This is a genomic window from Maribacter polysiphoniae, assembly GCF_003148665.1.
Classification (GTDB): domain Bacteria; phylum Bacteroidota; class Bacteroidia; order Flavobacteriales; family Flavobacteriaceae; genus Maribacter_A; species Maribacter_A polysiphoniae.
This window is the reverse complement of sequence record NZ_QGGQ01000010.1, coordinates 1-57,671: the sequence shown is the minus strand read 5'-3', so window position 1 is coordinate 57,671 and position 57,671 is coordinate 1. Positions and strand designations below refer to the sequence as shown.

53 protein-coding genes and 1 pseudogene are annotated in these 57,671 nt (G+C 37.7%); 23 read left to right on the top strand and 31 right to left on the bottom strand.

The genetic code is table 11. The annotated features are described in order from the left end of the window. Positions 1–126: 126 nt before the first annotated feature. The 6 genes from LX92_RS22790 (at position 127) to LX92_RS17250 (ending at position 4,601) form a co-directional block, all read left to right on the top strand. Positions 127–531 carry a helix-turn-helix domain-containing protein gene (locus tag LX92_RS22790; protein ID WP_223170241.1) on the top strand — a complete coding sequence of 135 codons (405 nt, stop codon included), beginning with the start codon at positions 127–129 and terminating at the stop codon, positions 529–531. A gap of 277 nt (positions 532–808) precedes the next feature. Beyond that, positions 809–1,573, top strand: a complete 765-nt coding sequence (locus LX92_RS17270) for an RteC domain-containing protein (RefSeq protein ID WP_170117883.1) — start codon at positions 809–811, stop codon at positions 1,571–1,573. A gap of 311 nt (positions 1,574–1,884) precedes the next feature. After that, a complete protein-coding gene (locus LX92_RS17265; protein ID WP_109653547.1) occupies positions 1,885–2,166 on the top strand; it encodes a helix-turn-helix domain-containing protein in 282 nt (93 codons plus the stop codon). 6 nt (positions 2,167–2,172) lie between these two features. After that, positions 2,173–2,820 carry a hypothetical protein gene (locus LX92_RS17260; protein WP_109653331.1) on the top strand — a complete coding sequence of 216 codons (648 nt, stop codon included), beginning with the start codon at positions 2,173–2,175 and terminating at the stop codon, positions 2,818–2,820. Further along, positions 2,804–3,460 (top strand): ATPase, encoded by a 657-nt coding sequence (locus LX92_RS17255; RefSeq protein WP_109653329.1) that lies wholly within the window; start codon positions 2,804–2,806, stop codon positions 3,458–3,460. The genes LX92_RS17260 and LX92_RS17255 overlap by 17 nt, the downstream gene beginning before the upstream one ends. Positions 3,461–3,467: 7 nt before the next feature. Beyond that, a complete protein-coding gene (locus LX92_RS17250; protein WP_170117882.1) occupies positions 3,468–4,601 on the top strand; it encodes an exonuclease/endonuclease/phosphatase family protein in 1,134 nt (377 codons plus the stop codon). A gap of 178 nt (positions 4,602–4,779) precedes the next feature. Here LX92_RS17250 and LX92_RS17245 read toward each other — a convergent pair whose 3' ends face one another. After that, on the bottom strand, positions 4,780–5,415 hold the full coding sequence (locus LX92_RS17245) for an N-acetylmuramoyl-L-alanine amidase family protein (protein WP_109653325.1): 636 nt from the start codon (positions 5,413–5,415) through the stop codon (positions 4,780–4,782). A 203-nt stretch (positions 5,416–5,618) separates the two neighbouring features. Here LX92_RS17245 and LX92_RS17240 point away from each other — a divergent pair, with 203 nt between their 5' ends. From LX92_RS17240 to LX92_RS17200, 9 genes are read left to right on the top strand one after another with little or no spacing between them, the layout of a single operon-like run. Beyond that, the gene (locus LX92_RS17240; RefSeq protein WP_109653323.1) at positions 5,619–5,906 is read left to right on the top strand and encodes a hypothetical protein; all 288 of its coding nucleotides are present in this window, start codon (positions 5,619–5,621) and stop codon (positions 5,904–5,906) included. A 34-nt stretch (positions 5,907–5,940) separates the two neighbouring features. After that, a complete protein-coding gene (locus LX92_RS17235; RefSeq protein WP_109653321.1) occupies positions 5,941–6,225 on the top strand; it encodes a hypothetical protein in 285 nt (94 codons plus the stop codon). Next, on the top strand, positions 6,212–8,614 hold the full coding sequence (locus tag LX92_RS17230; protein WP_109653319.1) for a TraG family conjugative transposon ATPase: 2,403 nt from the start codon (positions 6,212–6,214) through the stop codon (positions 8,612–8,614). The genes LX92_RS17235 and LX92_RS17230 overlap by 14 nt, the downstream gene beginning before the upstream one ends. Positions 8,615–8,660: 46 nt before the next feature. Beyond that, positions 8,661–9,233: a conjugal transfer protein gene (locus LX92_RS17225; protein ID WP_109653545.1), complete on the top strand. Its 573-nt coding sequence runs from the start codon at positions 8,661–8,663 to the stop codon at positions 9,231–9,233. A 2-nt stretch (positions 9,234–9,235) separates the two neighbouring features. Beyond that, positions 9,236–10,078: a hypothetical protein gene (locus tag LX92_RS17220; protein ID WP_109653317.1), complete on the top strand. Its 843-nt coding sequence runs from the start codon at positions 9,236–9,238 to the stop codon at positions 10,076–10,078. Positions 10,079–10,088: 10 nt separating this feature from the next. Then, the gene (locus tag LX92_RS17215) at positions 10,089–10,706 is read left to right on the top strand and encodes a conjugal transfer protein TraK (protein WP_109653315.1); all 618 of its coding nucleotides are present in this window, start codon (positions 10,089–10,091) and stop codon (positions 10,704–10,706) included. A gap of 21 nt (positions 10,707–10,727) precedes the next feature. Continuing rightward, entirely contained in the window at positions 10,728–11,657 is a 930-nt protein-coding gene (traM, locus tag LX92_RS17210) for a conjugative transposon protein TraM (protein ID WP_109653313.1), read from the top strand. A gap of 30 nt (positions 11,658–11,687) precedes the next feature. Continuing rightward, positions 11,688–12,545, top strand: a complete 858-nt coding sequence (locus tag LX92_RS17205; RefSeq protein WP_109653311.1) for a DUF4138 domain-containing protein — start codon at positions 11,688–11,690, stop codon at positions 12,543–12,545. 6 nt (positions 12,546–12,551) lie between these two features. After that, on the top strand, positions 12,552–12,917 hold the full coding sequence (locus tag LX92_RS17200) for a hypothetical protein (RefSeq protein ID WP_109653309.1): 366 nt from the start codon (positions 12,552–12,554) through the stop codon (positions 12,915–12,917). A 46-nt stretch (positions 12,918–12,963) separates the two neighbouring features. On the opposite strand, the gene LX92_RS17195 is transcribed toward LX92_RS17200, so the two are convergent. The 7 genes from LX92_RS17195 to LX92_RS17160 form a co-directional block, all read right to left on the bottom strand. Continuing rightward, on the bottom strand, positions 12,964–13,383 hold the full coding sequence (locus tag LX92_RS17195) for a hypothetical protein (protein ID WP_109653307.1): 420 nt from the start codon (positions 13,381–13,383) through the stop codon (positions 12,964–12,966). A 47-nt stretch (positions 13,384–13,430) separates the two neighbouring features. Further along, complete coding sequence (locus LX92_RS22655) at positions 13,431–13,751, bottom strand: HNH endonuclease (RefSeq protein WP_190263552.1); 321 nt, start codon at positions 13,749–13,751, stop codon at positions 13,431–13,433. Between the two features lie 48 nt (positions 13,752–13,799). After that, a complete protein-coding gene (locus tag LX92_RS17185) occupies positions 13,800–14,444 on the bottom strand; it encodes a DUF4272 domain-containing protein (protein WP_170117881.1) in 645 nt (214 codons plus the stop codon). A gap of 654 nt (positions 14,445–15,098) precedes the next feature. Then, positions 15,099–15,536 (bottom strand): hypothetical protein, encoded by a 438-nt coding sequence (locus tag LX92_RS17175; protein WP_109653301.1) that lies wholly within the window; start codon positions 15,534–15,536, stop codon positions 15,099–15,101. A 24-nt stretch (positions 15,537–15,560) separates the two neighbouring features. Continuing rightward, entirely contained in the window at positions 15,561–16,349 is a 789-nt protein-coding gene (locus LX92_RS17170; protein WP_109653299.1) for an ImmA/IrrE family metallo-endopeptidase, read from the bottom strand. Then, the gene (locus tag LX92_RS17165; RefSeq protein ID WP_109653297.1) at positions 16,339–16,680 is read right to left on the bottom strand and encodes a hypothetical protein; all 342 of its coding nucleotides are present in this window, start codon (positions 16,678–16,680) and stop codon (positions 16,339–16,341) included. Before LX92_RS17165 ends, LX92_RS17170 begins: the two co-directional genes overlap by 11 nt. After that, positions 16,667–17,350 (bottom strand): RNA polymerase subunit sigma, encoded by a 684-nt coding sequence (locus LX92_RS17160; RefSeq protein ID WP_109653295.1) that lies wholly within the window; start codon positions 17,348–17,350, stop codon positions 16,667–16,669. Before LX92_RS17160 ends, LX92_RS17165 begins: the two co-directional genes overlap by 14 nt. Positions 17,351–17,494: 144 nt before the next feature. Here LX92_RS17160 and LX92_RS22935 point away from each other — a divergent pair, with 144 nt between their 5' ends. The 5 genes from LX92_RS22935 (at position 17,495) to LX92_RS17135 (ending at position 21,187) form a co-directional block, all read left to right on the top strand. Further along, positions 17,495–17,620 carry a hypothetical protein gene (locus LX92_RS22935; RefSeq protein ID WP_262509855.1) on the top strand — a complete coding sequence of 42 codons (126 nt, stop codon included), beginning with the start codon at positions 17,495–17,497 and terminating at the stop codon, positions 17,618–17,620. Positions 17,621–17,962: 342 nt separating this feature from the next. Further along, positions 17,963–18,943, top strand: coding sequence for a CBASS oligonucleotide cyclase (locus tag LX92_RS17150; protein WP_109653292.1), 981 nt, complete (start codon positions 17,963–17,965; stop codon positions 18,941–18,943). 2 nt (positions 18,944–18,945) lie between these two features. Then, the gene (locus tag LX92_RS17145) at positions 18,946–19,461 is read left to right on the top strand and encodes an HORMA-1 domain-containing protein (RefSeq protein ID WP_109653290.1); all 516 of its coding nucleotides are present in this window, start codon (positions 18,946–18,948) and stop codon (positions 19,459–19,461) included. Next, positions 19,461–20,345 carry an ATP-binding protein gene (locus tag LX92_RS17140; RefSeq protein WP_109653288.1) on the top strand — a complete coding sequence of 295 codons (885 nt, stop codon included), beginning with the start codon at positions 19,461–19,463 and terminating at the stop codon, positions 20,343–20,345. Before LX92_RS17145 ends, LX92_RS17140 begins: the two co-directional genes overlap by 1 nt. Further along, positions 20,342–21,187 (top strand): SMODS-associated NUDIX domain-containing protein, encoded by an 846-nt coding sequence (locus LX92_RS17135; protein WP_223308394.1) that lies wholly within the window; start codon positions 20,342–20,344, stop codon positions 21,185–21,187. Before LX92_RS17140 ends, LX92_RS17135 begins: the two co-directional genes overlap by 4 nt. A 243-nt stretch (positions 21,188–21,430) precedes the next feature. On the opposite strand, the gene LX92_RS17130 is transcribed toward LX92_RS17135, so the two are convergent. The 5 genes from LX92_RS17130 to LX92_RS17110 form a co-directional block, all read right to left on the bottom strand. Further along, on the bottom strand, positions 21,431–24,430 hold the full coding sequence (locus tag LX92_RS17130; RefSeq protein ID WP_109653282.1) for a type I restriction endonuclease subunit R: 3,000 nt from the start codon (positions 24,428–24,430) through the stop codon (positions 21,431–21,433). Next, entirely contained in the window at positions 24,427–25,620 is a 1,194-nt protein-coding gene (locus tag LX92_RS22495; protein ID WP_170117880.1) for a restriction endonuclease subunit S, read from the bottom strand. Before LX92_RS22495 ends, LX92_RS17130 begins: the two co-directional genes overlap by 4 nt. Continuing rightward, positions 25,621–28,683: a KAP family P-loop NTPase fold protein gene (locus LX92_RS17120; RefSeq protein WP_109653280.1), complete on the bottom strand. Its 3,063-nt coding sequence runs from the start codon at positions 28,681–28,683 to the stop codon at positions 25,621–25,623. Next, positions 28,680–30,266, bottom strand: a complete 1,587-nt coding sequence (locus LX92_RS17115) for a type I restriction-modification system subunit M (RefSeq protein ID WP_109653278.1) — start codon at positions 30,264–30,266, stop codon at positions 28,680–28,682. The genes LX92_RS17120 and LX92_RS17115 overlap by 4 nt, the downstream gene beginning before the upstream one ends. Before the next feature lie 162 nt (positions 30,267–30,428). After that, the gene (locus LX92_RS17110) at positions 30,429–31,091 is read right to left on the bottom strand and encodes a recombinase family protein (RefSeq protein ID WP_109653276.1); all 663 of its coding nucleotides are present in this window, start codon (positions 31,089–31,091) and stop codon (positions 30,429–30,431) included. Between the two features lie 968 nt (positions 31,092–32,059). On the opposite strand from LX92_RS17110, the gene LX92_RS17105 reads away from it, so the two are divergent. Then, on the top strand, positions 32,060–36,688 hold the full coding sequence (locus LX92_RS17105) for a hypothetical protein (RefSeq protein ID WP_109653274.1): 4,629 nt from the start codon (positions 32,060–32,062) through the stop codon (positions 36,686–36,688). Between the two features lie 111 nt (positions 36,689–36,799). Next, positions 36,800–37,201 carry an SLATT domain-containing protein gene (locus LX92_RS23065; protein WP_109653272.1) on the top strand — a complete coding sequence of 134 codons (402 nt, stop codon included), beginning with the start codon at positions 36,800–36,802 and terminating at the stop codon, positions 37,199–37,201. A gap of 325 nt (positions 37,202–37,526) precedes the next feature. On the opposite strand, the gene LX92_RS17095 is transcribed toward LX92_RS23065, so the two are convergent. Beyond that, the gene (locus tag LX92_RS17095) at positions 37,527–38,222 is read right to left on the bottom strand and encodes a hypothetical protein (RefSeq protein WP_109653270.1); all 696 of its coding nucleotides are present in this window, start codon (positions 38,220–38,222) and stop codon (positions 37,527–37,529) included. 450 nt (positions 38,223–38,672) lie between these two features. On the opposite strand from LX92_RS17095, the gene LX92_RS17090 reads away from it, so the two are divergent. Further along, positions 38,673–40,169 (top strand): hypothetical protein, encoded by a 1,497-nt coding sequence (locus LX92_RS17090; RefSeq protein ID WP_109653268.1) that lies wholly within the window; start codon positions 38,673–38,675, stop codon positions 40,167–40,169. 236 nt (positions 40,170–40,405) lie between these two features. Here LX92_RS17090 and LX92_RS17085 read toward each other — a convergent pair whose 3' ends face one another. The 17 genes and pseudogenes from LX92_RS17085 to LX92_RS17005 form a co-directional block, all read right to left on the bottom strand. Further along, entirely contained in the window at positions 40,406–40,996 is a 591-nt protein-coding gene (locus LX92_RS17085; protein ID WP_109653266.1) for an outer membrane beta-barrel protein, read from the bottom strand. A gap of 94 nt (positions 40,997–41,090) precedes the next feature. Beyond that, positions 41,091–41,342, bottom strand: a pseudogene (locus LX92_RS23060) (SufD family Fe-S cluster assembly protein); the annotation flags it as partial. Between the two features lie 322 nt (positions 41,343–41,664). Further along, positions 41,665–43,257, bottom strand: a complete 1,593-nt coding sequence (locus LX92_RS17075; RefSeq protein WP_109653264.1) for a type IV secretory system conjugative DNA transfer family protein — start codon at positions 43,255–43,257, stop codon at positions 41,665–41,667. A gap of 1 nt (position 43,258) precedes the next feature. Further along, positions 43,259–44,287: a MobB family relaxase gene (mobB, locus tag LX92_RS17070; RefSeq protein ID WP_109653262.1), complete on the bottom strand. Its 1,029-nt coding sequence runs from the start codon at positions 44,285–44,287 to the stop codon at positions 43,259–43,261. A gap of 11 nt (positions 44,288–44,298) precedes the next feature. Continuing rightward, on the bottom strand, positions 44,299–44,697 hold the full coding sequence (locus LX92_RS17065) for a BfmA/BtgA family mobilization protein (protein WP_109653543.1): 399 nt from the start codon (positions 44,695–44,697) through the stop codon (positions 44,299–44,301). Positions 44,698–45,096: 399 nt separating this feature from the next. Further along, a complete protein-coding gene (locus tag LX92_RS17060; protein ID WP_109653260.1) occupies positions 45,097–45,546 on the bottom strand; it encodes a JAB domain-containing protein in 450 nt (149 codons plus the stop codon). Between the two features lie 78 nt (positions 45,547–45,624). Further along, positions 45,625–45,966, bottom strand: coding sequence for a single-stranded DNA-binding protein (locus LX92_RS17055; protein ID WP_109653258.1), 342 nt, complete (start codon positions 45,964–45,966; stop codon positions 45,625–45,627). A gap of 567 nt (positions 45,967–46,533) precedes the next feature. After that, on the bottom strand, positions 46,534–47,667 hold the full coding sequence (locus LX92_RS17050) for a type II secretion system F family protein (protein WP_109653256.1): 1,134 nt from the start codon (positions 47,665–47,667) through the stop codon (positions 46,534–46,536). Positions 47,668–47,669: 2 nt separating this feature from the next. After that, entirely contained in the window at positions 47,670–48,140 is a 471-nt protein-coding gene (locus LX92_RS17045; RefSeq protein WP_109653254.1) for a PulJ/GspJ family protein, read from the bottom strand. Beyond that, complete coding sequence (locus LX92_RS17040; protein WP_109653252.1) at positions 48,130–48,465, bottom strand: hypothetical protein; 336 nt, start codon at positions 48,463–48,465, stop codon at positions 48,130–48,132. The genes LX92_RS17045 and LX92_RS17040 overlap by 11 nt, the downstream gene beginning before the upstream one ends. Continuing rightward, complete coding sequence (locus tag LX92_RS17035) at positions 48,453–49,724, bottom strand: hypothetical protein (protein ID WP_109653250.1); 1,272 nt, start codon at positions 49,722–49,724, stop codon at positions 48,453–48,455. Before LX92_RS17035 ends, LX92_RS17040 begins: the two co-directional genes overlap by 13 nt. After that, complete coding sequence (locus LX92_RS17030) at positions 49,721–50,188, bottom strand: hypothetical protein (protein ID WP_109653248.1); 468 nt, start codon at positions 50,186–50,188, stop codon at positions 49,721–49,723. The genes LX92_RS17035 and LX92_RS17030 overlap by 4 nt, the downstream gene beginning before the upstream one ends. 11 nt (positions 50,189–50,199) lie before the next feature. After that, a complete protein-coding gene (locus LX92_RS17025; RefSeq protein ID WP_109653246.1) occupies positions 50,200–50,592 on the bottom strand; it encodes a hypothetical protein in 393 nt (130 codons plus the stop codon). After that, positions 50,589–51,308, bottom strand: coding sequence for a hypothetical protein (locus LX92_RS17020; RefSeq protein ID WP_146197857.1), 720 nt, complete (start codon positions 51,306–51,308; stop codon positions 50,589–50,591). The genes LX92_RS17025 and LX92_RS17020 overlap by 4 nt, the downstream gene beginning before the upstream one ends. 74 nt (positions 51,309–51,382) lie before the next feature. Then, entirely contained in the window at positions 51,383–54,820 is a 3,438-nt protein-coding gene (locus LX92_RS17015; RefSeq protein WP_146197856.1) for a T9SS type B sorting domain-containing protein, read from the bottom strand. A gap of 986 nt (positions 54,821–55,806) precedes the next feature. Beyond that, on the bottom strand, positions 55,807–56,226 hold the full coding sequence (locus LX92_RS17010; protein WP_109653240.1) for a hypothetical protein: 420 nt from the start codon (positions 56,224–56,226) through the stop codon (positions 55,807–55,809). Position 56,227: 1 nt separating this feature from the next. Continuing rightward, positions 56,228–57,671: RHS repeat domain-containing protein (locus tag LX92_RS17005; protein ID WP_317047074.1), on the bottom strand; the 1,444-nt coding region annotated here is incomplete at its 5' end.

The following is a 57,671-nucleotide window of genomic DNA, read 5'->3' as shown; positions in this document are numbered from 1 at the left end:
TTATCACGTATTTATTTTACGGTTCCAGTATCCGTAATCTGCCTTTACCTATGTTGGGAATTTTGGAGAAAAATCACCAAATCAAATATCACAAACCCATTCGTTAAACGCCGTAATAAACTATCATTGATAAGTATTACCTGTATAGCCTTACTTCCTATATTAACGGTAATCGGGGACTATCAATGGTTGACATTCACAGTTATCAATATAACCTTCTACACCATTGCTACCATTGAAATCGACAGATATCTATATCTTTTAGAGAATAAGGGAAAAATGAGTGCAATCTTTAGTTATTATAACTCTATGAAAGAAGTTCCCATATCCCCTGATTTTTATAAAGAAGGACTGACTAGACGTGAAATTGAAATTGCTTTATCAATATTGGATGATAAGAGTTATAAAGAGATTGGGGAGGACTTTTTTATTGCAGAAAGCACCGTTTCAAAACACGCATCAAATATTTTCAAAAAAACAAATGTAAAAAAGAGAACAGAATTTTTGATGCGATTTTCACCCCAACAATAATGCTACATTAAAACAGGAACGACTCCCTTATTCTTTTCATTACAATTGGCAAACCGTACTAAAATACGGTACAATCCGTAGGAATATACGGTAATATATAGTTATTAAGTATCAATTCAATGTATATTTAAAGGACTCCTTCTGGTGTGAATTCAGAAATCAACTCCTCTATTCAGTCGATATATGGATAATCTCCTTGTGTACTATGGAACTAAACTCATTATCTAAAATATTTTTGAAGGAGTTAGCAAAAATAAAGAGCTCAACACCCCACTCTATGGAGCAATCGCGAAAAAGCATTGCACTATGCCGTAGGCTCCTCAATACCTTTAGAAAGAAAGTCATCGCAAAGGGTTTTACCTCTATCTCCGAGGAAATCCATTTTTTTAAAAATGTCAAATCGGTACCTCTCTCCCAATTGATATATCATAAAGAAATATATCGACTTGAACTAAGTCAACCTAAAGCCGATAAAAAACAGATTAAACATTTTATACAAAAAAATATACAAAGGCTTAATCATTTTTTCTTGTCCCATATAGATTTTGGCCAGTATTTGGAACTAGGGGATACCCATTTGGACACCTATTATTTCACCAGAAAAAAAGTTGAATCCATTCCAATTTCCAGTACGTTCCTTTATGTTGAAGACCCAGAATTCAGTACTCCACGAGATTTAATGCTGGCCCATTTTAAAGCCTATGGACAAGTAACTGTTTATTTACAGCAGAAATTAGTGCATCTAAAAAATGATGATCTCTATGAAAATATCAGTTCCAACAGTTTTGAGAAACTCCCTTGGCCCTTTACGAATACAGATTGGGTTGAATTAGTCTATGCCCTATCCATTTCAGGAATGGCAAAAAAGAACAATCTAAGTATTATGAAAGTTTCCAATATTATGCAAGAGGTTTTTGAATTCACACCAAAGGATCTTTATAAAACCTTTCAAGATATAAAGGCTAGAAAAATTAGCCGAACACTCTTTCTTGACCAGCTCACTACTTCCCTACTTACGGAAATGGAAAAAAGTGAAAAATAAACCACTCCTGTAATCTGAACAATGAACTATTAAAACATGACCACACTACGGTGAACCTACCGTAATCATAAAAAAACCTTATTATAATAGGTTTTGATATCGTTTTAGTCGCGACAATGGCCAATTAACCTTCAAAACGACCTAAAACCCCATAACTTTCAAAAAGTTAAATTTTCACCGTACTACGGTCGTACTGGGGAATAAAACTAATTGAACATCTCCAATTTTGTCGAACGAAAGTCAAATCAAGTCAGGGACTATCAATTAAAAATTTATTCATGATAGTCCCTTTCTATAAAAATCGTTCTACTATGCCCACAAGTATAATCACAACAGATGACCTCCGAGATTTCAAACTAGAACTGCTCGATGACATTAAAAAGTTACTTACCAAACAAAGTCAAGGTAAACTAAAGAAGTATTTAAAATCGGCTGAGATCAGAGAGCTGCTTCAAATTAGTCCAGGTACATTACAGAATCTACGTATCAATGGTACACTACCCTATACAAAGATGGGGGGTATCATTTTCTACGATGCTGATGAGATACAAAATGTGATGCTCGCCAATCGGATTAATCATAAACCCGATTAAGAATGTATGAACTACATAAAACAACTCAATACTGCCTTTCAGCTTATCATGATGGATTCTAGGTTGAACCCAACACATGTGAGTCTTTATATGGCTTTATTCCAATTGTGGAACATTACCCGTTTTGCAGAGGTGTTTTATGTAAATAGACAAGAAGTGATGCAACTCTCAAAAATAGGGTCAAAAAGTACCTACCATAGATGTTTGAAAGATCTCGATAACTGGAACTACATTGAGTATTTACCCTCCCACAATATCTTTAAAGGTAGTGAAGTAAGGATGCCCATTTTTGGGACAACCTCTGAACAACAACAGGCCAACAATGAAACAACATCTGAACATGTATTGGTATCAAATACAAACAGTATCAAACAAAAAGAAAACAATAATAAACCTAAGCTGCCCAAAAATGAAATTGAAGTGATCGATTTTTTTAAAACCAAAAAATGGCCTGCTTTGGAAGCAATGAAATTTTTTAACCACTACCAGGCCATTGGTTGGAAACACGGCGGTAAAATAAAAATTGTGGATTGGATGGCAAGTGCAAGTAATTGGATGCTAAAGGCAAAAGAAATTGAAACGTTAAAAGAGCAGTCCCATTTTAAGGACAACCTCCGAACCACTAAAACTAAAGACTATGATGAACCCCTCTAAAATAGACGAAGATGGTGTTCAATACTCCATCGGAAAATTTGACGGAAAAAACGTAGTCTATGATTTTCCCAAGATTCTTGTGTACCTAGGTGCCAAAGGGAGAATACTCTTCGGGAAGGATTTCAAAATCATTGAGAAGGACCACGAAATTATATTTAAACTCTGCAACTACTTTATAAGAGATAAAGAAAAATGCGCTCAAAATGATATTGACCCAGACAAGGGAATATTACTTACCGGCCCTGTTGGATGTGGCAAAACAAGCTTGATGCGATTATTGAAACATCTAGTTCCACTGCAAAGACCTTATCGGGTTATCCCTGCACGGAATATTGTTTTCGGTTTCAACCACATTGGTTATAAAACCATTGAAGATTATGGGGATGGACAATTCTTTTGCTTTGATGATCTAGGGGTAGAACCTATTGGCCGGCACTATGGAAAAGATTGTAACGTAATGGGCGAAGTACTTTTATCCCGCTATGAACTTTTCCTGAAAACCAAAATCAAAACCCACGCCACTACAAATTTAAAAGCCAAAGAACTGGAAGATATGTACGGCAATAGAGTTCGAAGTCGAATGCGGCAATTGTTCAACCTAGTCGCCTTTGACAAAAATGCTAATGACAAACGCAAATAAACCCATAATGGGAACTAAATACAACACCATGAAAATAGCAACCTTTAATATCCAGAATTTATTCCATAGAGACAAAAGCCTTAACGAAAAACCAATCGGAAAATGTCTTACCGACTGGATCCAGGAACTTGATATGTTAATACGAAAACCGGACAATTCAATGTCTGAACAAGATCGCATTCGAGACCTCTCTTTTTTAGTTGGGTTTGAAAAAACCACTCCCCGACCCTATGCAATACTCAGACGTAAAGCAGGGTTTTTATATATGAAGGGCATCCACCATTCTATGGAGACAAGAGCTGGACATTTGACTAATTGGAACGGATGGATAGAAGTACAGACCAAACCCATACCACCAACTGCCACGGACAATAAAGCACGGGTCATCGCTGATGTAAATGCGGATATTCTACTATTGCAAGAAGTTGAGGATAGAGCCTCCTTAGAGGAATTCAATCAAAAAGTGCTTCCTAAATTCGATTGTAAGCCCTACGAGCAAACTTTTGTAATCCAAAGCTGTGCTATGAAGGGATTGGAAATGGCGATTCTGCTGCGGGAAGGTTATACACTACAAACTATTAAAACTCATTTAATTGGAGGGTATAGCGACCTGTTTCAAAACCTTCTTGAGTATGAGATCAGTACTCCAACATCGAAGAAAATATATGTCTTGGTCACCTATCTCGCTAGGCAAAACGATGACATTAAAATAGCGGATACCATTCGGAAAAGCCAGGTTGAAAATATAGCGAAAATCTATAAAAGCTTACTGGCCCAAGGAAAGTCCAACGTTATTATCGCTGGAACTTTTAACACGCCGTCCTATTGTGATTCATTATCTCCCCTATTTCAAAATACAGCCATAAAAGATATTACCAAACACTTTTCTTTTGAAGTGGCAACTGACGAAGGAGATGACGCTACCTACTTTCGTTTAGGTGCGTATAGGATGGGTGTAAACATTAAGCAAAAAGACTATCTATTATTCTCCCCGGCCCTGTTTGAAATAATGCAAGATAGTGGTCTTAACCGTAAGGCTGTGTGGCCAAAAAAGAAACCACAATGGTCAATTTACAAGACAGTCTCAAACAAATACACTGCTGCTAGTGAGCATCCATTGATTTGGGGGAAAATCAATTAAAATGGTAAAATTTAACCACCTAAATAACTCTTTACGAAGGATGAACTCTGTAAAGTTCAATTTTCCCTAAGAATTATTTCGTCTTTGATTTTTATAACCCACAAAACAACCCTTCGATAACTTAATTTCATTATCTGCCTCAGACACCTAACGACCTCCAAATACAACGCTCCCATAACTATCTTATTTTACTAATAGATTCCAGTATCGCTAAAGCGATACCATTATGATTTTCTTCCTTTGTCAAATGTTTGGCTTCGTCATTAGATGATAAGAAACCCAGTTCCAATAAAACTGCCGGACCATGATTAGTGGTTTCCCGTAGTACCTGAAAATTTGCGCCTTTCACTCCCCTACTTTTAAAACCAATCATATCGTTTAACTCACGTTGTATATTGTTTGCCAATCCAAAAGAAGATTTTGAATAGCGTTTTCGTTTTTCATCTACATATACCTCAATGCCTTTAGCTTTCTTGTTTTTGGTTTGATTGCAATGCAAGGAAATAAATACATCCGCATGTAGCCTCATGGCAAGCTGCGTTCTATTACCCAATGAGATTAACGTATCCTGATATCGAGTCAAATACATATCAAATCGGTCATCAAATAAATGCGTATTCAAACTATCCATCTTTTTTGCCACACTCAAAACGATATCCTTTTCCAAAACTCTATTTACGCCAATTGCTCCGGCATCTGTTCCGCCGTGGCCAGGGTCGATGACGATGACAGGTCTATCAGAGCTTTGACCATAAGAGATGGATAAAAAAGTGAGAAAAATAAATGTTGTCACCACATAGTTTGAAAAATCCATATCATTACTTCTTGTTTGCGCAAAATGCAGTGATTACTTCCTTTCCGTAAGAATCTTCCAAAATTTAACAGCACCCCACGTTAAATTTTAGCGGATTTCTGCCATAACCGTCTTAGCGTAATAGATTTCACAAAGTATATCCTAGCAGACGGTAATATATCAGCAGCTGCACGGATAGACTTTAATCCAAAATCCATACAACGATGAAAAAATCAACTTTAATGCTAATCACTTTGCTGCTTATCACAGCTCCCACTTTTGCTCAAATCGGAGGTATTGAAGACTCCGTAAACGATGTTTCAGATACCATCAGAACTATTTTCCCCATCATTCTTGGTGTCATCTTCCTTATAGGATTCCTTTTCAACGCAGGTCATTTTTTCGGGGAAAATGCGGATCTCAAAAAAGGAATCACCCGTGTTCTGGTCTTTGTGCTTATCGCTGGCGCAGTAGTGGGCATCTTCACCTACCTAATTTCAATAGTCGTCTAAAAACCCTCATAAAGGGTATCATCACAAATGCCAAATGAAAAAATTCGAGGTCTACAGAAACATCCGCCAACGGGCAATGATCTTTGGATTGCCCGTATCCCTATTCGCCCTTATGATGATAGCGATAATTGCATCACTGTTGGTCATTACCTTCTCCTTTGGCTTTGGGATCATCATTGGTGCACTTGTCTTTAATTCCTTCCTCTATATAGGCTTAACCAAGTTTGCCCAGAATTTGAAACTACTTCAGTTTTCAAAGGTATTTCCCAAAATTATCAGTATCAAAAAATCATCTGAACTCCATTATGAACAAGATTAACCTGGCATCCTATTATCCCATAGTTGATATCACCGAAAACGTGGTGTTTGCCAATAACGGCAATGTGGTTTTGTGCTATAAAGGTACACTCCCTGAAATATATTCCATATCGGAAAAGGATTTTCAAGATATGCATGGTGCTTGGTTTCAGGCTATCAAATCATTGCCAACAGGATGCGTAATACATAAACAGGATGTGTACCTCAAACAAAAATATAACTCCGAACAGCTTCCCAACACAACCTTTTTGGAAAAGTCGACCCACAAGCATTTTAAAGGACGTGGGTATATAAAACATCAAAGCTATATATTCTTCATTCTAACAAAGAACAATGCGTTGAACAATAGCAAATTCGTCAACCCATTTCGCAAAATTTCCAAAAGTATTTTACGTGAAGCAGATGACACCTTAAACAGTTTCATTAGGTCTGTAAATGACTCTATTTCTTTTATCAACAATAGCCGTAAAATAGAATTTGTTCCGCTCGAAGCGAAAGAAATACATACCCTAACCCACAACTATTTTAATGGATTCAATTCGGGTTTTGATACGGATATCCTTTTGGAAAAATCAAACACCACCATTGGAGAAAATCACTTCGATGCGTTGGCTGTAAACAGTGAACTCTGTTTTGGTGAAAGTGTACAGACTAGTAAAACCAATGAACGGTTTACCTCCGATGATTTTGTCTTTCATCAAGGCTTTGTTGACGGTTTGGGATTAACCTTGAACGAGAACCACATTGTAAATCAAATCATCTATCTAGACGATAAACAAAAATGGCGCAAGCAGCTTGATAAGAAAGTTGAAGAACTGAACAAAAGTTCCAATTTTGGTTCCCAGAACAAGGTTGTCCTTACTAAGATTCAACATATTCTAGATCAGATCAATGCCGATGACCATTCCCGAGTAATCCGTGGACATCTCAACATCATTTACTGGGCCAAAGAAGCCCAAGAGTTGGAAAAAACAGCTTCTAAAATAAAAACAGAATTTAAAGAATTGGATATCATCCCTTACTACCCCAGGGGTGAAGAACGAAAGAACTATATACTGAATAGTTACTGTTGCTTCTCGTCAAATTTTTCCAATGAAGATTTATATGTTACCGATTTAAAACACGCCTTGTGCTTGTTCATCAATAACAGCAACTATAAGTCTGACCCAACAGGGATCATCTTTAATGACAGGGAACATAACATACCTGTCCTAAAGGATGTTTGGGATGAGAAAAAGAAACGCATCAAGGCAAGGAACTTTGCCATTTTCGCCCCTACGGGTGAAGGGAAATCCTTTTTGGCGAATAACATCCTACGTCAGTATTTCGAAAGTGGTGTACGCTTGGTCATTATAGACTTGGGAGGCTCGTATACAAAGTTCGCAAAACTCTATCCCGGGAAATACGCTGTATTACGCTATGAAAGTGGAAAGAACCTTGGCATCAATCCGTTTTATATTAGCGATGCTATGGATTTAACTCCTGAGCGATTGGAAGATTTATCGGTATTCCTTTTTGAACTCTTTGCTTCTGACATAAAAGTGACCAAAACACAATCCGTATCCATCAAAAAGATACTGCGCTTCTATTACGATCGCACATCCGAAGGTCATTCCCTCGATGGCTTTTACAAGTTCATCGAGATTAATCAGGCATCCCTTTTAAGTCAGCTTAAAATCCATCCTGACTACTTCAATGTTACGAGCTTTTTACATGTAATGTCGGAGTATGTTGGCGATGGTCTATATAGCTTTCTTTTTGAAGTAAGTGAAGACCAGACCTATAAAATCGAGGATAAGCGATTGATTGTTTTTGAACTCGATGAAGTCAAGGATAACAAGGAGATCCTATCCGTAATGCTCAAATTGATCAAGTCGGCCATTCAAAGAACCATTTGGAAGAATAGAGCCGAAAAAGGCATCATTCTCTTTGATGAGTTTGCCAAACAATTAAAGTTCAACAATGTACTGGAGAGTGTGGAATTTTACTACCAAGCTATCCGGAAACAGAATAGTGCCATTGGTATTATCCTTCAATCCATCAATCAATTACCAGACAATTCCACATCAGCAAGTATTCTTGAAAACACCCAGGTGGTTTATAGCCTTAACAATGAAAAAGGATATGATGGGTTGCAGAAGCGTTTAAATCTCTCTAGCCACGATTTGAATCAGTTAAAGTCCATTAAGAACAACCTTACCGGACATCGAAAATATACGGAGTTGTTCATGAAAATCGGAAAAGAAAGTAACATCTTCAGACTGGAGGTACCCAAGGAGGTTTATGCAGCCTACTTAACCGATGGCCCTGAAAACGACATGATATTGGCTCTCTATAAAAAACACAAGTGCATGGAAAAAGCAATTATTGAATTCACCTCTAAAACGTAATACTATGAAATCGAAGATTCACGAATACCAAAACAACTATTTAACAATGAGTAAAACAAAAATATCAGTACTTGTAATCTCGCTACTGTTCAGCATAAACATCAAAGCCCAAGGCATGCCTGTCTATGATAATACCAATTTTATCAGCATGGCCAAATCGCTTTTGGAATCAGCAAAACAAACTTCAGAATTATTGAAAACCGTTGAATTTCTAAAACAACAAAAAGAGAACATTGAAAAAGTCAATAATGTTGTAAAGCAATTAAAGGCTGTTAGGGAACTCGCTCGAAACAATCAAATCCTATTCAATGTGGTTCGGAATGATTTACGGGAAGTTCTCAATTCCCCCTATATCAAACCCAACGAGATTGCCCGCATATCCGACACCTTCAATTCCATTATGGAAAACTCTTTGGAAAGCCTCGATTTTGTTGATCAAATATTATCCAGCGACTTTCTAAAAATGACCGATGCCGAAAGAACAAAAATCTTAAAAGAAAAGGAAACCGAATCAAAGGAAATGGTTTCCCTTATTACCATAAAGACCAAACGCTACAAGGATATCATTTCATTTAGAAAAATGCAGGATATGGTCAATAATCGTGAAATGAACTATTAAAAATGATGGCAACCATACTCTTAGGGATTGGTTTGGAATACATAGATACCGTATTCCAAACTATTAAAAACAGTGATTTCTCGCAATACACGATTGCAGGAATGAAAACACTCGCCGTACTGTTCTTTCTGATCAATATCCTCAAAAAATACAATGAAGGCATTGCAAACAAGGATGGTTATACCTGGGGATTGAGTCCGGGCGAATTGGCCAAAAACTTTGCTATTGTTATCCTGGTCATATTCTCAACACAGTTACTCGGTTTTTTCGATGGAATTTTAGTGGCCATTGAAGGACAATACCGGGTGACGGCCCCTGCCCTACTTCCTTTACAACTACAGGACATACCTCTTGAAGAAGAAGTGAATCTTTTGGATGCGGCAAGTATGGCAATGACCTTACTTTATGAGGCCCTGATAACCCCATTATACGGTTTCAAGATATTTGCCTTTATCATCAGTACATTCCTATGGATTCTTGATCTCTTCATCTATCCATTGTTTTTGGCCGAACGTTTCTTTCTTCTCGGAATAATGCAAGCTTTCTTTCCGCTGATCCTCAGCCTTGCAGTATTTGAAAAGTTCAGGTCCCTGGCCTATACATTTTTCAAATTATATGCTGCGGTATATATGCTAGTACCTGCCTTCTTTTTGGTGAACGTATTCGTAAACGCCATTTATACAGAAATCAATACCAACTTCTGGACAAACCTTTTTGGGACTGAATTCGGACAAGGATTTTTTGCTCCGGTCGTACAATTGGGTTCTGTGGGATTTATCGTATTCCTGAAATTCAAACTATACCGCCGTGCTACTTCGTTCACACTACGATTATTCACCAACTAATATCTATCCTATGAAAAGACCTTATAAAGACATCTACGCCGTTCTAAAAATAAATAGGGTCATTGTATTGGCGACAGTTGTCTTTGCAACAGCGTCAAGCCTATTTTCCATTTGGATGGTGTATAACATCAATTCCAAGGCTATGAATAGTTCTTTTGCCATAAATACGGATGGCACGGTCATTCCGCTAAAGCTAGTGGCACAAAAAGAAAACTTCGGTGTGGAAGCCTTAGCCCATTTAGAACTCTTCCATAACTACTTCTACAATATCGATGCGAGCAATTATGAAAAGAATTTAGAGAAGGCGTTATGGCTCGGTAATAGTTCCGTAGATAATCTCTACCGTCAAAAAAAATCAGATGGTGTTTATAATCGACTGTTGCAATATTCCTTGGTCCAAAAAGTGTTGCATATCGATTCCCAAATTGAAGAAAAGAACGGAGCATACAGTTTTAGAACGATTACGGTTTTTGAAATCAATCGTGGCACCATCGTCGACACCTATGAACTTGTTACTACCGGAAACCTCATTACCGTAAATCGAAATTTCCCAAACAATCCACACGGGTTGCTTATCACGGCATATTATGAAAACAGCTTAAAAAAGATAACTAATGAAACCCCTTAGTGGGTGTTAACACACAATCTTATGAAAATAGAAAAGAACAAAATAGTCTTCGCATCGGTATTGACCATTATATTGATTTTCCTGATATCCTATTCGTTTTTGATTATGGGGGACGACGAAGGTGACAACGAAAATCTAAAACAAACCCTTGTGCCAGAGTTGGAAGAGGAACAAAAAGATTATGATTCTAAACTGGATGCCATCAACGACCTGAAAAAAGTCCGTGAAACCAACGCACCCAGCATCTATGATGAAAAATTGATAGACTCCCTTGGTTTTTATGACCCGGATTTAGGCGAAAAGGAAAAGGCACGCATTGTAGATAGTATCTACAAAGTCAGTCGAATAAATTATTCCGATAGGACTTACGAAAATATCGGTCGTGGAAAATCAATCCCAAATGTGATTCTGGAGGTAGATTCAGCAGAAATCAAGAGAGACATCCAAATTCAAGCAAATGAACTTAGTTTTGAACATGAGCGCTTCTTTGCATCGGCTCCGCTTAACAATGAGGCGTCCATATTGGGCGGCACCGATTCGGAAATTTATGCCGTTGTCGATGGCAACCAAGTGGTCAAAATCCATACCCGTCTGCGGATGCGATTGATAAAAACTGCCACTATCAACAATAAACGCATTCAAAAAAACACCCTTATTTATGGCTTTATCAGTTTTCAACCCAATCGAGCCTTAATTGCGATTGAAAATGTAAACCATCATCCCACAAACTTAAAGGCGTATGACCTTGCGGACGGTAGTGAGGGTATTTATGTTGAGAACAGCTTCAGGGAAGAAGCTACCAATGAAGTCCTGGATGATATGGTACAGGATATCAACATCCCCAGTGTACCGCAAATTCGAGGTGTGGCAAAAGTGTTTCGTCGCAATAATCGAAGTGTAAAGGTAACCGTACTCCATAATTACAAACTCATTCTAAAACCTAAGTTATAAGCCTAAAGTGGGCATTTTAAATTTACTATTATGAAGAGATATATCCTTACCCTATTATTTGTTATTGGTTTTACTTTCGCACCACGACTGTGCCTTGCACAAGCTCTAACACAACAACCGATAATACTCGATACGATTTATGCCAACGACCAAAAAAACGTTGCCCTTTTCTTTCCACAACCAATCCGGCAAGGAATAACCGGTTCGGACAATTTTATATTTACTTACAATCGCGAGAAAGAACAATATTTTGGATTGCTGCAAGCAAAACCTGGAAAAGAGAGTAATCTTCTGGTTATCAACAGGAATGGTTCGGTTTTTTCGTATATTGTTAGGTATAAACAACAACTCTCAAAGCTTAATTACTTCATTCCAAAAACCAATAGTATCGGGAATGAAAAACCTGTCAGCCCTGATTCTGTCGCTATTGACAAGTCTGAGAACTTGATTAAAAACAGAGCATCCTATTACCAGAACTTCTGTTCCTTTTTATTGGATAGAAAACAGCCAATGGGTAATCTTAGAAAAAGGAACGAGGGCGTTGTATTAAGTATTGAGAATATAGTTTTTGATAAAGAGGAACTCTATTTCGTAATCCATATTAAGAATACATCCACTTTGGATTACGATTTGAATTTCCTAGACCTTTCGATTCGTACGAGACAAAAAGGGAGAAAGAAATCACAACAGCGTATTTATCAAGAACCACTGTTTGTTTATGGCCGACCAACTAGAATAGTAGCAAGCGAAACCGTGAGCATGGTTTATGTATTGCAGAAATTTTCATTGGACAACGACCGCAGGATTGTCGTGGAACTCAATGAAAAAAATGGGGAGCGTACTATTGAGCTAAAAGTCCCCTATAGCTACATTAATAACCCAAATTAAAGTATCATGAAAAAAATAACCCTATTTACAATTGCGCTATTATTTATCGCTTGCGCGGAAACTCAGGATGCATCCCCTGCTGCTATCGCGAAAATCGTTGCCGAAAGTTTCTACCAGGGCGACGAAGCATCTTTGAAAAAACATACCACCCCTGAGGGATTCGTAACATTCTCAAACCTTCAGAAAATGTTTGCCAAGCCTAAAAATTCGGAATCTAACTTCAAAGTTATCGATGAAAGAATCGAAGGTGAAATAGCATGGGTAAAATACTCGACCTCTTATGATAAGACTCCTGGTATTTTTAAACTTGTGAAGGCGAATGGGGAATGGAAGGCTACGGCTAGACTGCCAAAAGAAAAAGCGCCTTTTTAATTGTTTCCTTCATGCTTAAAATTCTATCGTTTATTTAGACTTTAAATCAATTCTTTGTTATAGGATAATCCCCTACTTTTTTCAGATAAATAAGCTTGCCAATTAGCTTTTCCTCCTTTAATACTAATTCTGAACCTATGATTTTTATAATGGAATAGGTAAAACGAGAAACTTTCAGTGTATCTTCTTTTAGAGTATAACTTGTCTCCAACCTACCCTCTCCATTATTAAAAAAGGATTTATCGCCATCTAAAAAAATCAACTCTAATTTAACTGTATATGGTAAACCATTAAAAGTTACATCACTTCCATCACATCCATCCAAATCCGTTTTCTTATAAGCTTCCCATTGTCCAAGCAAGGGGTTTATAGCTGTCTCTTTCTTAAGATGGTCTTTTGTTTGAGATAAACCATTCAATGAAAAAAGTAGAACGACAAGAAAGATCTGATAACGCTTAATTTTCATGCAATCGTTTTATTGAACTTTTATTTCGCTGGCAAATTAAGTCTTTCTTAATGCAATTCATCATGACATGACTTACAAATTGAAACCAACCATTTAATAGGTTCTTTGCCAATATTTTTCTTCGAGTACCTTTTATGATGAACTTGTGTGTCTCTTTTGCCGCAATAAACACATTTCCAATTATCTCGTTTTAGAACGACATAACGTTTTCTTTTCCATGCAGCTGATTTTAAATAGGTTTTACGATAATAGTTTTGACGACTTTTTTTCTTTAGGTTAAATCTCCAACGTTTAATTAGCCAAGGAATTATTCCCACTCCTAGCAGAAGGAGTAAGAGTAAAATATCTACATCAATATCTTTTGACATAAAAAAATTGTTTGGGTATCCTTTTTTTGAACTTTTTACAAACGTAATTTAGGTATCTGTTGTTATATCATCCCAATCTTCTTGATAGCATGTAATCCAATTCAGGGCATAATGTCTTTCATAAACAATAGAGGGATTATAACCATTAGGATAAGGTCTATTATTTAATCTAGCATCCCTTATTGCCCAAAGAATTCGATAAATAAGGTCGGTTTGATCAAGTATTTCCTCAGTACTCCGAATTTCGGATTGCCCAATGAAATTATTCAATGAACCATATTTTCCTTTTGTTCCTTCATGTGCTTTAGTTAAGTTACATTCTTCAATTGGTTCATTAAGTATGTCAACCATCCCAAGAGACCAGAAAAGCACGTTTACAGCTTCGGTTCGCCAACTCGCAGCGATTTTATCTTCTTTGGTTAAACTCTTTTTTTTCAAGTATTCCTTTTCGGAATTTGAGACACCTGTCCATAGATTGATCTCCTTTAACCAACTTACTATTTCTTTTCTGTCTTCATCGAAAGCTGTGTCAATTATGCCAGTTAATATCATAATCCTAGATGCAATTTCAGATGGCCTCCTCAGAATTACTTCTTGACTATTTGCAACTAAAGGTAGGTGTTCACAAATCGGAATTCCTTTTGACTCCAAATATTTGTTTGTCCCTATTTTTCGTGATTCTGATGATTTCAATGGTTTGGTTATTTATCCAGTTTAAGAAGGTTAATCCTTTATTTGAACTTTATAGACTCTTATTAATATTTCTAATTATTAGTATCAAGCCCCAAAGAAGAAGCATTATTACTATAGCCCAAGTGTTTACAAAAGCTTTCCAAGATGCTAATCCATGTTTGCTCATCTTGCAAGATTCTTTCTTGCTATATTGATAGTTGAAAATTAATATCCCACACACAATCATGAAGATACCCGAGTAAATGGGATATACATCCAAAACATGTATTACGAAGTCTTTAATCTTTTCCAATCAATCGTTAAATTATACTTATTAATCATCATCCCAATTGTTTGGATTTATAAACACCAGATACAAAACTATTAGCCCGATTATTATACCTCCAACAAATAACCAGTCAAGTTTGGTTAGTAATGCCATAGATTAAAGTTTATGGTTTATTAAGGCTTTTATGATTCTAGATTTCGATAATCTTTTCATTGGCTTATCATCAATCCTCTTGTAGAAGATTTATAGGATGAATTTCCTCCTCCGCATTGGCTAATGATAAAAAGAACTATGACTATCAAAATTATAAGAGCAAATATATTTTGAACTTTTTCTTTAAAACTTTGATTTTTAAAATCCTTTCTATCCATCCTTTATTTGAACTTTTAAATCCATTCAAATAATTGAGATATGGTCACTAGTAAACTAGAAACGCCAATTATTACAATCGCCCAAGTAAGCTTTCTTTGTCGTTTTGAAGCTTTTTTGCTTGCCTTGGTTTGTTCTTGAAGTCGAATGCTTAACTCCAGTAACTGAACGCTTAGAAAATCTGTATTTAAACTAAATCTCTCTGAAACAGCATTAGCTAAAGCCCTTTCTGCATCTTCGATATTCCTATCCAATGAATGAACTAGCCTTCGAGTTTTAAGTTCTTCTTGTAGCTTATCTTTTTTCTTTGAATCAATATCCTCAAATCTTTCTAATATTTGTATTGCCTTTTCTCTACTAGTACTTAAAGATTTAACGGAGTTATAAAGTTTATCGATTTGAGAATTCATCTCAATTCTTTGCTCCCTAATTTTCTGTATTGACTTATTACTCATACAATCCTTTATTTCAACTATATATCACTCTTCCCAAATTATACTGAGGGCTCTACCCTTATACGTTATGCACTGCTCAAAGAACTTCCTGTGAGAATCATCATCTTTCACATAATTGAATATGTCGACAGCCCAGATTTCTTCTTTTTTGAATAGGTTTTCATTAATTTCTGCAAAATATTCGCCCATTACAGTTTTAGGTGCAACTTTATTTTGATATAACAAATACTTGTATCGAAAGTCTTTACTATAATGCTTCCAAATAACATTCCCATTTTCGCCGTAGATTATCATAATTGAATGATTGCCAATTCCCGCAAACCTAAAAGCACAGGCCGTCCTACTGACATTGTATTCGTCTTTCAAAAAATCGATAAGTTCTATGCTGAATTGCTTCTTGTGAAAATCTTTTGAGAATCTTTCTTCCGGCATCAACAAACATGAAGCAAAATAATCCGCCTCACTTTCTATTTTATTAAATTGCTTTTGGTTCGTTCTAGAGGAGTGGGGTTTTAACAATCCTTTTTTAAGACCTAATCTATGGGCATCTATGTAGTAATGTCCAAGTTCATGAGCAAGTGTAAATCTACCTCTTGCTGAATTATGCTTATTTCCTAAGTCCGTATTAATATGTATTGAAAACTCGCCATTTTCGTAGAAGGTCATTCCATCAAATGTATCTTTGCCATAACTATCATAAAACACAGACAAGCCTTCATCATCGACTATTTTATCAAGGGGAGTAATTTTTTCTTGATATTCCAGTGCTATTGTTTCTGCTAATACCTTTATACTCTGTCTTTTACTGATCACCAGAGTCTCTATTGTGATTTCTACGCATTTTTTCTATAATGTGCTGTGGTAGCTTTTCCTTTCCCTTTCTAGCTACCATTCTTAAACTCTCTATATCAACATCAAGATCTTCCTCAAACATAGTTATAACCTTGGGTTCTCTATGGAAAGTACTATTGATTATTGCAACAGGGTCAATGGAAGTATCATCTAATTTATAGTCATAATCTTCATACAGTTTATTAAATCTGTCGAGTTCTAGTTCGTTGCTCGGAAACAGATAACCTGTGGAGCTCAACCAACTATCCAAGTGTTCCACTTCGATTAATCCTATTTTTTTAGACTTTGCCATTAATAATGTTTAGGTAGTTCGTAACGTGTCTGTTCGCATCTCCGTAATAAGTGTTCACAGACTTTTGGGTCAAAGAGAGTTTTTCTCTTAGTAGTCGGGTAATCGTTCTTGGAACTTTTTTACCTTCTTTTTGATAGGCTCGGTAGGTAAAATATATAATACGGTGTTTCTCGGTCAATTGTGTTAGGGCGCTGTCTATTGTTTTCATTTTGGCCACTACCTCCCTTTTGGCCTCAACACTATCTATATTCAATCTTTCAACCAATCCTTCGGCATCGTTGACCAAACTTAAATCTTCCTCCTCTGTTGGTTCCGCACAAGTATTATATTCTCCATATTTTATAATCTGGGTATACAAAATCGGATTCATCCATAGCAAAATGGCCTTGTCAAAATCTTTGGCCTTAGCTTTTTCTTTCTTAAAAGTAGGGTACTTCCATACCCTAGAAAATGTGCAATTTGCTATTTCCAAAGCAACGACCTCGTTATATCCATATTTGTTGCAGTAGATTTCAGATTTCCTTTTTACATCCTTCTCAAAACGAAAGCAGAATTGCGCAAAGGCCAACTGCGCCTCAGCGGGGAATTCTTCTTTAAAAGAAATGTACTCTAACAGTTCAACGCTAGGCATTTTTTCGAAATCTATGTCTTGACCGGTATCTGTATTCATCTATATACCAAAACGGATATATCTATTAAGGTATATGAGTGAGTGGCACTCATAAAACCACTGTATAAACAGTAAATGCTATTAAATAATTCTTGGGGTGGTTCAAATATAAAGAAAATCCCTACAAACTTAAAAATTAATATTATGGCGAAAGATTCATCAGGTAAAAAGTTCAACAGAATACCAGAGCACAAACGAAAAGTAGGCGGCAAAACTATAACCGTCAAGGAACATATCAGAAGCAATAGGAAAGACAGCAAGGGTAAGTAACGAGCGAAAATCCACAGCTCTAAATGGAGATTATTTAATCTTAAATTCATTTTATGAATAATATTAATTTCTCAAAGGTAGAGCTTTGTGTATGTCATAAAAATAATTGTATGAATGTTAGAGGCGATATAGCAAAAGTTATCGTCTTTGGCCTTGCGACTCTTATTGTTATTAGTGGCATAGCTTCAATGTTAGAACAATCTAACTCGTAGGCTGATTATGGCGGTTTCATAGATGGGGCTGCCATAATAATGATCTATAATCAGTCAAATTGTCATAATAGATCAAAATAATAGGTTGGCGTAAAAATTGAAAAGAAAATGTTAAGAAACATATATTGGAATGAAATTAGATAACAACAGTCTTCGTCCTTTTATTGATAAAATAAAGTTGCATAAGGACAATATGGGCAAATACAGAGACCAGATTAACAACCTGAAGAAAAAATTAGAGGATAAAATTCAAAATGACGATAGCAACGGATTGAAGGTTACAAAGTTCCTATTAGCCGGGTCTTGGAAAAAACATACAATTCTTCGCCCAACAGGGGATAATCCCATAGATATTGATTTAGTCCTATATGTTTCAGGCGATGATAACATACAGAATGACTTGTCAAAATTGCACGACTTTATCGTAGGATATCTAAAAGAAATATACCCTCAAAAGGACATTAGGCGCGATGTTGATGCCAAAGGAAACACCAAATCAATTAAAATCAGGTTTTCCGGTTCAGGATTGGAAGTAGATATAGTCCCAGTGGTACCCATTGAGAATCCGGAAAAATATGTTTGGCAGCCACAAAGAGGTGGTGGTGGTAAGTACATTACCAGTGTAGAAAATCATCTTGATTTTTCTAATAGCCTTCGTCGCAATAATCCGTCCTACTCTTCTATTGTGAGAGCATTAAAATGGTGGAAGAATTACAAAGAACTAAAACCTTATGAAGATGAACCCGGTATCTCTTCATTTTCCATTGAATTGATCGTAGCTTATTTAGATGCCACCAGAGGTGTAGAAACAGGTATCGAAGAGGGCATAATAAGGTTTTTTCAATTTTTGAGCGAGTCAAGTTTTCCGGAGATTTCATTCGACCACGCCATTAACAGTATTCCATATTATAGCACTCCAATCTATATTGCTGATGATACGAATAATGAAAATAACTCCGCTAAGAAAATTAATACTTCTAAATGGCAAGAGATTATCGATGAAGCCGAAGACGCATTCGATTCTCTAAATCTTGCTCAATCAAGAAATAATGAAGGCGCGACCACCGAAGAATGGAAGCGTGTTTTTGGTCCAACATTTAGCCTTAATTGATTATGTATAATACACAGACAAACACCAATACCTACACGGTAGTAGATATCAGAAAAACTTTTGAAAGCTGCGAAGCAGATATTCGCACAATTGCTAGGAGAACTGGTAAATGGTCTTCTGATTACGTGGATAAAGTAATTCATGACATCATAAAGCTTGCGGAGAATAAATACCTTGATAAGGTATCAATTGCGCTTAAGCGTAGGTCAAATGATTATACAATTAGAGCTGCAAAATTTAAGATTAATGAAGAAGGCGGCAAATCAGATAGTGATAGAGCTGGCCGTAATAATGACTGGCAAAATATTGACGACACTTACTTAACCGTATACCTCTCTTATACTGCCAAATGGCATGGCCTTTCTAGTCAACAAAAAAAAGACTTTTATACTACTAATGATTTCAAGATTGGATGGACTACAACATCCGATGATACTACATTTTCGCATTTGACCTCTAGCAATGCTCAATTATATGCAAGTAAAGGATATGAACTTCAAAAAACAAATTATAAATAATGGCTGCAATATTTGATAATACGATTGAGCTTCCTAATAATGAGGTTCAGATGCAAACCCGATCTCTGGTTGGTTTTGAAAGTAAGTTTAAGCGCATTTATAATAACCTTAAATTGCTTTTGGACCAGGACAGCCTTACGGAGTGGAGCAAAAAGCATCATAAGACCGAACTACCCATAATAAAACAGTTAAAAGAGAAATACCCTTTGATTATACTTGCGGGAGACGCAGGAACCGGTAAAACGATTTCTGCTGTTTCCATTGCGGACAGGATGACCCGAGAGCTAAAAAAAGAGGGGTTCTTTCTAAAGTTAAGTACTCGCGTTAGAGGTGAAGGCCTGCACGGAGAGATGGGGAAATTGGTAAATGATGCCTTTTCAGAGTTAAAATCCCAAGCGGGTAAAAGGCGTTTTGCTTTCTTATTAATTGACGAGGCAGATGCCATTGCAACCACTCGTGGAACTAACCAAATGCATCAAGAAGAAAAGGCGGCGGTAAACACCTTGATACAGAAAATTGACGAAATTAGAGAGCTGAATGGCAGAGCCATTATATTTATGTCCACCAATAGATTACACTTCATAGACGAGGCTATACTTCGTAGAGCGGCGGTTATACTGGAATTTGAGCGACCAACAATTGAAGAGTGTAAAGAGCTGTATGCCCAGAGTTTAGAGGGGCTAAATTTTTCCACTAAAGAATTGGATGAATTGGCCTTAATGTCAGTCGCGAATGGAGAATCGGATTTGGGATATTCATTTTCTGATATTCGTTTAAAAGTCTTGCCGGAAGCTATAGCCAATGCTTATCCTGACCACCCACTTTCATTTTCGATATTGAAAGATACCATCAAATCAATAAAACCTAGCCCAGCGATAAAATGATAAGAAAAATACTTCAAGCAATTTTATTTACAGGAGTTCTTGTATATGGATACTTCTTTTTGTCGGGTTCTGATCTGCAACCTGAATTTGTTGGGGCAGGACTAATTGGGCTGTTTGGCTTAATCGCGTTACTTCTTGAAACAGTTATTGTTAACCGTAAAAGATTGTGGTTAACCATTTATAGCAAATGGTTGGGTTTACGAGGACAAAGAATCAGATTTTCTATGGCTTACTTATACCGAATAAAGGTAGATGATAAATACCTCTTAGTCAAGAACAACAACTTTCCACATTATCAATTAGTTGGTGGAAAATATAAAGTATTAGAAGGTACAAGATCATTTTTGCAAAACCAATTCGATGCCATAGACGACCCCAAACTCCCGAATAAGGATTTAATGAAAGATGATTTTGCGTTGTTCATTCCGGCAGGAAAGGCCATTAATTTCTTGGATTGGTTTAACAAAGGGGAAGACCGTGAAATTAGTCATTGGCGAGAGTTTTATGAGGAGTTGATTGAGGGTAAAGCCAAGTTATTGAACAAAGAAAAATTTCCCTATGTTAACTACAATTTTAAAGGAAGGATCACGACCCCAATAAAAAGGACTCCAGGTTGGGACTGTTATGAGATTTTACAGTATGACATTTTAGATATTATTCCAACTCCAGAACAAAGACAAGAATTAAAGAAGTTACAGGAAAAGGGAGATACCAAATACTATAAATGGGCTGATGCTGAATTAATTCAATGTTTGGGCCACGACAACCGTACCAAAACGCAGGAGTATGATATTGGCATTCATACGAAATGGGCCGTGAATATGAAATGGAGCAAGGAATAAAATAATAAAATTACTCCTAAATCTCTCTTCTTCTTATAGAAGTTCATGGACACGTTTTCAATACTCTTTACAATACACCATTTAGGAATGATTTTGAAACTGTTGATGAACCCAATTAATTTCATACTAAAAATGATAATACCCTTTACAAAATCCGCTTTTTGTAAAGAGTTTAAAATAATCATTTTTGAACTATTAATTCTGTTTTGCTTTATCGAAATAGTCTCCTAATTCCCTTTTCATTTACCCCACAATGGGCCACTCACTATACTGCCCTTCGGCCTGTTCTATAACTTCTTTAAGGAGATTGTCCAATGCTGAGAACGGTACTTTTCCCCTTAGTTCTTTTTTAACGGCCAAACGTATGGCCGCTTTGGCGTTTTCTTTTTTGGTCCAGTCCAATTGCAGGTTTTTCTTAACGGATGCCACTACGGTATGTACCAAATCCTGGATAGGTCCGGCTTGGTTGAGAATGGCCGCATTTTCAGAAAGCAAATCGTAAAAAGCGAGCTCATCTGCGGAAAGGCCTAATTCTTTGGTACGTTTATCCTCTTCTCTCATCTCAGTGGCAATATCCAATAAGTGTTTTATCGCGGCAATGGAGTTCAGACTGTTTTTATGGTACTTGCCCAATACCTTTTCAAGTTCTTCCTTGAGCTTACGTCCTTTCTTGATGTTCTTGCTCATATGGACTTTCAACTCATCATTGATAATGCGACGTAGGAGCTCAATTTTAATATTTTCCTCCCCTTTGTCCTTTACGATGGCCTGGAAGGAATCATCTACAATGGATATATCTATTTTATCCAGATTGTACATGGCCGCTAGGTCCACAATTGCCTGTGATTCCAATGACTTGCTGATAAGGTCCTTTATACGGTCGTTTTTCGTACGTTGCGCTCCTGGTGGATATTTTATCTTTCGTATCTGTTCCCTGAATTTTTGAACAATGGCCACTTCTTCCTGAATCGCCCAAATCCGTTCATCGGAATTGGTCATGGCCATCAATTCGCTCAACTTTCGTTCTTCCTTGAGATAACCTTCTGTCGTGGCATCGTCTTTTAACAACCCATTTAGGATATCTGTTGTCCACTTCATTTTCTCCGTGGCAGGCATATTATCTATTGCATCCAATTCAAACCCTCCCATTAAGGACTTAACAATACTCAATTGCTCTAAACACAATTCTACCGCCGCATCTAGATCTAAGGTAGGTTTGCCGGCACCACCGCTACCGGTATATTTTTTGGTGGCTTCGGCAAGAAAACCTGAGATACCGATAAAATCGACCACCAAGCCGTTAGGTTTACCTTCAAAAACCCGATTGACACGGGCAATGGCCTGCATTAAATTATGGCCTTTCATAATCTTGTCCACATACATGGTATGTGCGCAAGGTGCATCGAAACCGGTAAGCCACATATCACGTACAATGACCATTTTAAGGGGGTCTTCCGGATTCTTGAATCTTGTCTTTACCGCTTCCATGGCATCTTTGGTGCGCATGTGGGGATTCCAGCTCAAGGGGTCTTTACCTGGGTTGCTCGTCATGATCACGGCAATTTCAGGGCAACCTTCCAAGGCGGTCAATGCATCGTACATTTTTACGCAATTACGGCGACTCATACAGACCACCATAGCCTTGCCATCCAACGTTGCAGTACGTGCGTTAAAATGCTCTAAAATATCTTTTGCAACGGTCTTTACCCGATCCTCGGCACCTGCTGCATCTTCTACCGCTGCCCAAACCCCTACCGTGGTATCTTCTGCCTGTTCTTCTACTTCTTCGAGTTCTTGGGTGTATTGCGCTTTTATGTTGAGTGGTACCATTTTGGGTTCGTAGTAAATGGGTACCGTAGCTCCGTCTTTTACGGCCTGTTTTATATCGTAGGTGTGAATGGTGGTACCAAATACCTGTTCGGTATCGGCAGCTGCACTATCTACGGGCGTACCGGTAAAGCCTATGAATGAGGCATTGGGCAGCGCCCGTCGAATGTTCTGCGCAAAACCGCCACTTTTAAAACCGTACTGGGTGCGGTGTGCCTCATCGGCCATGACGATAAGATTGAAACGTTCACTCAAAACGGGGTGCTGCACTTCTTTTCCGTCCGTTAGCTCTTTCAACCTGAATTTCTCTATGGTGGTGAAAATGACACCACCGCCATAGGAGCTCAATAAACGCCTAAGGTCGTCCGTGCTTTTGGCATGCTGTACATCGCCTACCAGATCTTTGGCGAGTAGGAAATTGTCATATAATTGTTCGTCCAGATCGGAACGGTCTACCTGTACCACGATGGTAGGGTTCTTCAGTTCCGGGCGTTGGCGTAGAATACCGGTTAAAATGGCCATGCTGATACTCTTGCCCGAACCCTGTGTATGCCAAATAACGCCCAAACGTCCATCCCCGTTTGGTTTTATATTCTTTAGGCTGCTTTCGACTGCGCGGCTGATGCCCCAATACTGGTGGTACTTGGCCCCCTTTTTTATGATCTTACCGTTGTGGTCTTCGTGAAAAATGAAATGCTGCAAATAATCCACTAGCGTCTCTTTAGGGAATAGTCCCTGTAAAAGTACCTCCAATTGCAGCTCTGCTTTTTGCTCGGTGTCCTCCCCATCCAAACTTTTCCATGGCGCGAACCATTCCAAGGAAGAAGAATACATACCGTGCAAGGCCTCTAAGCCATCGGATGCCACGCAAATAGCGTTGTAATCGAACAACTGCGGAATATCCAGTACGTAGTTATGGATTTGCCGGTGGGCATTTTCGACACCTACGGTGGAATCGAAGGGATTTTTAAATTCAAATACCACTAAAGGAAGCCCATTGATGAAAATAAGCAGGTCGGTACGGCGACTGTTTTTGCCTACGATACTGACTTCGTCAGCTACGATAAAACTATTGTTTTGAGGATGGGCGTAATCTATGGGATACAGATGCTTTGCTTTTTCATTGCCTTGGGCATCTTTCCAGGCGATGGCCATACCTTGGGTGAGTTTACGGTGAAAATCACGGTTGCGGTAGGCCACCTCCATACCCTCATGTTGGGTAAATTGGGCAAAGGCCTCATTACGTGCCGTTTCGGGCACCTCTGGGTAGGTGGTTTTTAAAAAGTTGTTGAACTCCGTTTCCAATACTACTTTTTTAAGGTCGCGGTCCAAGGCATTGCCGGGTATATGGGTATAACCCAGTTCTTTTAGCCAAGCAATGGCCGCATTTTGGGCGGTATGTTCGTTTAGGCTCATAAGACTGCAGTTATTTTTTCTTCAAATTCCTTTAGGCGGACTTCCCCTGAAATAAGTTTGGGGAGCAGGGTGTCTCGGAGTTGGGTTAGGGTTTTGTTTTCATTTTCATTTGCCCAAATCTGCTCATACAACCGAGTTGTGTTTTCCTCATATTTAGAAAGTACTTGGCTCGAAGGAAGAATAACTTCAAGAGAATTAAGAAGCTTAGTCGTAAGGCTAGGAATTGCAGATCCCACATCCATATCTCCAAGTTTCATTCCTTTCAATAGATGATATACATATTTTAATGAATTGTCATGTTTCATTTTGGTGTAGAACATTGTATCAACCGACCAAAAAGGTTGACTGACCAGGAAGATATTATTGAGAGATCCTTTTCGGGGAACGAGTACGGATTCTTTGTCATAAAGATGAGTATCCACGTATCGCATAATACCTCCAGAACCGAAGACAGGAATAGATCCGTCATTAAGTTTTTTATGATCTTTACCATACTTAATTTCAACTAGATCTTCTAGTTTTATCACCTCCCAACCCTCAGGAATCTTGCCCAATTCCGAGTCGATAAACTTGCCGTCTTTGAAGGGGCCAAAATCTACAAACCAATGTTTATAGAGTGCCATGGCCATGTCTTCGAGGGTTTTGTTCATGGCGAGGTTGTTCTCTATTTTGTCGTCGATAGCAGAGAGGATGCTGGCGATGGCGCGTTGTTCGGTGATTTCTGGGATTTTGATTTCAAAGTCTTCAATCATTGACTTTGTTATTGCCTTTCTGGTTGCACCAGCACTTGAGAGATTTAGTAATTCGTTTTTGTTCTGGTAAGTAAGTAAAGAATACTTGAGAAAATCAGGGTCAAGTATTTTATTGTCTGCTCTAATAATCGCAACATGCTGATTTACTCTTGCAGGAAAGAATTGATCAGGAATTTGACAAACTCTAGCAACTGAGTCTCCCGTAATATTTAAAAGAACATCTTTTGATTCAACCTCTACATTCTTGAGTTTAGCTGCTTGTTTTTCATCTATAAAAGCAAGACCGTTAGTTGAAAATGTAAAATCAAGTACATTTTGACTTCGAATTAGTGAAATGCCAGAATCTTTGTATGCTCCTTTGCCTCCTCGTGGTGTAGCACCGCTTCCAATTTTTGAAGTGATTTCAGAGAGCTTATATGTTTTCCAGTTTTCGCGCATTTAGAATTTTAAAGGTTTAGGATGAATAATCTTAATGTATTTTTGCGGGTCATTAGTATGAGTCAAAAATGACTCATTTTCATCTAATTTGGTTTTATCTAAACTATTATGTTTCCAACCTGTATAATCTGCGCCAATTTTATTGATATACTGGGCAATACTTAATAAATCAGATTTAGCATTGTTGCTCATTATATTGATTCTAGCAACAACATAATCAGAATGAGGATAAACTTGAATATGATGTTTTGTGACAAACTCCTGCTGCGCTCTTATTTTATAAAAGAAATCCATATCATTAGTTTCAAAAATCACTTGTTTGATATTTCCGATTTCGTCATAAGAAGTATTCTTTTTATAGGCCTCAATCAATAGCTTTATCCGCTTCTTTATGAGCTTCGATTCTTTAAATTTGAAATCGATAGCAATTTTAAACTCAGTTTTTTGTAGCAAGATTAGGAATTCTATATACTCTTTAATTTCTTTTTTGGTTGCATCGGGGTGTGATTTAATGAACTCAACGTATTTGTTTTTTGAACCAAAAATTTCAATAATAATGTCTGATAATTGATAAACCGAGTAAGAAAAAGCAGGTAGGTCAATGGTTTGGGCACAGAGCAATTCAATATCTCTTTTATTCCAGAAGTCCTTGAACAAATCGTTTAGTTTTGACTGAATATTTCTTATTTTTTTTAATGAGTGGTAGAACGAATAATAATGAAAATTAGAGACTTCCCATGGAGTATCTTCTATATTATCAAACTGATCTTTAAATAGTTCAATAGCTTTGTCTGAAACCTTCTGTTCACTAAACCCCCATAGTAAATTTTCATTTTTAGCTTGCCATAAATCACCTAAAAGGTAAATCTTGTTTTTTAGGGTTAAATATTTCCCTTCAAAAATCTTCTCCCATAGCCATGACGAGTTTTCTTCGGGATTTCCATATTTTTCTGTTAAAAGTTCTTGTACATAAATTGCAAGCCTTTTTTCAATTTCAATTCTATTTAGTTGGTAGTCATTTTTAACTTGATAAAGATGAAGTAAAACTTGAATTATCTTTTTCAATTGATTTATATCAACTGGTTTAAACCATTTTAATTTTTTAAGAAATTGGGGTAATTTCTTATCGGAATCCAAATTGAACACAATTGCTTTCAATTTTTCTTGATTTTCGAAATCTAAAAGCTCTTTAAAATCATTTTTGGTAAAATTATGTGTCTGAATTTTTCTATAGAAAAGAATATTTAAATTATCACTCAGTTGAATAGATCCTGAACTTTTAACATCTTTTTTTCCAAATAAGGTGTACAGCGTTTTTAATAGTAAATACAAATCATCACAATCAATTTTATGGCTGTTTTCAAAAGACCTTTGGTCTTTGATAATATTGTTAAAAATCTTATACTTTTTAAATTCTTTTAAATCTTTGGTGTCAATAGTCCTAGAAGTAGAAAGGAAATTATCAAAAATACCATCTAAATCAAAAGGTATGGACACACCTTCATCTGCCTGTTGATCTTCAGGTAGGTCTTCTATATGGTAGATGTCTTTCGCATCGTCGTACCGAAGCAAATTTGATTTATCCTTGTATAACTGATTAACTATACTAGGAAATCTAGTTTTTAAAAAAGTAAAATTGATAAAATCTACCATATCAATTTCGTTTTTAATAAATGGATAATCGAATTTTATTTGGTTTGAATACCTCTTGACATCTCGAAGATTCTTTACATAATCATCAAATAAAATGTCTCTATCAAGCAATGCGGTTTTAATATCATCATTAAAATTTGATATACCCTGATTTGAATAGTTATCGAAACTTTTAAGAAAACTTTCCCTAAGCACGTTACCATCAATTTCTGGGAGATAAATTTCTAATTGAAAAAATTTTTCTAAATACGCGGAATTTAAAATTTGATTGCTACTTTTTAATCTTTGTAGTACATAGTCTTTATCCATCGCAACTACAAAAATGGTGTTATTGAAGTTTGCAGTGTTACGTATAAGTTTTAATACTTGAATAATTTCTTCACCACTTAATCTATCTAAATCATCGATGAAGACAATTATTTTTTTGTTGATTCTGGTAAGGCTTTTGTCGATGTCTTCATATAATTCCTTTGCCGCTTGATTATAAATATTATTAGGAGGCTTACTTACAAAATCGACTAGATTTTTAGATTGATATAAATCGGTTAGTTTTTGAGAATATTTTAAAATTTGGTTCGATATTTTACCATCAAATTTTGACAATTGGCTACTAAGAAGAAGAAAAAATTCATTAATGATATCATCTTCATTGTGATTCAGATAAGGTAAGAAATGAATGAAAATATTTTTCCTTCTATCACCCTCATTAGATTCAAGTTCATTTTTAACTAAATCAAGGACACTTGATTTTCCGTTACCCCAAGGCCCAACCAAGCCTACTGAAAAAGCCTTTGGAAAGCTTTCATGAAGTAATATTTTAGATAAATTATCTACATAAACTTCATAATCTAGTTTATCATCATCTCTTTTGCCTATTGGTTCGTCGTTAGAAAATTGACTACGATATAATTTCTCCCTAGGAAACAAGGAAATAATTCCAGTGATTAAAGCATATAATATAAAAAGAGAACCGGGTACTAAATAATAAAATACGTAAGGAAGTTGAAAGATACACTCTTTATAAAATTGCCAACCCAATAAGTCAGAATTCCAAAAGATAAAGCTACTTGTATAAGACAGTAAAAAAACAAGAAAAAAGCTCGAAAAGCTTGGTTTATATCTTGTATACCAAAAACGGATACCAAAAAAAAGTATTACAAAAACAGTTGCGGCTATTACTGTAATATCGAGCCATATGTTGGAAAAACTTGAGGAAATAAATAGGTTGTTTTCAATAAGTACTTTAATCTTATCAAAAAAAACATGAAATAGTAAAAGTGATGAAAAGAGTACCGTTGGTTTAAGGATGGGCCATTCTGAAACCGTTCGACCAGTTTTTAGAATTATCGAATTCCAAATAAAGTTCAGAACTTGATTTATACTATTTGTTATATGTGAACTAAAACTCACTTGGAATCTATTTTATCTAAGTTCATTAAAATCTGCTGTTTTAAACTATCCCCTTTTTCAAACTGCTCCAACAAAGTAGCCTTTAAACTCTCCATTTTTTCTTCAAAGGGAATGCCATCATCTTCCTCGGCCTCCGTGCCCACATAAATGCCGGGAGTAAGTTTATAATCCTGCTTTTGTACTTCCTCTAAAGTGGCCGCTTTACAAAAGCCGTCCACATCTTCGTAAGTTTTACCTACCGTACGCCAAGCGTGGTACGTATCGGAAATCTTATTGATATCCCCATCGGTAAAGACACGTAATTTTCGGCTTGCCATGGTGCCCATTTTGGCAGCATCCAAAAAGAGAATTTCATTCATACGCTCACGGTGCTCACCATCTTTACCGTCACGGTTTTTACTCAGAATAAACAAACAGGCAGGAATGCCTGTGGTCAAAAATAGCTTATCCGGCATACGAACGATACAATCGATCATACTCTTATCTACCATATACTGCCGAACGTTCTTCTCTCCTTTGGTATTAGAGGTCATGGCACCGTTGGCCATTACAATACCCGCCGTACCCGTATCGCTAAGGTGGTTCCAGAAGGTTTGCATCCACATATAATTGGCGCTGCCATCGGTAGTGAACTCTTCCCTTGGGCCAAAAAGCCTGGGGTCGTTTTCCGGTAAATCTTCAGGGTGCCAATTGCTGACATTAAAAGGTGGGTTGGCAATAACAAAATCAGCTTTTAACTCTGGGAACTTATCATCCAACAAAGAATTGCCGAGTTTAATATCAAAGGAAAGGTCTCTTAACAGTAGGTTCATTAAGCATAAACGCAAGGTTTGGGCTGTCATTTCTTGACCGTAAATAGAGATGTCGCTCTTGTTGCCACCGTGTTCCTTAATAAATTTCAATGACTGTACGAACATACCACCGCTACCACAGGCAGGGTCAAAGATTCTTCCTTTGTAAGGTTCCAATAGTTCCACCAAAAGGCGTACAATGCTTCCCGGTGTAAAGAATTGCCCCGCACCGGAACCTTCCGCCATGGCAAAACGGCCAATATAGTATTCATAGATACGACCCAGGATGTCGCTCTCCGGGTTTTCCTTTTCCGAGAATTTGGGATGGGAGAGCAGGTTGATGATACCACCCGTTTGTTTGGCGGAGAGTTCACTCTTTACAAAAATCCTGGGCAAAAGATTATTTAACTGGGGATTATAGGCGGTAAGCAGATCTTGAAGTACATCAAAGGCATCATCTACCTTTACCTTAATATCGTCTTGCTCCGCGTTATCCTTTAAATACTGCCAAGAGGCAGTTTTCGGTATCATAAACGTATTACGTGAACGATATTCGTCCGGATCGGTCAATACATATTCCTTTTCCGCCTCATTCGTGGTGTAATAGGTAGAACTTGGTTCGTTTAAGGTGTTTTCAAGTTCCTCTTTAACGATATCAAATCGTTCACTGAGGTGTTTTAAAAAGACCAGAGGTAAAATATAATTCTTATAATTATTCTCGGAAACCGCACCGCGAAGTTCGTTGGCGGCATCCCATAGTTCTTTTTCAAAATCAATATCTGCTTTTGCCATATGCAATATGTACTAGAGTTTTAAAAGGGGGGTCATTATAACAACCAAATTTAACAAACCAAATTTGAAAACGGTACTAAATCAATCTTCAAATATTATAATCAAATTAAAGGATTTAATAAGAAATACCCTTACAGAAAAGCGTAATGGAAAACGAAATGTTCATTTTTTGTAATGTTTTTTACAAAACGCCTCATCTATCTCTTGGGTCTCATCCCAAAAAACCGCACCACACTCCTTGCAGTTTCTTCGACCTTGTATGGCCAAGTATTTATATAATGTAGGTTTTGATTTTATCCCCACCAATTTCATGATATCCACTATGGGAAGTTTGTTTTCCCTATAATAGGCTGCGGCCAGCATGGCTTTTTGCTTGGCCTCTTTTCCCAAACCTTTTTTACGGCCCAATTGAACGCCCCTGCGCCTGGCACTTTTTAGACCGGCAGTGGTGCGCTCGATTATGATATCACGTTCCAATTGGGCCACGGCGCCGAAAAGGGTAATAATAAATTTACCGTGGGCAGACGTGGTATCTATAAATGGGTCATTGATACTTTTGAATTTTACCCCAAGTTTTTCAAATTGATCTACCAATTTTAAAAGGTGGGAAATACTCCTGGCGATACGGTCCAATTTCCAAACGATTACCGTGTCTCCTTCTCGAAGTCTTGATATCATCAAGTCCAGATCGTGGCGTTCGGCCTTAGCCCCTGAAGAAACATCCCTAAAGATGTTCTTCTCCTTAACCCCTTCTTTTAATAGGGCGTCGATCTGTAAACTGGGATTTTGGGTCTTTGTACTGACCCTAACGTAACCAAATAGCATAAGCGGTATAATTATACCTCTAAAAGTAAACTATTTAATTATACCGAAAAAATGAACCCATATTTATTTCGATTTTCAATTCTCTTAAAAGTTCAATAAAACGACCGTTTAAATGTACTACGCTAACCAGCGTGATTCATGAGAAGTTTTCCTAACATAAAATGACCTTGCCAACGGCCTTTAAATGAAATTTTTGAATTTAGTTCAAAGAAGTGGTCGTTTAAATGTACTTTTTTAGTTCCGTAAAACGTGAATTACCGGAACTACTAAAAAGAACGACAAATGGAACTGGAATCATTTGTGCTCAACTTTTCTTGAGCTCGTTCCTTAAAACGGCCGTTTAGCGGGACATGTTAAATCAGATAAAAACAGATTAGTTCAGGTTAATTCTCGAATAGTTTAGGTTTTGATAGAGACAGTACCTTTAGTGGCTATTTTCTTTCCAACCATACCACATCTTTTATCGTATATGATGTTTAGGTCTATTTACTTTTTTGATATGATTAGTAAATTGAATGACATTTCTTCTTTCTTATCTTAAAATATGCTTATTTCCAGAAGATTGTATGTTCTCTTTCTATCCGTTACATGATCTGCTATTTGGATATTTCGAATCAATTATTATATTACGTTTGTAATTCAATACAAAAGTTTCTTGATTTTCAGTTGCTAACTCTTCCCAATTGAGTATAGATTAATTTTGCTCAGGCGATAACAAAACTATATCTGTTACTCTCGCTATTGGGGTGGTCATTAATTAAATTGATTTGGGTTTCATTAAATATCTAAACTGTCTTTATAAACTTATTCTTACCATTTAAACGTAATTTCTTACCGTCAATACATTAGTTGAAAAAAGATAATAAAAATAAGTTATTTTACTTCAGGATTATTTTTAGAATTGGCAGTCATAATGTTGATTATGGCGATGATGAATAACAAGAAGAAGAAATGAAAAGACAAAGATCATGGCTGAGTTGCGACTGAAAATAAAAGCTGAACTACCTGTCGATGCAAGCGGGAAACAGATAACAGCACAATCTGAACTGCAAGCAATTGTTTCATACTCACGGATTGTTCGTGTTGGTGGCGTTGACGACGACAACACGACTATACCTGACGAAGTAGGACTCAACGAACGACAATTTTCGTTGTTAAAAGAGCTGAGCACGGAAGCTCTAATTGAAGATTACTCTGCCGAAACGACTGTAACCCTCGTAATCGCCGACAGTCAGGGATCGAAGCTATTGTCTTTCTCAAAGAAGATGCCAACCAAAGAGCGAGGATCGGATGTATGGAACCTAAACGTCGAGATCGCTCAAGAATTAACCAAACGAATCATTGAAAGCAGCACGCCGAAGCCGCCGGTCGTTACTGATGTAATGTCCGCCAAAGCTGAGTTTCGACCAACAATCGAACGAAAGATATTTTATAAAAACTACTCGTTGGTTGTATCTACTGTTGAATTCCGTAATCTTAGCCAAATCAAGCGAAAAAAGTATTTTGGTTCGGCAGATTTGGATACATCGTCTGCCCCACTGACTGTTGGAGCGAACTCTTTACTGAGCGACATCAATGCGGCATCAGTTAACAGTATCTCTGTCAATCTTCAAGGTCAGTTTGATTTTACTATCCAGAAACAAGCTAATGATGACGCTTGGGTCTGGATTTTATCCGGGCCCCAGTCGTTCGCAGGAATCGTAGCTTTTCACCCTGAAAAAGTTGCGTTTAGACGCGTACTTTGGCTTCCGTTTGACGAAAAACAATTTGCTGAAGAAGAGGATGCAAATAACGCAGAGGTCAACGGAAACGAAATCCCCGTCGACGCCTCAGAGCAAGAAATCCTCAACAGTCCGGAGCTTTTTTCCGACGACCCCGGCACGCGCTGCAAACCGTTCAGTTCGCCACATAGAATCGTAGGAGAGCGATCATTTCAGACCGTGCTTCGCGTCACCCAACCGGAAATCAGCTCCGATGCGGCAGCTCCAAAACCTCCTAGTGCGAGAGACTTGGCACGAATCTATGAGATCGACCAATCCGAGTACGTTTACGCTGCTGCCACAACAAAGACGGGCGACATAGGAGGAACGAGCGGCCGCGGAGCGCGGCTAGGCAATATCCGCTTATCAGCTATTAGCACAAATGTTCTAGCTAATCTAACGAGCGCAGCCAAAGCCGTATCCTCGCTGGTCACTTCGAAGACCAAGGTGACGACCCAAACAACCGCCGAGAAGATCCTCGGTGAAGCGCGAGCTGAAATAATGCGACAACCGCAAGGGCGTCGACTGTTGACGAGCAATAGGGTACTCGACTGGGAAGACGATACTCCTGCCCAGGCAGCCTCGTTATCTTATGGGCACATTTTGGAATATAGAGTTCGCTGGCGAAACAATGGATACTCGCTTGGGAATGTTCTGTATTCGCTTCCGCTTGCGCCAAGACAAACTAAGCAGATCGTTACCGTGACTTCTGAAATCACGGACAGTGCCAGACGTATAGAGTCAACAACTGCAAGTGAAGAAATTGCACAGGGCACAACTCGAGAATATGGTTACACCGACGCAGTGCAAGCCGGGTTGTCTGAGTGGTCGAAAGGTGGTTCAAAATCCAAACAAACTGGAGTTGCCGGAGGGTTTGGAGCTGTTCTTGGCCCGGTAGTTTTGGGCGGTGGCGCTTCTCACGGAACAGCACAGTCAAGTAGTTGGCAGGAGGGTGGTAGGAATGTATCGGCGATTGAGCAGCAGTCTCTTCGTGATGCCATCAGACAGTATGGAGAATCAGTACGAAAGCTTGAGACTGTTGTCATTCAGGAACAAACTCAAGAAGAAACCACTCAGGCGGTATCCGAAGTTGTTCGAAACCCCAATTACTGCCATACCCTTACCATTGTTTATCACGAGATTTTGAGGCATCTGCGCGTTGACACAGAAGTGGTTGGTGCACGCGAGTGCATTTTCGTGCCCCTGCCAATAAAACCCTTCACAATAAACAGGATGATTCGTTGGCGTGACTCGCTTACCAATGTTTTGATGAGGCCACGATTACGATGGGTAATGCCGTATCTTGAAGATGTCCGCGACAATTTTCAAAACAGTGAAATTGCCGCTAACAGGCGTGCTGACCAACCGGTTACCTACATATCAGGATCGATCTATTTGCGTATGGCGGTTGACCGACCGCTAGACCCAGAAGACGAGAACGTTTTCGAAAAAGCGCGATGGATTGCACTGTACCCATTCGTTAATAGGCCGATACGCGAGATTTTTGATCGGCTTAATCGAAACAAAGACCAGAAAGACCAAATATTTCAGTCTGATTACGCACCAAGTGTTGCAAGAAAGTGGATCGACAAAATCATTATTAAGATTAATGGCGGAGCAACACTCGACGGCGTTGATATGACCATGGCTAGCAAGTACCGCTATGGACAATCTTTTCGGGTGGATTTCACTTGCGTACCAACCGTATCGCTTACTCGTGCCAATTTAACTAATCTCAAAATCGTTGGCGACGCTGACTACCCACTGACCATAGGCTCTATCGCAAACGTTGAGCGGGTGTCGATTCGGTACACCACAAACGACTTTAGCCGGAATGTATCAAGCAATAAATCTGCCATGGACCTGATCGATGTGGATACTGGCAACGTCGATACAGAAGGTGCCGATGTCAGTTTACCTCTGAATGATTGGGAGAAAAAGCACCAACGGGATATTATCAGTACTCAAGTTGAACTACTTAAGAAGCACCTAAACGAGCATCTAGAGCATTACCACAAGCACTTATGGTGGAACATGGACCGAGACAAGCTCTACATGTTGTTAGACACTATCTATGCAGTGTCGGAAGAGGACGGTAGAAGCGTTGCATCAGTAGTAGAGAGAAACCCAATAGCCGTAATGGGCAACAACTTAGTCTATAAGGTGGCCGGCGGTGCTCACCTCAAAATTAATGGTCATGACACGGCCCAGGCACTGAATGAATACTACGTGGACTCTGTACCAAGTGGTGAGCCCATAAGGGTAAGCTTACCAACCGCTGGCGTATATGCGCAGGCACTCCTCGACGATTGTGAGGCCTGTGAAGAACACTTTGGGAGTACAGAATGGATTCTGGACGACAAAGAACAAGAGCTTGCATCACTAGACCCGAGTATGCTTAGTAGTAGAAGATCAGTAATTCCAGATCTTACGCCCTCACAAATGCCGGCCTCTATAATTAATCTGCAAAACGCACCCAATGTGCCTGCCCCGTCTGGACTTTCAGGGACTCTGGATGCTATAACGAAGGCTGGCGTATTTGGTGACATGGCCGGGTTGGAGGGGACGCAAGCTAACTCTAAAGCCGCAATGGATTCTGCCGCCCAATTAGCTACAACCTTCGGCGCACAGGCAGCTGAAATAAGAAAACAAGAGATAGCTGCAAAGGTTGCAAAAGAAAAAATATCCGTAGTTAAGAAGGCTGTTGATAAGGGGGGTTATTCACCCGAGGCAGCTTCTGAGAAAATAGACAAGATTCTCGACGAAATGACCGATAATAAGAGCAACAACAGAGAATCGTCTAGCGAACTTGAACTTCTAGACAAAGTAAATGAGACGGGCGTCAATTACTCGAGAAATTCTCCTAATGGAGATAACGTATCCTTATCTCCTGGTGGCATTGCTAATTTGTCGGAACAGCTCACGGGTGACGAAAGCGGTCTTGTTCTTGCAAATTTTGTTACAAATCAGTTATCTCGTTGGGGAGCATTCGGCAAAGAGATGAAAAGCCTTATCGATCAAAGCAAAGCTAGGGCGATCATAGTCAATACTCTCAGGAAATCCCCCACATTTCAATCCAAAGCTAGAACACTTGGACAACGTTACCGCTCCTTTATAACTGATCTGGAGAAGGTTCCCCTGGAGAAACTTGAGAATGGAACCTACACTGGCAAGAAATTCCTGCAAGTAATTCCCGGTGATACAGCCGGAGGATATTTCATTCAAGGTGATGGTCAATTTGGCTACACAGATACGATTGTATATGGATCGTTCAATCAATCAGATTTTCTGACTAAATCTGTTCCCAGTTTAGCACACGAGGTTTGTCATGCGATACGTGCAGCCAAGCGCCAATCAGCTTCGAATCTAGGTGCCGCGATTGTTGATGGTGTCAATGAAGAAATTGCTGTTCGAATAGATGAGGCGAAAATTCTTCGAGAGGTCGATCCCAAGAACAAGATTGGATATAACCTGCAACCAGAAATTCATCCTGGTCGAGTCGAAAGAGAGGTTGCTCCCGGCATCGGCCTCTCATACCTGGAAAACATTGCTACTGGATTCAAGCTTTCCGAGGCAGCATCTAAAGATGGTCTTGATTATAGCAAGCAGCAAGACCTCAGAATTGCTGCAGACTCAGTCTTTCCTAGTCAACCCGCAGATACGTCTGACTATTCAAAAGCCTACTTCATGAAGTCGAAGCTAATAAATAGTTGGGAAGAATTTCATAGTGCTACTAAACGGACGGACTTGGACTACGAAACAAAGCGCAATCAAAAGATTGACGAGCATGTTCATAACGTTATGAATTCTGCCGTTATGTATCGGAGTGCCTTCTAACTATTTCAGGACTATTTACAATCATAATTAGATGAAGGATATAAGAGATAAAGCGGAAAAAGAAAGAATTAGATCGCACCGTAAAGCCAGAGCTCATTTCCTAAGCTCCAAATTGAATCGAAAAGACATATCCAGCTCGGAGTTCCTATAGTTATAACATCAACAATTGTTGCAACGACAATCTTTAGCACCCTAAGTAGCAATCCGGACATTGAATGGAAAATAATCACGGGCTTTCTGTCAATATCCGCAGCTGTATTAGCCTCTTTACAAACTTTCTTTAAACATTCTGAGCTAAGTGAGAGACATAGAATTGCTGGGGCGGAATATTCCTCTATTAGTCGTAATCTTGAACTTTTCATGCTGAAATTTGACGATATGGATCGAGGAGATTTAATAAAGGAGCTAGAGGATTTAATCGAAGAAATCAACAATTTAGACACGATTAGTCCTGACCCACCTGATATTGTATATAATCGAGCGGTTAAGGAACAAAATACAAATGAAGATTGACATCAGAAAAGCCAAAAATGTCACTAACAATGCATCACAGAATCACTCCTTCGTCATGACTCTGGATATATCTGACGTTATTTAAAAAGTCTCATAAAACGAACGTTTTACAGAACAACATTTAGCCCCTTAAAGTTCAAATAAAACTACTTTCACTTAATTGAACTAGTTCATTTAAACCCGCGTTTATTTGAACTTCAAGAATTCGTTCTCCACAACCGTTTTTAGTGCAACCAAACAGCCATTATCTTGGATCACGAAATGATATACGGTAATGGCCGTGTTAGGTACGCAGAAAGGAGTGCGTGATTGAAATATGATAATTTTATTCTACTACCCAAAAAGAGGCATCCTGTCTGACCGTTATATTGCTCTCCTGTGAATTATGGGCAGCCGAACCTGGTAATACATAGAAATCATTAACATTTGCAACATCAAAGAAAGGCCTTAACCCATTAATAATCAGTTGACCGGCATTTAATCCTGAATTTATAGATCGTAATTGGTTATTTACTTCATTTCTAACCGCTCTTTGCTTTATGCGAATAACATTTGAAACATCTACATTTAGATACCAATTATCAGCTAGGCTCATATTCCTACCTTCTCTGTTCCAACCAAAATACATTTCTACACCAACTTGAGGATCACGAAATGGCCGACTGATAATCATTTCCCAAGATACTACCAAGAAAACATTAGAATAGGTATGACCACCAATTGGCAAGTCATCCGTAAACATTGCCCCAATAGATACATCTCTTGTGATTCTCACACTAGAATCTAATTCACTTTCAAGGGAAGATTGGATTACTCCAGGAATAAAATCCGTGGAAATCTCTCGTTCTGTTCTCGCTCTTGTACGAACTTTAACACTGCGCATATTGAAATTTGTTCTTAAGATCAATTGACTTGTTTCACTGTTTGCAACCACGTTATCAGGAGATATTGTCCTACTTAAAACGGAAGCTCTTCCGCTAAAATTATTCTCTAAACCGATGATTGTTTGCTGAATTGCCATAATTTATATTATTTAAATTTCGCCTACTCTTTTCACTTTTCAGCTTCCGTGTTAATAATTCATTTGCTACTATTTATGTAAAGCAAACCATCGAGGTTAACATAATACCACAAAATTCATCATGAACCCCCAATTGCTTAAGCTTCTGCACCAAACCTTGAAAAGTTCAAACAAACCCATCTGAACTTAATTGAATTACTTTACTTAATCCCACCCATATTTGAACCTTAAAAATTAATTTTAAAGTCTATAAAAAGGTATTTATAATTATACCTTACCTGAAGTCTTTTAAATAGTTTGATTGTCCTTTCCTATCGATAAACTATTGGAAAGTTTAGCGAAACGCTAATTTTCAAAGGGGTCAGACGGTCGTTTTAATGAAATTTGAAAGTTCGATGTTAACCATTTAATTTTTAATACATAAAAGGTCAAACTTCAAAATAACAAGCTATGATGGATTCAGGCGTTTATAAATTAGGTAATGGACTAGTATACTACGTAATGGTGGAAGGAAACTCTATTCGTTGGTTAGCAGAAAGATCAGATGGGCATTGGTGCCATATATATGAAGGTGAATTCTCTACCGATGGCACCTTCGAAGGTTCTTATGTAGATTTACCAAAGGGGATGACTAATAATACAGGTACTGAAAAGTATAATGTAATAAATAGAACGCGTTTTGAGAATGTTCGTTCCCTAGGGTATTATTATGATAAGCTTGAAGAATGGCCCGAGATAAGACACATACGAAACTCGCTAATGCATAAAGCAGGTTTTCAAAGCCCTCTACATGAGTTAACAGGGACTTGGCTAAGTGATAACGGAGGTGTTTATTATATTAGACAGTTTCGGGATGGTAGGGTTTTTTGGATGGGGGAACCAGAACGACGAAATATGGAAGAACCTTTACCTTGGTCTAACATCTTTATTGGTAGAGTGGAAAGAGATTCTATTAGAGGAAAAGTTATTAAAGGAACATTCTACGACACCCCTAAGGGTATAACTAGGAACTCCGGAAATATTGAGTTTGAATTAAATGGAGACAACAATGAGTTTATTAAGATAGGTTCTAGAATTGGAAGCGGTAGGAAATGGAAACGAATGAATTCTGTAGTTGTGAAAATAAAATGTTCGAGTTTAAATATCATAAGGCAAAATGAACGAAGGGGTGACGAGCCCATGATTGCAATGGCTTTTTTTAACGCGGATTCCAGTACAGTTGATTGGGATAACCCTGCCGCTGCCCAAATACAAGTTGTATCCCATTTTACTGGCGGATTAGGCTCAAACGCAAAGAGAGGTTCATATTTACAACCCAGAGAGCATCAATCTAGCGCTTGTTTTCACGTTGCATATCAACCTAAAAACAATAGTGAAAATGAAATTGCAAAATTAGGTGTTGTTTTTTATGTTATAGAAGATGATCATATAGGTGGTTTGGATTCTGGTTCTAGCTTCCCTTGGAGAAGAATACCAAGTGTTAGATGGACGAGACCAATATCAACCGAACAAGAATTGCCTAAGAAGCGATACTATAGTCCAGGTAAAGTTCCAAAATTTGAAAACCCAAGTCATGGGGCATATATTCCCGAACGTCCAACATCCACCCGCACAATTCAGAAACATGATTATAAATCTCTGGGTACCTGGGTAGCAACGAATATAGAACATGCCATTCGTAATGAAGAGGAATTTCCACCATTAAGATATGCTGCACCCTCGCCCACAAAGGATGATTATATAGGTACAAATGGTTACATGTGGGAGATTGGAGGTAATACATTAGGTAATTTGCCGCCTGAAGATACTCGTGGCCAAAGATTAGGCGTAAGTGGCGATGATGCGCAATATTGGGTATTTATGCAATTGTCAATCTTACGAGGTGAAAGGGTTGTATGTCCTGACCCTCCGATACCTTCTAGAGGTGGTCTTTCTGGTGGTGCTTAGGTTGGTTTTCTCATTAAAATTAGAAGAAACAATTTAAACCCACCTTTTAATATACTTCTAAAGTGCGGAATTATAAAGTTCATTTTCCCATACCTATCTCTAATCTTTATCAAATTTGATAAATACGTTATTTTCGAGATGACCAAACGGTGGTTCAATTTTCTCGCTTCCACTCGAAAGGACAGTAGAACGGACACACTTGACAACCTGTTATTTTTTACCTGTTTAAACCCGCTTTAAAATCTAAACCCAACTCCAATTTTAAGATTATTCAGTTTTTCATTGTAATTAGGTTTTATCACTTCCCCCTGAAAGGTGAACTCATCCCTTACATTCAAATTAATAAAATCATATTGGGCCTGAATAAAGAATCTATCCGTTATGTCATAAGTTAGACCCAGGTTGAAATTAAATCCCCCATTTGTTGTGTTTCCCGATACATCCTCACCAATTGAAATTACCGATGAATCCTCATTCATGATACTATATCCCAAACCTATGGTCGGACGTAATCTATCCAGACCTGGTATTTTAAACTCTGAGAATAACCTAGGTTGAAAATAATACCTTTTGACTTTCCCGTCTATGTTGAATTCATCATAAACCTTTTGTGAGTATCCACTATTAATTCCAAGACCAATTTGAACAAAATCATAATCTATAAATCGGTATTTTACCCCAAATTCTATGATGTTATGATCCCCACTAAAACCTTCCTCGGGAATCACTGAGTAATTGGCTTCCACATTCCATTTATGATTTAAATCTTGGGCGATTGAATTGATTGAAAAAAACAATACAGGTAATAGGAGTAAATTTAACTTCATTTGTAATATTTTATATGGTTAATTAAAATTTAAATGTAGGATAAATCCTAATCTTCGAATTAAAAAAATAAGTTAATAATAGTACAATTTACTGTTAAAGATCAAACCCCAAACTCACTCCTGACTTTACAGCAATGAGTCTCTTTATGTTTGATTTCAGGAATACGTATACTTTCCAAAAACGTTATTTGTAAAGGAGTACAATAACTAAGCTCTTACTTTTTTTAGGGATTCCACGTGACCGAAGATAAAAAAGTGCATCTTCATCTAATTGCCCAATAGTTCCACCATAGGAGTATTTTACATAATCCGTTAAAATCTCTAATCGTGGTTTAAAAAGGAGCGTTTAAGTATGCTATATGTTCTAATTCAATGAATCACTGTTCGCCCTTTAATCAGTGCCACAAAACAAAGGATTTTCGGATCCATTTATATTTAAATTTTGACGTAGATAATCCCATCCATATTTGAACTCTTAAGATTACATTCAAAGTCCAAAAAAAGGTATTTATAATTATACTCTTCCGGAGTATTTCAAAAAGTTCTTTATCCCATTCCTATCGCTAAACTATTGAAAAGTTCACTGAAAGGTCATTTTTAATATAGGTCAAAGGGTCGTTTAAATACTCCTTTTAATCCTAAAAATCAAAACCCACAATACCAATTACTTAATTCTTAAATATAGACCTCACCTCATTATAAATTCGTTCAAAATTTTCTTCCAAATCCTCCTTGGTAAATGCTTTTTTCTTTTCCGGTAATCCCTGCTCTATCTTAACCAGTTTAAATTGTACTTTCTTATCCTCTCCATCGGCAAAAGTGATAAACTCCCCTTGCTTTAACCTAAAGAATACATCAGCCCTAATCTTTGCAACTTCCCGTTCCCCTTTAGTAATTCGAGTATCAAAATTAAGATTGTACCCCCTGTTCACGCTTGTCGTTTCGCTTTTGACGATTTCAAAAAAGCGTTCGTAATATTTGGCTGTATCCGGGTCATTCACTTTTCCGAAAAACTGATAAGACAAATTGCTTAGAATCGCCTTGCTCGCTTTATCCCCGTACATCATATCATTCTGTATTTTGTCCTGCATCACGTAAACCGTTGCAATATCGTAACTACGTAAGGTTGCTGGAATTCTGTGCATATTCAGTAATCGAATGGTCGGGGCTTCTTCCATCATTAAGAATGATGACTTTCCAGAACGCACACTCATTTGTTTTATGATAGTATGTATTATGGTCGCGATGATAGGGGAATAAGCAGTTTCATATTTTGGATTGTTTACCACTGAAATTATTGAAGGTTTCTCCTGGCTATTTATATCAAGAGGAATATCATCCGCAGAGAGCACCATGAAAATCCGTTGGGTACTGATTTTTTTTAATGCATTGGCCAAGGTACTTTTTACGCCTGCTGTTTGCCTATCGGAATCCTTCCCACTTATAAAAGCATCTGCCATCGCCCTAGAAGTCGTATTAGAACTTAAAAAAGCAATAAGACTGTCTGTGTCCAGAAATTGATAAATGGCGATAAGATGTGGTAATGTGCAGTATTTCGGATAGGAAGTCCGTAGTTTCCAAATGAGTCCACCTATTAAACCTTCCGCAGCATCATTAAAGAACTTACTTGCCCCAAAGCTCCCGGATTCCTTTTGTTCCAATAGGTTTTCAATCAATACCCTGGCCACCTCATTAACGCTCTCCTCATTTTGCATATACCTTGGGGCAATCGGGTTTACCCGGTCATAGATTTCATCAAAGGAAATAATCCGAAAATCGATGTTATTTTGTTTAAATAAAGGATATGCCATTTCAGTAATTTCAAAATCCTTATAATCATGGATTATTCCACTAAAGGAATACTTACTAAAATGTCTCAGAAAATTGTAAACAATACTTTCTGTTTTACCGCTTCCTGCAGATCCAATTACGGAAGCTCCCCTTTTGATGTTATCAATTTTAAAACGACCGCGTTGAACTTTAAAATGTACCTGATACTTGTTGTCTTTGTCCACATCGTTGTCTTTAAACAGAAAGACATAGAATGCCACATTTATCAATAGTAACGGACAACCGATATATAAAACATCTTCTGCCCAAAGTAACCAATGGGATTCCATTTTAAAAAGTAATCCTAGACAAAGCGAGGTTAAAAAAAAGTTGATCAGAAAAGCATATCGGGTTATCTTGAACAAACCCCAAAATACCAAAGCCATCCCTAACAATAAAACAATCGTAAAAGTGAGACCTTCTATTTCCATATTAGATACCTATTGAACCGGACCTTAGGGCTTTTTCAATACCGCGTTTTAAATACCTAATGGTTTTCAAAGCTAGCTGAACATTGTTGGCTGGTAAATTATTTATGGGCACACCAGCCTTACCCAAAATCTTGAAGGCAACCGCCCTTTCACTTGTTGGTAATCCCAGTAAGGTTGTGAAATAGATCTTGGGGTTTTTGATGAAATCCTTTTTGGACGTATAGGATTCAGCGTAATTACGTTTATATCCAAAAGTGGAATCAAAAGTCTTTTCCGCTTTCCCAAAAAAGGCATCCCTATTAAATCCACGCTTTACTTTTTTACCATTCATCATTACATCGGAGGCTTTGTATTTACTTCCTGGGGAAAGACTGACCGAGTTGGTCATATCCTTCCGGCTTACGATGATATGAATATGGCTTTGGTTTCCTTCCTTCTGCATTCCCTGTACAATCCGTTTTCCATTTTGCTGATGTGGGGCTTCTCTTTCAAATCCATTGATTTGAGCTTCTAATTTTTTGATGCTTCCCTCCTGCTCCCCCTGTTCAATTTTTCTGATATCAATTTTAAGTTTTAAAATTTTAGTAGCGAATGGTTGGTTCTCTCTAACTTGTTTATCTGTTCCCTTAAAAGTACGTTGATGCTCAATTTTAGCATAGTATTTAATATCATCAACAGTAACAGGTCTACCATTAATCTCACGATTAAAAGAGCTTGCATAATCCTTCATTAGCTCCCGGGTATAGTGTTTTAAATCTTTAGTGTTATTCCGTAATTGCCGTAATTCATATTTACTCGGATTAACGGTGATGGAATAAAACTTAGGTTCTTTCTTTTTAAGTTTTGTTGTGTTCGCATCAATTTCCTTGACCACTTCCAGAGTAGGAATTTCTCCTTCATACTGATTGAAAAAGTATTCCATTTGTTCCTGTTCCAACCCTTGGTTTTCTTTCTCCAGATATTCCACGAAATCAGCTGAGCTCTGTGAATAATCCCCTCCTAATTTTTGTGCCGTTACGGTTATATACATTGCTGCTGTTTTTATAATTCATCATCATTTTCCAATCGCTCAACAAATCTGGTTTTGGGTTTTTCCTTTGGTATTTCCTTTTCCAAAATAAAAGTTTTCTTAGGAGGTTCCGCTTGTTCAAAAAGGGATTGCATCATTGCGACCGTAGGCTTGGTCTGGTTTTTTTCAATGTCTTTCATTATAGCGATTACCCCATTGATACGCTTCTTGATCAATGACTCCAATGTTTGCATTTTCGGGCCTATTGATTCATGGGGGGAAATACCATTGTCCTCAAAAAAGTCAATCATCAATAACAAGGTCATCGACTTGGATCTCGACATTCCCTTACAAAATTTCTTGAACTTTTGGGCCACGGAAGTTTTGATACTTATGCTTTCAAACCGCTCTTTTTCATATCCTTTATCCATCTTTTTCCTTGAAATATTTATTGCTTTTATTGGGCTGCGATGGTTTTTCCGTGAATAACAAGCCTCTAAATCGAGATTCGTCAAATAATATACCATTTTAACCAATTGATGTTTAATGATTTACACAGAAAACAAATACCGAAACCTCGCGCCAGCGGGTTACCCTCTTGCTATTCCTTTTCGTTCGCCAAAAGCGAACAAAAACGAAATACCATTACATTGAAAAAATGTACTGGCTTTTTGAATGTCTGAAAAGTGAAATCATTTTTTTAAGACTAGGAAAAGACGCCTTTAGAAGTATCTATAACAAATACGAAAATTCTTTACGAATTATTGAATACCCATAAAAAAAGACCCTTGAAAATCAAAGGTCCAAATTGTTTTAAAAAAGGTTTGTAATCACAATATACCATCATCGGTAAAGCTAAAATAGCTTCCATTTGGTGCTAGGATGATATGGTCCAAAAGTTTAATGTCAAAATAGTCCGCTGCCTTTTTGATTTTCTTGGTAAGTGATATGTCTTGTTCACTCGGTTTCATTTTTCCGCTCGGGTGATTGTGGGATAAAATAATGCCGACGGATAAGGATTTCAGTACTACGGCGAACAGAATTCTAAGATCCACCAAAGTTCCCGTTAGTCCGCCTTGGGAGATTTGATAGATTCCTTTCACCTTGTTGCTATTATTAAGCAAGAGTACCTTAAAACACTCTTGGAGCTCGATCGTATTTTTGTCCCAATCATCAAAGATCAAACTTGCCGCAGCTTTTGAAGAATTAATGGTATGGGATTTCTTGGTTCCGATATTATCTTGATAACTAACTTTTATTTCTCTAACTTGTGTTCTCATTGTAAACGTCTTTTAATAGGATTTTTAATAATGAAAAAGAGGGCGCTACTTCTCACGGGAACGCCCTCTTTAATTTTGTTACTCACTTTTGGTTCCAATCAACAGAATTTCTTCCGCCACTACCTCGGTTACATATCTTTGATTGCCATCTTCGGTTTCATAGCTTCGAGTTTTTAGTTTTCCCCTGATTCCGATTTCCTTGCCTTTTGCAACAAACTTTTCTATGATCTCAGCGGTCTTGCCCCATGCGACAACAGTATGCCAGTTTGTTTCCGTCTGATTTTCTCCCTTGGCATTTTTATAATGTTCATTTGTGGCTAAAGAAAGGCGTGCTACCTTTTTACCACTTTCAAGGATTGTAATTGTTGGCTCTTGTCCAACATTCCCAATTAACTGTACATGATTTTTTAGAGTACTCATACTAAAAGATTTAAAGATTAATATTTATTTGAAAATTGATTTACTTATTATATCCAGAGCGTTTTCCTTCTGTTGTTTTTTTAACTTTTGTTCCACTTCCTTTTTGATGATTTTGTAAGATTTCATAAGATTCATTTTAGATTTACTTCCCATAGAGCCTTCGCTGTTACCTTCTTTTGTTGCTTAGGGCATTTCAATATTCAACCTGGGTAAAGCGTATAAAAAGCACAGCGGCTTTATGCCGCTGTCCAAGATTGAATGTTGTTATTTTGCCGTCAAAAAAAGGTGATAGTGGAGGTTCGGGAGTCAGTCTAAACCCTTTGTGAAATATGCAATCATAGGAAGTGGGACAAAATGAAATACAATTTTTATTTGAAGCGGACTTGATTCACACTTTTTACTTGGGAATGAAGTGTCCCTTCCCAGAGTATCGGGAAGGGCTAACGGAATGAAAAGTCAAAAATGGGGATTGTGTCCAAGAACTTTGAAGTGAAGCTCTTTGCCCGAAATGGAGCTTTTTACGAAATGAAGGGGAATGTGCTAAGCGAACTATCTAATGAAAATTATCTACCCCAACACACTACTCAACTTAAACATCGGCAAATACATTGAAACCAATATCACCCCAACAAAAACACCAACAATTACAATGATCAACGGTTCCATCAATGTAGATAATAACTTGGATTTTTGTTGTACCTCAATTGCATATTGTTGATTGAGCCGTTCGAATATATATTCTGTTTGGTTGGTTTCCTCGGCCACTTTAACCAAAGAGACCATTTTGTTATCAAATATTTTATTGCTTCCCATACTGGCACTAAGACTTTTCCCCTTCAATATATCGTCCTCAACCTTTGATAGAGCCAAATTCAAAGGGTAAAAATCAATCATTTTATTGACTAATTGGATACTATTGAGCATTGGAACCTTTGATGATGTCAATAACGCCACAGCTTGGGTAAATTGTGCCAAATACACCGAACTTATAAAATTCCCTAAATATGGTGTCTTTAAAAGCAACTTGTCTTTGCCCTTTTTAAACCATGCCTTATCAGAAAATGTTTTTCTTACCAAGACAACCGCAACCAAAACCAAAAGTACAAGCCATCCATAATCTCTAATGAAATTCGACGCATTGACGACCATTTTGGTAATAACCGGAAGCTCTACATTGTTCTGTCTAAAAATATCTTCAAACATGGGTACTACCATGCGGAGCATAAAAACCACCACCAGTATTGCGGTCACCAGTATAATTATGGGATACGTAAGGGCATTTACCAGTCCCCGGCGTTGTTCGTTCTTTCTAGCAAAGAACTTCCCTAGTTCCTCCACGATTCTTACCAAGGTTCCCGTTTCTTCCCCTATTTTAATGGAATAATACTCATATTCCGTAAATTCTTTCTTGTCCTTAAGTATTTCAAAAAAACTTTTTCCGGAAATCAGGGCATCGACCATTTCACCAAAAAAAGATTTCATCTTTTCCTTTTTCTGGTTCTCTTGAATCAATGACAAGGAATCCTTTAAGTTAATTCCCGCCATTAACAATACACCCAATTCGGAATAGAAATCCTCTTTTTTCTTGTTATTGAAGGTTTTTCCAAAAATAGTAACCTCTTTTTGAAGGGTGGTGGCCAGCCAGTCCTTATTGGCATCCTTTTTAGGATCTGTAACGGAATGTTCAATTTTAAAACCCATGGTTACTGATTCATATAAGTTGTAGCGGAATTAGTTTTGTTTACAAATAAAGGCTGGCTACCAAATTCCTTGGTGGTTTCAAAATAAATTGCATCGATTTCCCCAAAAGATCTTTCTTTATTCTCGAATAAAAACTTTTGTACTTCCCAATTTATATTAAATGTATCCTTTTCCTTAATAATTAGATTCCCACTGACCGTATAGTTCATTGCCCCCAATTCATTGACAAAAGACAATTCGCCACTTTTCGCACTATAAAAAACCCTATCATACCTATTGAAATCGATCCAAAGGGACTGCCTCAATAGATTTAGGTCTGTCTTTTTTTCATAATTCCTTTCAATACCGTTCATTTGCTTCTGAACTAAATTAAGTACTGAATAAGCCATGCCCACTACAATAGTGGTTATCAAAAGAACCACGATCATTTCACTTAAGGTAAATGCCTTTATTTTCCTTACCCTATTCCTCATCTACGCTTATTTTAGTAATCGATTCTTGGGTTATTGGATTCATGGCCTGGAAAACCACTACATTGACACTTTCTTTTTTTTCCTTGGTAATAGAATACTGCCAATCCCCAGTATCTTGATAATAAGGCAGTTTAATCCCATGGTGACCATATTCATATTGCAAACGGTGTAATTGTTCTTTTATACGCTGGTTATTGCCAGTTATACTATTCGAAAATAAGTTGTTCAAAAGCATACTCGAAATCATAAAAATAATAACGATCAATACCGTTGCCACCAACGTTTCCATCAAGGTAGATGCTTTTATTCGCCTTAATACAACCATTTCATTACTTTTTTATGGGCTTCATTTTCATAGAGTATACCAGAATACTCCGTAGGCAATATGGTACTATTTATGGTTCCATTGTATAGATGGTTTTGATATATACTCCCATTTTCCATGGCTATGAACCCATCTGTGGTAACATTACCATTAACGGTACCTTTGAGTTCCAAGTTTTTGGAGCAATAAATTTCTCCATTTACCACCGACCCGTTCGAAATCCTGATTTGAGGTGAATTCGACCCTTCTTCCGAAGTATCTAAATACAAAAGCATGCCATTTACGACTACATTGGTATCTAAAAAAATCTTTGGCGTTTTCGTTGTATTTACCGTTTTATTCCCCTTTGCATCTTCCTTTACCACCAAGGTTGTTGGATATGCCAATGCACAATTCTTACCTACATGGATACTCTTTTTGGCAATGGCCTGAAAATAACCTTGAACCCTATCCTTAATAATGATTTCTGGAGCTACCAATACCACGTCCGCCAAATAAGTGCTGGATTCAACGATAATCTTACGACTGGCATAAATTACTATGTTTCCAACCAAAGTATTGTTTTCCAATTGTACAACATCATCCATAATGAATAGCGTCTCTTCTTTAAATGAGTTTCTAATTTCTGCCTCGGGTTTTAAAGTGACGACTTGTTTGTTCAATTGAAAATCTTCATTCAATAATCTATCTATCTGTTGTAATAATCCTTGATCCAATTTTGGTAAAGTACTACTACTTGTTTGTTCCCTCCCGTACACAAGCTGGTCTTGATTATATGAGTTGCCTGCAATATTCCCCATACGGATTCCTTGGGCAGGAAGCAGCACATCTCCCATAATTCTGGTAGTTCCTGCCAGTACCAGGGGCCTTTGTTTATCCCGTAAATTAAGGGCATTCATTCCTTTTGGATAATTTTGGCCAATAAAGGCCGTTTTGGAATACTCTATTTTATCAAAACTTGCCGTAGAAGTCCGTTTTTCCAAAATACCCCAAAACTCTTTTTCTATAATTACATGGATATTGGGATTATCCAACGCACTAAAGTCAATGGATTCTCCTCTACGCATAGGTTTACTTAGAGAATAGCCCATTGCAAAATCGGCTTGTTGGACAATGTCTATCGTCAATGCCGTTATTTTACCAAAAAAATTGTGGATGTAGGTAATCAAAACAAAGGCCATGAGTAAAACCGCGATTATCGCACCTATGAACAATACGAATTGTAGCGCCCCTGCCTTTATTTTCAGATTCCATTTCATTCCGTTAAGTAGATGGTTTTGGTTCTGCCTTTATATCTTATCCTAACCTTATCGGTATTGCCTGAAATAAGTTTAACATCTTGAATTATATCGTTCTTTGACATCATTTGTTGTTGGCCGTCTATTGTTAAGAAGAAAATGTTTTTTTTTGAGGTGCTTTCCGTAATAAAACCTGTATAAATAATATTCTTGTCGGGAATGGGGTTCTTTTTTATAATTCCCTTTCGAGATTTACTTTTTTTAAGACTTTTAGGCATGGTTCCCAAAAAAGGATCTCGGTAGTTGGCCACGATACTAAAGGTATCCCTTGCCTTAATTTTTGCAGGAACAAAACTGTCATTAGTAGCCATCACATTAGTTTTCTCAGCAGGTGGGTTTACTGCGGAAATAATCTTGAAGGCAATAATGCCCCAAATACCAAGCACCAAGGCCAATAGTAGATATGTTTTGTGGTTTTTCTTCACAGGTACATCTGTTAATCGGTATTGGAAACACTGAATGTGTGTGTGCTGAATTCTGTTTGATAGCCACTATTATAAGCTTGCACACGCCACTGGTAATCATTGTTCGAGAGAACTTTTGATATTCTAGTTCCTTGAAAGGTACTGTCTATGACCATTACACTGTCTAAAAGAATCTGGGAGGCATTTTCAAAGCTGGGAGTTGCTACTTGTATTAAATAGGCGTCGGCCTCATCTATGCCGTTCCAATTGAAACTCACCAAACTGTCCGTGACAATAACACCTTCTGCCGGGGCCAATAAAACAACCGGTTCGTCAGAAATGTCCACAACCTCCAATATATCCTCGCAAGAACCCATGGAAACAACAAGTAGTGTACAAAACATGATTTTTAAAATATTCCTCATAATTTTAAGTACGGTTTAATGTCATTTAGTTTACTCGGTTTTTTTTCCGTCCCCTTAGGGCAACCTGAATTATCCCCATTAATGGTCTTGATCACCAAGTTTCCATAACGATTTTTTCCCCAACAAAAACCAGAAAGTCCATAATCAAAAATCTCCAAATCTGACCATTTTACTATCGTTCGTTGGTTGCTTTCAAGAATCTCAAGAATCAGAAGTCCGTTGTTGTCCTCGACCAAAAAAACATGCTCTGCCTTTTTTAATCGGTCGGTTAAATTTTCGTTTGCCAAAAGGGATATTTCGGTTACTATAGTATATTCTCCGTCATTTGCTAAATACGATCGCACATTCGAATTATTTTCATTGTTCAATTGGGTCAGTAGGTTTATTTTATCCGATATATTCAGCTTAAGATACTCCGGTTTTGATGCAATCGAATCAGTAAAGACCAAATTAGATTCCTCACCCCTCCCCTTCTTATACTGTACATATGTCTTGAATTCGGATTTAGTAAAAGGAATTTCCAAAACGGATATAGTAATCCCTTCCTCTATTTTTGGGGATCCGATTTGCTCAAATTTTTTGTTCAATATTGACTTATGTTCCTTTCCAATAGCTCCTAACGAAGGGGTATTGTTTTGTGTACCGCCCAATTCCTTTATAGGGCCACATGAAATTATCAGTAATGCCCAAAGCATTAAATAATGTTTAGATCGCATATGTAAGATTCTTACAGGATTAACGAAAAAATGCCTTTTGTGTTGTATCAACCATCTTCTTAGGGGATTGTTCCTTATCTTTTTAACGAAAAATGCCCCGAAAACACCTTGCCCCCATCATATATGAATCGGAACCAATAGTCTGAAGAAGGTAACTGTGTTCCATTGTGAGTGCCGTCCCAACCTTGACCTAAGGGGTTGATTTGTTTCAATAATTTCCCATAGCGGTCATAAATAAACAATTGGGATCCCGGATGGTTAGCTGCACCTATGATGTTCCAATAATCATTTGTATCATCACCATTGGGGGTAAAGAATTTTTGATAGCCCATGGCAATAATTTCCTTACTTAAGGTCCTACATAATAACTTATCCCTCACGTAAACCGTATATTCCCCAGGAAAGACTTCAAAACGATTACTTTCCTGAAAATTCTCCCCGTCAACTGAATATTCGAACTCCCCTACTCCGATAGCATCTATCTGAATGGTTGTACTATCCGAGAAACCGGTTATTTCCGTGGTGAAATCATCAGGAGCCCCAGAGGATAAAACTTCAAATAAAACGGTCTGTTCGCAACTGGCCCCGTTTAGTGTTCTAGTGACCGTTAAACTGAAATCACCTATTGAGGGTATGTTTATGATCCTTTCATTGCCAATTTCAATATTGTTATCATCCCGCCAGGTCCAACTATCAAAATCACCTCCATCAATAATCAATTCCGGACTATCGGGACATATCACATAAGTTTCCTCTAGGCCTGGTTGTGGTAAAGGATTCACGATGAGCACAAAACTAGTGGTATCATAGCAAGTTTCTATGGCGTTGTTCTGGATTCTTGCATAGAGGGTTTCCTGAGTGGCGGAATTGGTATAGGACTGTTTTGTCAATGAATTCTCATTAGTTATCGCATCGGTTTGGTTCCCAAAATAACTTACAGTGTACAAAGTTGGATCCTGTCCGTTCAAAACTTCGCTGTCTTTTATAGATAGATCAAAAACCTGAATTCCGGTTTCATTCACATCACAGACAATAATATCCGTTGGCCTATTCGCAGATGGTGTATCATAAACCTGTAGTTCAAATGAACCAAAATTAAAACAACTAGGGTTATTGGTGTTTTCCAATCTAAAATACACGGTCTGTGGATTGGAAATATTTTGATATGTTCCCGCTATTCTATTTTGGTCCAATTCCGCATCCTGTTGCGTTTCATAAAACAAAACCGAATTACCGATGGTGCTGGCCAAGATTTCATTACTTTTTTGAGATAGATCAAATGTGTACTGACCATCATTATCATCATCACAAACCAACCCATCCGAAACAGTGGGGACAATAGGTGAATCAAAAATGTTCAATTGAAACGAAGTCGTGTCGTAACAAGAGGTATCCGAGGTATTGGATACCCTCACAAAAATCGTCTTCTGATACGAAGTGCTGATATAATTGGTCGGTGACAACGCATTCAAATTGGCATCGGCATCTATTTGGGTTTCATGGTAGCTTATATTTATACTCGAAGCATTTTGCGCCCCTATGATTTCCGCTTCCACTTGGGTCAGGTCAAATACCGCCTGCCCGTCATTATTATCATCACAATACTCCAAATCGGCAGGTTGATTTGCAATCACCTGCCCAATGACCTCCAATTTAAAATTACCTACTTGGTAACATTCTGGATAGGTAGTATTCTCAATGCGGAAATAAATGATCTCGGTCGCTGTAGCATTGGTATAATTGATGGGCAGCGGATTAAGGTTTGTATCTGCATCCGTCTGTGAAGCATGATAACTAACATTTACATTGGTCATGGCCGGGGCAATCAGCTCATCCCAAGCACTTAAGTCAAAAGTGTAGAGGCCATCACCATCATCATCACAAACCGTACTATCAGGTACGGCCAATAAATCAGGTGTTCGTTTAATCAATATATCAAAGCTTGAGGTTTCAAAACATTGACCGTTCTGTTTATTTGATACCCTTGCATAAACCGTTGTACTTCCTATATCAAAATCAAAGCTGGTGCTAAGGGCATTGGTGTTATTGTCAGCATCTTGCTGTGTCCCAAAATAATCAATTGAAAAATTGTTTGGATCTTGACCCCCTAAAATCTCTGTATCTTTTGTACTAAGATCAAAAGAATAACCATCTTCATAATGACAAATTTCCTCATCTACTGCAACATTAGCGATAGGGGTTTCATAAATAGTGAGGTCAATGGTTTCATTTAAAGGTACCCCGGAAAAATCGGCAGTTACTGTCAATGTGTAAGTTCCAGGAGTAGCATAACTATGTGTGGGAGCTTCTAAGGACGAAGTATTACCGTCCCCAAAATCCCAAAGGATCGTTGTCGCCGCTTCTTGAATGTCCAAGGAAAACTCAGTGGTATCACCGAAACATTCACCTTGGTACAATACATCACTTGTTAGGGTATGAATATTTGAGATAAACGTGGGTAACCCTAAAAATCCCAGTCTACCACCTAAATATACATCATCATATTGATACCCACAGGCCACACCCAATTCATTTGGGTTATGGATAACGTCTAAATACTCTCGCTCTACTTTAACCCCGTATATTTTTTCATCGGGGCCCAATTGCAGTGAACCAAATGCTTCTACGCTGGATTGTAAGATTACTTTGGAGTTTTCAATATCGGTTTCCGAACCTGCGCCAAGGTTGAACTGGCATACCCCGCTGTAATAAGAAACGTATAACAAATTGCCATCTGGCGAGAACTCCACCCCATAACTACTGATATTGGGCAATAAGGTGATAGGGTTGCTGACTTTCCCAGTTGTTTCGTCAAAGTCGAAAACCTGAACTTCCCATCCGTTTGCAGTTGCCAATCGTTTCCCGTCCAAAGATATCTTTATTTGGCTAGTTGGCCTATCTTTTGGGCCATTACCAATCCCGGAAGAGCTTATAACGGGTACGTGATCAACGCCACTTCCGGAAACCCTGAAAGCTAAAAAATCATTACTGTTGTATCTTTGGGAAACCACCCAATAATCGTCAGTTCCTGTAATTTTGTAGGCCACTATTTTTTCAGGAATTTTGCTCTCCAGTTGAATGTTTTTTGAGGTAACATCCCCGAGACCGCCATCCAAGGACATATCAACTATGGAATATCGTAAGCCATCATCTCCAAAAGAGTCATCTACCGTAAAAATATAGTATTCACTCAACGTATCTGGTTTAGGTACCACGATTGCAGAGTGCGTGGATGAACTATCCCCTAAAAGCCCTGTACCGTTGGGCATAAGCATATGGTTTTTATTATAAACACTTATACCATCTGTGTAGAACAACAACCCGCCATAATTATCGCACATAGAGGCACAGCCTTCCCGTGTAAACAATTGCCCATCCAATAAAGTTACAGGAACACCACTATTAAAGTCTAACCCAGCCCTATATCCGAAATACCAAATATTAGCCCTGTTCTGAGCTAAGGAAACATAAAAACAGCTGATCAAGAGCAAAAAAGCAAGGGATTTTTTCAAAAAGGTAGTTGATTATGGTTGTTTTTATTCTTTCACTAATTTAGGAAATATGAAAGAAAAGTACTATAAAATTGGGATAATTTAGACGAATTACAGCTTTTGTATTCTAACGGTTACCAAAGGACATTCCAGGCGGTATTTCTATGAAACCCAATGGTTCAGTGGTACTTTATACTGCACCATGTAGTCACAGACTTCGCAGAGTCCGATATACCCCAAGACAATTGAAGTTTGTAGGAATATCATATGAAATCCCCCATTGAACATATCGCTATATACCATCCCCTGCTACCCTCGCTCCCGCCAGTTTGTAACTGGTGGCCTAACCGTAAAGAAAACCAAACGTTTCCTAACCTAAAAAACCGATATCATCGATTTTCAAAACGGTGTTGTCTTCAGCAGTTGCTAACTTCGCAGAGCGGGGCTGTAAACTTTACAAAATGTGGTTTGTTTTGGTCTCGTATTTTAAAGCCGTCGGTATTGAACATACTATGAAAATAAACAAAAATGATGAGTGAAGTATAAATCATACGCTACGAAGTTAAAAACTTCGCAGAGCGGGGTTCAAGGATTTTTTTGATAAAAATATGGCTTCCTTTTAATGCATAAAAAAACCACAATATTTCTATTGTGGTTCTTCTCTTTATTTCATACTCAAAACGCTACGAAGATGCAAACTTCGCAGAGCGGGGAGTAACATTTATCTGCCTATGGTAGAGACTTCACAGAGCGTGGTTATCTAAACATCGTTTAATTTAAAATTAAAAACAACTTCTACAAAAAAACCACAACATTACTGCTGTGGTTTCTTCTTTAATTTATTTCTTACTCTTATCGCTTACTCAATACGCTACGAAGTTAAAAACTTCGCAGAGCAGGTTCGCTTATTTCTAAAAAGAAGTTAAAGGATAATCTATCTAATCTTATCGCTTCCTAAAAAGCATAAAAAAACCGCCACTTGGGCGGTTTTGTACGATTCAATACTCTTATTTTGGCAGCTTATAATCTTTAAACTTTTTTGTATCATCACTAATACGTATCAAATGGCATTTACTATTATATCCTTCATTTGATGAATATACGAGTAACTTATTTCCTTTGATTTTATACATATCATTTCCCTCTGACTCTGTAAACTTGTACAATGGTTCTACTTTCCCTTCTTCTTGTAATTTAAAATAATCTGCTTCCAATATCAAAATATCATTTTCTCTTTTCCATTTTCCTGTTATTTTCTCATCAACATATGTTCTAATATATTGAAAAGTCCCATCATTATTGAGTATTAAAATAAGAGCTGGACTATGATATAACTCGCAAGTAGTTTTGTAGACACCAGGCTTAATACTTCCACAACTAAACAACGTAAAACACGTTATTAATAAAACAACTATTTTTAATTTCATTCTATTTTTTCTTTTTATAATATGTTTTATTATTAACTCTAAATGCGTGCCTAAAGGATGTAGCAACTTGCTTTAGCCTTTTTTGTTGTTCTGCTGCTGTTGGGTATTGTAACGCTTGTCTAATCCATTTTATACTATTAAAATTAGACGAACCATTAGGTAAAATATCATAACTATCTCCTAAATCTTTAGTAGAAGTAATATTCGTTCCTCCAAACAAAGCTCCTCTCTGATAACCAGCTAATTCATCCTGCTTATCAATGCCAAAAATAAAATCTGGTCTTTTAGGTCCAAAACTTATTTCTCCTATTTCAAACTGATAAGCGTGTTTTAATTCGTGTGCGAATAAATCAAGTCCTGTACCACTAGATACCGTAATTTCAACGTTACCATTACCAAAATTAAAACTTGTTGAATTTGTAGTTGAAGAGTTTCCAATTAAGTCTCTTTCAGTTCCTCCACTATCTTCTACTACATCATAGATTTGGTCAGATGCAGCTAAAGTCGCTACTTCTCCTCGAACATTTTCAAGGTCGGCATTATTACCTTGAAGTCTACCTATTTGTCTATTAAGCCTTCTTGTCTTTCCTTTAGATAAACCTCCTTCTGCTAATTGAGCCTGCTTATCCGCAATCTTTTCATTATTGCGTTCTTGTCTACTATTGACATCTGCAATCAATTTATTAACCCATTCCCAAGCAGCATCAGTAAACTCATTACCATCAATGTCATAGTTTAAAACTGGATTATTTCCTGCATAATGATAAGGTGAAGAAGTTTTATATTGTTCTGCAAGATTATCAATATTCATCCAACGTCCTAAAGCAGCATCATAATTTCTTGCTCCATAATCCATCCAATTCAATCCAAGTTCTTCTTGCTTCTCTTTTCCGTTGTAAGTATATGGATGTTCAGTACCATTTATGACATTATTGTACCCTTTATGTTCAAGTCCAAAAGGATAGTAATTGTTCTCCTCCCTAATTTCATTAGTGGCAATACTGCCATTATTGTTGTCATCACTATAGGAGAGACGAATATTGCCCAAGTGGTCCTTGTACTGGTATACATAGTCCCATGAGCTGCCATTAGGTTCTACATAGCCTTCCGTATGGTTAAAGAACTGTAGAACACCACCTTCATAGATGTAGTTGCCTGCATATTCCGTGGTGGTTCCCGTACTCACTGTCTTTTTTAGCTTTACGCCGGTGGCATCATAAATATAGGAAATATTCCCAGAATTTAGGGTTACCTGCGTAGGTAAATTCAGATGGTTGTAGGTAATACCTGTTATGCCCTTGTTGGCATCGGTCTTCATGTTGCCGTTGGTGTCATAAGTATATTCGGTGGTGGTATTGGCACCGTCCTTAAAACCCTCATCCTTTAGATTGCTGGTCGTATTATCATCCACCTTCAATAGCTTATTGCCAGAATCATATGTATAT

Bases quoted from the DNA above. Each gene is read 5' to 3' on its own strand.
- LX92_RS17270 (WP_170117883.1), top strand. From the start codon at position 809: ATGGAGCAATCGCGAAAAAGCATTGCACTATGCCGTAGGCTCCTCAAT.
- LX92_RS17265 (WP_109653547.1), top strand. From the start codon at position 1,885: ATGCCCACAAGTATAATCACAACAGATGACCTCCGAGATTTCAAACTA.
- LX92_RS17260 (WP_109653331.1), top strand. From the start codon at position 2,173: ATGAACTACATAAAACAACTCAATACTGCCTTTCAGCTTATCATGATG.
- LX92_RS17255 (WP_109653329.1), top strand. From the start codon at position 2,804: ATGATGAACCCCTCTAAAATAGACGAAGATGGTGTTCAATACTCCATC.
- LX92_RS17250 (WP_170117882.1), top strand. From the start codon at position 3,468: ATGGGAACTAAATACAACACCATGAAAATAGCAACCTTTAATATCCAG.
- LX92_RS17245 (WP_109653325.1), bottom strand. From the start codon at position 5,415: ATGGATTTTTCAAACTATGTGGTGACAACATTTATTTTTCTCACTTTT.
- LX92_RS17240 (WP_109653323.1), top strand. From the start codon at position 5,619: ATGAAAAAATCAACTTTAATGCTAATCACTTTGCTGCTTATCACAGCT.
- LX92_RS17235 (WP_109653321.1), top strand. From the start codon at position 5,941: ATGAAAAAATTCGAGGTCTACAGAAACATCCGCCAACGGGCAATGATC.
- LX92_RS17230 (WP_109653319.1), top strand. From the start codon at position 6,212: ATGAACAAGATTAACCTGGCATCCTATTATCCCATAGTTGATATCACC.
- LX92_RS17225 (WP_109653545.1), top strand. From the start codon at position 8,661: ATGAGTAAAACAAAAATATCAGTACTTGTAATCTCGCTACTGTTCAGC.
- LX92_RS17220 (WP_109653317.1), top strand. From the start codon at position 9,236: ATGATGGCAACCATACTCTTAGGGATTGGTTTGGAATACATAGATACC.
- LX92_RS17215 (WP_109653315.1), top strand. From the start codon at position 10,089: ATGAAAAGACCTTATAAAGACATCTACGCCGTTCTAAAAATAAATAGG.
- traM (WP_109653313.1), top strand. From the start codon at position 10,728: ATGAAAATAGAAAAGAACAAAATAGTCTTCGCATCGGTATTGACCATT.
- LX92_RS17205 (WP_109653311.1), top strand. From the start codon at position 11,688: ATGAAGAGATATATCCTTACCCTATTATTTGTTATTGGTTTTACTTTC.
- LX92_RS17200 (WP_109653309.1), top strand. From the start codon at position 12,552: ATGAAAAAAATAACCCTATTTACAATTGCGCTATTATTTATCGCTTGC.
- LX92_RS17195 (WP_109653307.1), bottom strand. From the start codon at position 13,383: ATGAAAATTAAGCGTTATCAGATCTTTCTTGTCGTTCTACTTTTTTCA.
- LX92_RS22655 (WP_190263552.1), bottom strand. From the start codon at position 13,751: ATGTCAAAAGATATTGATGTAGATATTTTACTCTTACTCCTTCTGCTA.
- LX92_RS17175 (WP_109653301.1), bottom strand. From the start codon at position 15,536: ATGAGTAATAAGTCAATACAGAAAATTAGGGAGCAAAGAATTGAGATG.
- LX92_RS17165 (WP_109653297.1), bottom strand. From the start codon at position 16,680: ATGGCAAAGTCTAAAAAAATAGGATTAATCGAAGTGGAACACTTGGAT.
- LX92_RS17160 (WP_109653295.1), bottom strand. From the start codon at position 17,350: ATGAATACAGATACCGGTCAAGACATAGATTTCGAAAAAATGCCTAGC.
- LX92_RS22935 (WP_262509855.1), top strand. From the start codon at position 17,495: ATGGCGAAAGATTCATCAGGTAAAAAGTTCAACAGAATACCAGAGCAC.
- LX92_RS17150 (WP_109653292.1), top strand. From the start codon at position 17,963: ATGAAATTAGATAACAACAGTCTTCGTCCTTTTATTGATAAAATAAAG.
- LX92_RS17145 (WP_109653290.1), top strand. From the start codon at position 18,946: ATGTATAATACACAGACAAACACCAATACCTACACGGTAGTAGATATC.
- LX92_RS17140 (WP_109653288.1), top strand. From the start codon at position 19,461: ATGGCTGCAATATTTGATAATACGATTGAGCTTCCTAATAATGAGGTT.
- LX92_RS17135 (WP_223308394.1), top strand. From the start codon at position 20,342: ATGATAAGAAAAATACTTCAAGCAATTTTATTTACAGGAGTTCTTGTA.
- LX92_RS17130 (WP_109653282.1), bottom strand. From the start codon at position 24,430: ATGAGCCTAAACGAACATACCGCCCAAAATGCGGCCATTGCTTGGCTA.
- LX92_RS22495 (WP_170117880.1), bottom strand. From the start codon at position 25,620: ATGCGCGAAAACTGGAAAACATATAAGCTCTCTGAAATCACTTCAAAA.
- LX92_RS17115 (WP_109653278.1), bottom strand. From the start codon at position 30,266: ATGGCAAAAGCAGATATTGATTTTGAAAAAGAACTATGGGATGCCGCC.
- LX92_RS17110 (WP_109653276.1), bottom strand. From the start codon at position 31,091: ATGCTATTTGGTTACGTTAGGGTCAGTACAAAGACCCAAAATCCCAGT.
- LX92_RS17105 (WP_109653274.1), top strand. From the start codon at position 32,060: ATGGCTGAGTTGCGACTGAAAATAAAAGCTGAACTACCTGTCGATGCA.
- LX92_RS17095 (WP_109653270.1), bottom strand. From the start codon at position 38,222: ATGGCAATTCAGCAAACAATCATCGGTTTAGAGAATAATTTTAGCGGA.
- LX92_RS17090 (WP_109653268.1), top strand. From the start codon at position 38,673: ATGATGGATTCAGGCGTTTATAAATTAGGTAATGGACTAGTATACTAC.
- LX92_RS17085 (WP_109653266.1), bottom strand. From the start codon at position 40,996: ATGAAGTTAAATTTACTCCTATTACCTGTATTGTTTTTTTCAATCAAT.
- LX92_RS17075 (WP_109653264.1), bottom strand. From the start codon at position 43,257: ATGGAAATAGAAGGTCTCACTTTTACGATTGTTTTATTGTTAGGGATG.
- mobB (WP_109653262.1), bottom strand. From the start codon at position 44,287: ATGTATATAACCGTAACGGCACAAAAATTAGGAGGGGATTATTCACAG.
- LX92_RS17065 (WP_109653543.1), bottom strand. From the start codon at position 44,697: ATGGATAAAGGATATGAAAAAGAGCGGTTTGAAAGCATAAGTATCAAA.
- LX92_RS17060 (WP_109653260.1), bottom strand. From the start codon at position 45,546: ATGAGAACACAAGTTAGAGAAATAAAAGTTAGTTATCAAGATAATATC.
- LX92_RS17055 (WP_109653258.1), bottom strand. From the start codon at position 45,966: ATGAGTACTCTAAAAAATCATGTACAGTTAATTGGGAATGTTGGACAA.
- LX92_RS17050 (WP_109653256.1), bottom strand. From the start codon at position 47,667: ATGGGTTTTAAAATTGAACATTCCGTTACAGATCCTAAAAAGGATGCC.
- LX92_RS17045 (WP_109653254.1), bottom strand. From the start codon at position 48,140: ATGAGGAATAGGGTAAGGAAAATAAAGGCATTTACCTTAAGTGAAATG.
- LX92_RS17040 (WP_109653252.1), bottom strand. From the start codon at position 48,465: ATGGTTGTATTAAGGCGAATAAAAGCATCTACCTTGATGGAAACGTTG.
- LX92_RS17035 (WP_109653250.1), bottom strand. From the start codon at position 49,724: ATGAAATGGAATCTGAAAATAAAGGCAGGGGCGCTACAATTCGTATTG.
- LX92_RS17025 (WP_109653246.1), bottom strand. From the start codon at position 50,592: ATGAGGAATATTTTAAAAATCATGTTTTGTACACTACTTGTTGTTTCC.
- LX92_RS17020 (WP_146197857.1), bottom strand. From the start codon at position 51,308: ATGCGATCTAAACATTATTTAATGCTTTGGGCATTACTGATAATTTCA.
- LX92_RS17010 (WP_109653240.1), bottom strand. From the start codon at position 56,226: ATGAAATTAAAAATAGTTGTTTTATTAATAACGTGTTTTACGTTGTTT.